This is a genomic window from Hymenobacter coccineus (assembly GCF_001816125.1).
GTDB lineage: Bacteria > Bacteroidota > Bacteroidia > Cytophagales > Hymenobacteraceae > Hymenobacter > Hymenobacter coccineus.
The window spans coordinates 1-50,763 of sequence record NZ_MDZA01000133.1; the positions used below are offsets into that span (position 1 = coordinate 1).

Annotated in this window: 45 protein-coding genes; 18 read left to right on the top strand and 27 right to left on the bottom strand. The window is 63.0% G+C overall.

Translation table 11 applies throughout. The features are described from left to right. The 3 genes from BEN49_RS27790 to miaA form a co-directional block, all read left to right on the top strand. Window positions 1-370 (top strand): glycosyltransferase family protein (locus BEN49_RS27790; protein ID WP_162276472.1); only part of this gene is annotated, 370 nt, incomplete at its 5' end. 242 nt (window positions 371-612) lie between these two features. Then, window positions 613-2,301 carry an amidase gene (locus BEN49_RS09635; protein WP_070742812.1) on the top strand — a complete coding sequence of 563 codons (1,689 nt, stop codon included), beginning with the start codon at window positions 613-615 and terminating at the stop codon, window positions 2,299-2,301. Between the two features lie 234 nt (window positions 2,302-2,535). Continuing rightward, window positions 2,536-3,468, top strand: coding sequence for a tRNA (adenosine(37)-N6)-dimethylallyltransferase MiaA (gene miaA / locus BEN49_RS09640; RefSeq protein ID WP_239691888.1), 933 nt, complete (start codon window positions 2,536-2,538; stop codon window positions 3,466-3,468). Window positions 3,469-3,627: 159 nt separating this feature from the next. Here miaA and pfkA read toward each other — a convergent pair whose 3' ends face one another. After that, window positions 3,628-4,599: a 6-phosphofructokinase gene (gene pfkA / locus BEN49_RS09645; RefSeq protein ID WP_070742813.1), complete on the bottom strand. Its 972-nt coding sequence runs from the start codon at window positions 4,597-4,599 to the stop codon at window positions 3,628-3,630. 232 nt (window positions 4,600-4,831) lie between these two features. On the opposite strand from pfkA, the gene BEN49_RS09650 reads away from it, so the two are divergent. Continuing rightward, window positions 4,832-5,278, top strand: a complete 447-nt coding sequence (locus tag BEN49_RS09650) for a tellurite resistance TerB family protein (RefSeq protein WP_070742814.1) — start codon at window positions 4,832-4,834, stop codon at window positions 5,276-5,278. Window positions 5,279-5,487: 209 nt separating this feature from the next. Then, window positions 5,488-6,147, top strand: coding sequence for a carboxypeptidase-like regulatory domain-containing protein (locus tag BEN49_RS09655; protein WP_070742815.1), 660 nt, complete (start codon window positions 5,488-5,490; stop codon window positions 6,145-6,147). 58 nt (window positions 6,148-6,205) lie between these two features. Here BEN49_RS09655 and BEN49_RS09660 read toward each other — a convergent pair whose 3' ends face one another. From BEN49_RS09660 to BEN49_RS09675, 4 genes are all read right to left on the bottom strand, one after another. Next, window positions 6,206-7,411, bottom strand: coding sequence for an aspartate aminotransferase family protein (locus BEN49_RS09660; protein WP_070742816.1), 1,206 nt, complete (start codon window positions 7,409-7,411; stop codon window positions 6,206-6,208). Between the two features lie 206 nt (window positions 7,412-7,617). Beyond that, a complete protein-coding gene (locus BEN49_RS09665) occupies window positions 7,618-8,136 on the bottom strand; it encodes a hypothetical protein (protein ID WP_083325960.1) in 519 nt (172 codons plus the stop codon). Window positions 8,137-8,151: 15 nt separating this feature from the next. Next, window positions 8,152-8,628 (bottom strand): hypothetical protein, encoded by a 477-nt coding sequence (locus tag BEN49_RS09670; protein WP_070742817.1) that lies wholly within the window; start codon window positions 8,626-8,628, stop codon window positions 8,152-8,154. A 52-nt stretch (window positions 8,629-8,680) separates the two neighbouring features. After that, window positions 8,681-9,226 (bottom strand): RNA polymerase sigma factor, encoded by a 546-nt coding sequence (locus tag BEN49_RS09675; protein ID WP_070742818.1) that lies wholly within the window; start codon window positions 9,224-9,226, stop codon window positions 8,681-8,683. Between the two features lie 173 nt (window positions 9,227-9,399). On the opposite strand from BEN49_RS09675, the gene BEN49_RS09680 reads away from it, so the two are divergent. Next, window positions 9,400-10,044 (top strand): hypothetical protein, encoded by a 645-nt coding sequence (locus tag BEN49_RS09680; RefSeq protein ID WP_070742819.1) that lies wholly within the window; start codon window positions 9,400-9,402, stop codon window positions 10,042-10,044. Between the two features lie 179 nt (window positions 10,045-10,223). Here BEN49_RS09680 and BEN49_RS09685 read toward each other — a convergent pair whose 3' ends face one another. The 5 genes from BEN49_RS09685 to BEN49_RS09705 form a co-directional block, all read right to left on the bottom strand. Next, window positions 10,224-10,763, bottom strand: a complete 540-nt coding sequence (locus BEN49_RS09685) for a GldL-related protein (RefSeq protein ID WP_070742820.1) — start codon at window positions 10,761-10,763, stop codon at window positions 10,224-10,226. Window positions 10,764-10,782: 19 nt separating this feature from the next. After that, window positions 10,783-12,213: a vWA domain-containing protein gene (locus tag BEN49_RS09690; RefSeq protein WP_070742821.1), complete on the bottom strand. Its 1,431-nt coding sequence runs from the start codon at window positions 12,211-12,213 to the stop codon at window positions 10,783-10,785. 164 nt (window positions 12,214-12,377) lie between these two features. Beyond that, window positions 12,378-12,827, bottom strand: coding sequence for a thioredoxin-dependent thiol peroxidase (gene bcp, locus BEN49_RS09695; protein ID WP_070742822.1), 450 nt, complete (start codon window positions 12,825-12,827; stop codon window positions 12,378-12,380). Window positions 12,828-13,063: 236 nt separating this feature from the next. Continuing rightward, complete coding sequence (locus BEN49_RS09700; protein WP_125916682.1) at window positions 13,064-15,100, bottom strand: M23 family metallopeptidase; 2,037 nt, start codon at window positions 15,098-15,100, stop codon at window positions 13,064-13,066. 176 nt (window positions 15,101-15,276) lie between these two features. Next, a complete protein-coding gene (locus BEN49_RS09705) occupies window positions 15,277-15,891 on the bottom strand; it encodes a fumarylacetoacetate hydrolase family protein (protein WP_070742823.1) in 615 nt (204 codons plus the stop codon). Window positions 15,892-16,060: 169 nt separating this feature from the next. Between BEN49_RS09705 and BEN49_RS09710 the strand changes: the two genes are divergently transcribed. From BEN49_RS09710 to BEN49_RS30125, 3 genes are read left to right on the top strand one after another with little or no spacing between them, the layout of a single operon-like run. Next, complete coding sequence (locus BEN49_RS09710; protein WP_070742824.1) at window positions 16,061-16,852, top strand: M48 family metallopeptidase; 792 nt, start codon at window positions 16,061-16,063, stop codon at window positions 16,850-16,852. Between the two features lie 34 nt (window positions 16,853-16,886). Further along, a complete protein-coding gene (locus tag BEN49_RS09715; RefSeq protein ID WP_125916684.1) occupies window positions 16,887-17,432 on the top strand; it encodes a hypothetical protein in 546 nt (181 codons plus the stop codon). Between the two features lie 8 nt (window positions 17,433-17,440). Next, window positions 17,441-17,563 carry a hypothetical protein gene (locus BEN49_RS30125; RefSeq protein ID WP_262490192.1) on the top strand — a complete coding sequence of 41 codons (123 nt, stop codon included), beginning with the start codon at window positions 17,441-17,443 and terminating at the stop codon, window positions 17,561-17,563. A 48-nt stretch (window positions 17,564-17,611) separates the two neighbouring features. Here the strand turns inward: BEN49_RS30125 and BEN49_RS09720 are convergent, their stop codons facing one another. Continuing rightward, window positions 17,612-18,361, bottom strand: a complete 750-nt coding sequence (locus tag BEN49_RS09720; RefSeq protein WP_070742826.1) for a hypothetical protein — start codon at window positions 18,359-18,361, stop codon at window positions 17,612-17,614. Window positions 18,362-18,488: 127 nt separating this feature from the next. Continuing rightward, window positions 18,489-19,895 (bottom strand): UDP-N-acetylmuramate--L-alanine ligase, encoded by a 1,407-nt coding sequence (locus BEN49_RS09725; protein ID WP_070742827.1) that lies wholly within the window; start codon window positions 19,893-19,895, stop codon window positions 18,489-18,491. A gap of 202 nt (window positions 19,896-20,097) precedes the next feature. On the opposite strand from BEN49_RS09725, the gene dnaB reads away from it, so the two are divergent. Together dnaB and BEN49_RS09735 are read left to right on the top strand one after the other, a co-directional pair. Continuing rightward, window positions 20,098-22,761 (top strand): replicative DNA helicase, encoded by a 2,664-nt coding sequence (gene dnaB, locus BEN49_RS09730; protein ID WP_070742828.1) that lies wholly within the window; start codon window positions 20,098-20,100, stop codon window positions 22,759-22,761. A gap of 195 nt (window positions 22,762-22,956) precedes the next feature. Continuing rightward, the gene (locus tag BEN49_RS09735) at window positions 22,957-23,823 is read left to right on the top strand and encodes a sulfite exporter TauE/SafE family protein (protein ID WP_070742829.1); all 867 of its coding nucleotides are present in this window, start codon (window positions 22,957-22,959) and stop codon (window positions 23,821-23,823) included. On the opposite strand, the gene BEN49_RS09740 is transcribed toward BEN49_RS09735, so the two are convergent. The 11 genes from BEN49_RS09740 to BEN49_RS31275 form a co-directional block, all read right to left on the bottom strand. Further along, window positions 23,711-24,766 carry an LLM class flavin-dependent oxidoreductase gene (locus tag BEN49_RS09740; RefSeq protein WP_070742830.1) on the bottom strand — a complete coding sequence of 352 codons (1,056 nt, stop codon included), beginning with the start codon at window positions 24,764-24,766 and terminating at the stop codon, window positions 23,711-23,713. The genes BEN49_RS09735 and BEN49_RS09740 overlap by 113 nt on opposite strands. A gap of 162 nt (window positions 24,767-24,928) precedes the next feature. After that, window positions 24,929-26,191 carry a glycoside hydrolase family 2 TIM barrel-domain containing protein gene (locus tag BEN49_RS09745; RefSeq protein ID WP_239691889.1) on the bottom strand — a complete coding sequence of 421 codons (1,263 nt, stop codon included), beginning with the start codon at window positions 26,189-26,191 and terminating at the stop codon, window positions 24,929-24,931. Window positions 26,192-26,331: 140 nt separating this feature from the next. Beyond that, entirely contained in the window at window positions 26,332-27,306 is a 975-nt protein-coding gene (locus BEN49_RS09750; protein ID WP_070742831.1) for a T9SS type A sorting domain-containing protein, read from the bottom strand. After that, complete coding sequence (locus tag BEN49_RS09755; protein WP_158022814.1) at window positions 27,222-28,394, bottom strand: glycoside hydrolase family 5 protein; 1,173 nt, start codon at window positions 28,392-28,394, stop codon at window positions 27,222-27,224. Before BEN49_RS09755 ends, BEN49_RS09750 begins: the two co-directional genes overlap by 85 nt. Window positions 28,395-28,689: 295 nt before the next feature. Continuing rightward, window positions 28,690-29,589: a glycoside hydrolase family 16 protein gene (locus BEN49_RS09760; protein WP_070742833.1), complete on the bottom strand. Its 900-nt coding sequence runs from the start codon at window positions 29,587-29,589 to the stop codon at window positions 28,690-28,692. A gap of 42 nt (window positions 29,590-29,631) precedes the next feature. Continuing rightward, window positions 29,632-30,438: a PKD domain-containing protein gene (locus BEN49_RS09765; protein WP_070742834.1), complete on the bottom strand. Its 807-nt coding sequence runs from the start codon at window positions 30,436-30,438 to the stop codon at window positions 29,632-29,634. Between the two features lie 33 nt (window positions 30,439-30,471). Then, complete coding sequence (locus tag BEN49_RS29455) at window positions 30,472-31,029, bottom strand: RagB/SusD family nutrient uptake outer membrane protein (protein ID WP_239691891.1); 558 nt, start codon at window positions 31,027-31,029, stop codon at window positions 30,472-30,474. Next, complete coding sequence (locus BEN49_RS09775; protein WP_070742836.1) at window positions 30,924-32,021, bottom strand: RagB/SusD family nutrient uptake outer membrane protein; 1,098 nt, start codon at window positions 32,019-32,021, stop codon at window positions 30,924-30,926. The genes BEN49_RS29455 and BEN49_RS09775 overlap by 106 nt, the downstream gene beginning before the upstream one ends. 27 nt (window positions 32,022-32,048) lie before the next feature. Beyond that, a complete protein-coding gene (locus tag BEN49_RS09780) occupies window positions 32,049-35,204 on the bottom strand; it encodes a SusC/RagA family TonB-linked outer membrane protein (RefSeq protein WP_070742837.1) in 3,156 nt (1,051 codons plus the stop codon). Window positions 35,205-35,807: 603 nt separating this feature from the next. Continuing rightward, a complete protein-coding gene (locus BEN49_RS09785) occupies window positions 35,808-37,769 on the bottom strand; it encodes a 7TM diverse intracellular signaling domain-containing protein (RefSeq protein WP_070742838.1) in 1,962 nt (653 codons plus the stop codon). A 178-nt stretch (window positions 37,770-37,947) separates the two neighbouring features. After that, complete coding sequence (locus tag BEN49_RS31275; protein WP_070742839.1) at window positions 37,948-38,478, bottom strand: DUF4890 domain-containing protein; 531 nt, start codon at window positions 38,476-38,478, stop codon at window positions 37,948-37,950. A 178-nt stretch (window positions 38,479-38,656) separates the two neighbouring features. On the opposite strand from BEN49_RS31275, the gene BEN49_RS09795 reads away from it, so the two are divergent. The 7 genes from BEN49_RS09795 (at window position 38,657) to BEN49_RS09825 (ending at window position 46,443) form a co-directional block, all read left to right on the top strand. Beyond that, complete coding sequence (locus BEN49_RS09795; RefSeq protein WP_083325964.1) at window positions 38,657-39,730, top strand: SDR family NAD(P)-dependent oxidoreductase; 1,074 nt, start codon at window positions 38,657-38,659, stop codon at window positions 39,728-39,730. A gap of 183 nt (window positions 39,731-39,913) precedes the next feature. Further along, a complete protein-coding gene (locus BEN49_RS09800) occupies window positions 39,914-40,684 on the top strand; it encodes a prolipoprotein diacylglyceryl transferase (protein WP_070742840.1) in 771 nt (256 codons plus the stop codon). A gap of 65 nt (window positions 40,685-40,749) precedes the next feature. Continuing rightward, entirely contained in the window at window positions 40,750-41,877 is a 1,128-nt protein-coding gene (locus BEN49_RS09805) for an acyltransferase family protein (protein WP_070742853.1), read from the top strand. Window positions 41,878-41,951: 74 nt separating this feature from the next. Further along, a complete protein-coding gene (locus BEN49_RS09810; RefSeq protein WP_070742841.1) occupies window positions 41,952-43,358 on the top strand; it encodes a radical SAM protein in 1,407 nt (468 codons plus the stop codon). 83 nt (window positions 43,359-43,441) lie between these two features. After that, complete coding sequence (locus tag BEN49_RS09815) at window positions 43,442-43,711, top strand: hypothetical protein (protein WP_125916687.1); 270 nt, start codon at window positions 43,442-43,444, stop codon at window positions 43,709-43,711. Between the two features lie 66 nt (window positions 43,712-43,777). Further along, a complete protein-coding gene (locus BEN49_RS09820) occupies window positions 43,778-44,107 on the top strand; it encodes a hypothetical protein (RefSeq protein WP_070742843.1) in 330 nt (109 codons plus the stop codon). Between the two features lie 128 nt (window positions 44,108-44,235). Continuing rightward, on the top strand, window positions 44,236-46,443 hold the full coding sequence (locus BEN49_RS09825; protein WP_070742844.1) for an alpha-N-acetylglucosaminidase: 2,208 nt from the start codon (window positions 44,236-44,238) through the stop codon (window positions 46,441-46,443). Window positions 46,444-46,647: 204 nt separating this feature from the next. Here the strand turns inward: BEN49_RS09825 and mutM are convergent, their stop codons facing one another. The 4 genes from mutM to BEN49_RS27795 all read right to left on the bottom strand — a co-directional run. Beyond that, window positions 46,648-47,499: a DNA-formamidopyrimidine glycosylase gene (gene mutM / locus BEN49_RS09830; protein ID WP_070742845.1), complete on the bottom strand. Its 852-nt coding sequence runs from the start codon at window positions 47,497-47,499 to the stop codon at window positions 46,648-46,650. Window positions 47,500-47,590: 91 nt separating this feature from the next. Next, window positions 47,591-48,022 (bottom strand): hypothetical protein, encoded by a 432-nt coding sequence (locus tag BEN49_RS09835; protein WP_070742846.1) that lies wholly within the window; start codon window positions 48,020-48,022, stop codon window positions 47,591-47,593. 72 nt (window positions 48,023-48,094) lie between these two features. After that, complete coding sequence (locus BEN49_RS09840) at window positions 48,095-50,263, bottom strand: S9 family peptidase (RefSeq protein ID WP_070742847.1); 2,169 nt, start codon at window positions 50,261-50,263, stop codon at window positions 48,095-48,097. A 76-nt stretch (window positions 50,264-50,339) separates the two neighbouring features. Continuing rightward, a partial coding sequence (locus BEN49_RS27795) for a hypothetical protein (RefSeq protein ID WP_204376080.1) occupies window positions 50,340-50,763 on the bottom strand: 424 nt, incomplete at its 5' end.

A 50,763-nucleotide genomic window follows, 5' to 3' on the forward strand; every position in this document is an offset into this window, starting at 1 on the left:
TACGTGGCGGCCCGAGGCACTGCGGGCCGTCACGGCCCGGGCGGCGGTGGGGGTGATGCTGCTCGAAAACCGGGGCCTGAGCTACTACTACTCGCTGGCCAACAAGTTTTTCGACTACGTGCACGCCGGCATCCCGCAGGTGCTCATCGACTTTCCCGAATACCGGGCCATTAATGAGAAATACGACGTGGCCGAGCTGGTGCCCGACCTCGACCCCGGGGCCCTGGCCGCCGCCCTCAACCGCCTGCTGCCCGGCGGCGATGCCGCCCGCGCCCAGCAGTTGGCCGCCAACTGCCGCCGCGCCGCCCCGCACCTCAGTTGGGAGCAGGAGGAAAAAGTGCTGGTGGGGCTGTACGCTGCCCTATTTTAGGGCCCCAGCACGTAGCGTGGATGCTGCGAGTCCGCGCGTTTGAACGGTCGCTGCCCGATCTGTAGCGCGGGCTTTGCAGTCCGCGGCTATCGCTTTGTTCCAGCAATTACCACCGAACAATTACCGGACAGCAATTAATCGGCAGGACGAAGCGAACGCCGCGGACGACAAAGCCCGCGCTACATTCCACGCTACGGGCAAACTGCCCTAGCTTTGCTCGTAGCACTTACTGCCGATTTTATATGCTGAAAAAACTACTGCCCGCCTTATTACTGGGCGCCGCCGGCTTCGGCGCCGGGGCCCTGGTGGCCCGCCCCACCGCCGCCGAGCCCGTAACCGTGCCGCTGCTGCGCGCCGCCCAGGAGCTGCTGGGCCTGCACTTCACCGATGCCCAGCTGGACTCGGCCAAGGGCGCCATCGGGCGCAACCGCGGCAGCTACGACGAGCTGCGCAAAATTGCGCTGCCCAACACGGTGGCCCCCGCGCTGGTGTTCGACCCCGTGCCGCTGCGCCTGCGTTTGGCCGCCCCCGCCGGCAAATTGGGCCCTGACCGGATGGCGCCCGTTGGTAAAGTCAAACTGCCGGCCAACCGCGACGATTTGGCCTTTTACACCGTGCGGCAGCTGGGCGAGCTGCTGCGCACCAAGCAAATATCATCGGTCGAGCTGACGGAGTTTTTCCTGGCGCGGCTGCGCAAATATTCGCCGCAATTGCTGTGCGTCGTTACCCTCACCGAGGAGCTGGCCATGCAGCAGGCCCGCGCCGCCGACGCCGAAATCAAGGCGGGGCGCTACCGGGGCCCCTTGCACGGCGTGCCCTTTGGGGTGAAAGATTTGTTCAGCACCAAAACCTACAAAACCACCTGGGGCTCGGTGCCTTACAAGGACCAGCTGCTGGACGAGGACGCCGCCGTGGTGACGCGCCTGCGCGACGCCGGGGCGGTGCTGGTGGCCAAGTTCACGCTGGGCGCTCTGGCGATGGGCGACGTGTGGTTTGGCGGCCGTACCCGCTCGCCGTGGGACCTGAAACAAGGCTCCAGCGGGTCGTCGGCGGGCTCGGCCTCGGCCGTGGGGGCGGGGTTGGTGCCGTTCGCGCTGGGCACCGAAACGCTGGGCTCCATCGTGAGCCCCAGCACGGCCTGCGGCACCACCGGCCTGCGCCCCACCTTCGGGCAGGTAAGCCGCGCCGGCGCCATGGCCCTGAGCTGGAGCATGGACAAAGTAGGGCCCCTGACCCGCTCGGCCGAAGACTGCGCGCTGGTGTTCCGGGCCATCCAGGGCGAAGACCCGCGCGACGTGGCCACGCTGCTGCGGCCCCGCGCCGCCGCCGACTTCCGCTGCGCCTTCGACACCGACGTAAAAAAGCTGCGCGTGGGCTACCTCAAGGCCGATTTTGAAGGGGAATATTCGTCGAAAGGCACCGACCAGGCCACCCTCGACGCGCTGCGCAAGCTGGGCGTGGAGCTGGTGCCTCTCGACTTGCACGGCCTGCCCGCCGGCGAGCTGACCTTCCTGCTCAGCGCCGAGGGCGCGGCGGCTTTTGACGACCTCACCCGCTCGGGCCGCGACGCGCTGATGGTGAACCAGGGCAAGAATGCCTGGCCTACCACCTTCCGGGCCGCCCGCTTCGTGCCGGCCGTGGAGTACATCCAGGCCCAGCGCGCCCGCCGCGTGCTGATTGAGGAAGTAGACAAGCGCCTGCTGGGCCTCGACGCCTACGTGGGGCCCTCGTTCAACAGCCCCAGCCTGGTCATCACCAACCTCACCGGGCACCCGGCCGTGGTCGTGCCCAACGGTATGCGGCCCAACGGCTTACCCGCCACCATCACCTTCACCGGCCAGCTCTACGGCGAGGCCAAGCTGCTGGCCCTGGCCAAGGCCTACCAGGACGCCACCGACTTCGACGAGAAACACCCACCGCTTTTCCAGTGAGCGATTATCAGCGAGCAATTGGTAGTTCCTTTGAGCTTTCGATTGCTAAAATGTTCAGGCGGTGGTTTAAAACGGGGTGGTCCGGCGACTTTTTCAGTCGTCGGGCCACTCTTGCTAAAAAACAGGAGCTCAGGGGCATCGCCAGAGTGGCCCAACGACTGAAAAAGTCGCCGGACCACCCCGTTTGAGGTCATTGCCACTGCCCACTACTCATTGATAACTGCCCACCCCTCATTGCTAACCGACTTACTGCCCCCAGAAATTCTGGCCCAGCTGGGGCCCCGGCCCGACGATGCGCGCCCGGTGCTGCTCGTCATCGCCGGGCCCACGGCGGTGGGCAAAACGGCTTTGTGCGTGCGGCTGGCCCAGCACTTCGGCACCGAAATCGTGTCGGCCGATTCGCGCCAGTTCTTCCGCGAGATGCGCATCGGCACGGCCAAGCCCACCCCGGCCGAGATGGACGGCGTGCCGCACCATTTTGTTGACAGCCATAGCATTGAAGAGGAGTACAGCGCCGGCCGGTTCGCCGCCGATGCGCTGGCCACGCTCGACGCGCTGTTCCAAGCGCACCCCGTGGTCATCCTCACCGGCGGCTCGGGGCTGTACGTGCAGGCCGTGACCGATGGCCTCGACGAGCTGCCCGGGGTGCTGCCCGAAGTGCGCGCCCAGCTGCAAGCCGAGCTGGCGGCCCACGGCCTGGGGCCCCTGGTGGCCGAGCTGGCCGCTACCGACCCGGTGGCCCACGCCCGCATCGATCCACAAAATCCCCAGCGCGTGCTCCGGGCCCTGGAAATTACCCGCGGCACGGGTCGCCCGTTCTCCAGCTACCACACCCAGGACACCGCCGCCCGCGACGCGGCCCGGCCCTTTCGCGTCGTCAAAGTGGCCCTCACCCGCCCGCGGGACGTGCTGTACGAGCGCATCAATCAGCGCGTGGATAACATGCTGGCCGAAGGTTTATTAGCCGAAGTAACCGCCCTGCTGCCCCAGCGCCACCGGCCCGCCCTGCAAACCGTGGGCTACCAGGAAATCTTCGGCTTCCTCGCCGGCGAATACGACTGGGCCGAGGCCGTGCGCCTGCTCCAGCGCAACACCCGGCGCTACGCCAAGCGCCAGCTCACGTGGCTGCGCCGCGACGCGGCCTACCAGTGGGTGGACTTGGGGTAGAGCACGTCATACTATAAAATCGCCTGTCATCCTGAACGCAGTGAAGGATCTGGGGACAGCCGAACGGTTAGCAGTAATTGAATACTGCGCGTCGTTCAGCTGTCCCCAGATCCTTCACTGCGTTCAGGATGACAGAGAGATTGTTAGCCTAATTCCTGCTTAAACGCTCAAAATTTCCACCATGCGCATGAAGCTCTGGTTGATGGGCTTTTTCTTGCTGATGGTGTCGATGAACGGCGTGTAGACCAGCTTGCGGTCGATGATGCCGGCCATCACGTTCTTCATGCCGTTCATGAGGCCCTCAACGGCGGCAATGCCGATTTGGGAGCCCAGCAGGCGGTCGGCGGCGGTGGGGGAGCCCCCGCGCTGGATGTGGCCGATGACGGTGACGCGGGTGTCGAGCTGCGGAATGGCCGCCTTGACGTGGGCCGCTACGTGGTGGGCGTTGCCTTCCACGTCGCCCTCGGCCACGATGACGATGAACGAGGTTTTGTGGCGCTGCCAGCCGCTGCGCAGCGTTTCGATGGCCGCCTCCACGCTCATCTGCGTTTCGGGCACCATCACGATTTCGGCCCCGCCGCCGATGGCGCACGGAATGGCGATGTAGCCCGAGTCGCGGCCCATCACCTCGATGAAAAAGCAGCGGTCGTGCGAGTCGGCCGTGTCGCGGATTTTGTCCACGCAGTCCAGGGCCGTGTTCACGGCCGTGTCGTAGCCGATGGTGTAGTCCGTGCCGTAGAGGTCGTTGTCGATGGTGCCCGGGGCCCCCACGGTGGGGATGCCGAACTCCTGCTCAAAAATCATGGCCCCGGTGAACGTGCCGTTGCCGCCGATGGCCACCAGGCCCTCAATGCCGTTATTAACTAGCTGATCAAAGGCCTGTTGGCGGCCTTCTTTGGTGCGGAACGAGTGGCTGCGGGCCGACTTGAGGATGGTGCCGCCCTTCTGCACCGTGTTCGACACGGAGGCCGAGTCCAGCTTCACAAATTCGCCCCGCATCAGGCCCGAGTAGCCGCGCATGATGCCGTACACCTCAATGCCGTGGTAAGTGGCCGTGCGCACTACCGCGCGGATGCACGCGTTCATGCCCGGCGAGTCGCCACCGCTGGTAAAAACTCCGATTCGCTTCATAGTAATTCGAAAAATCCTGTTTCGCCCCGTTTTCAGTGCAAACCGCGCAAAGGTGCGGGTTTCGGGGGAACAAACCTAGTTTTTTGCCGTTAGCAACCCCGTGCGGGCCGGGGGCGGGCCGGCCCGCATTCTGCTAAAAGAGATATAAAAATCCGGTAAATTCCTGTAACTTACCGTCGGCAACCGCCAGAAGCCGCTTCCCACCCATATCCTACCCTTAATTCCTCGTCCTATGTTCGGTTTTTTTGAAAATGAGCAGGCCAAAAAAATCAAAGGCCACCTCTGCAACCTCGCTGCCCTGGCCAAAGCCGACGGCCACATCGACGACCGTGAGATGAACTTTATCATCACAGTGGGCAAAAAGAACGGGATGGGAGCCTCCGAAGTGCGCAAGCTGGTGGCCGGTAACACCAACGGCGTGTCCGACTTGCCCGCGACCGATTCGGATCGGTTCGACCAGATTTACGACCTCGTGGACATGATGCTCTCCGACGGCATCGTGGACGAGAGCGAGATGGACTTTTGCATCATGATGGCGGAGAAGCTGGGCTTCCGTAAAGCCATTGTGGGGGTGTTGGTGCGCAAAATTTCGCAGGGCGTGAAAGACGGTTTGCCCGAAGACCGCATCAAGGAAGAGAGCCTGAGCTTTTTGAACTACAACGACTTGCCCGCCCGCTAAGCGCGCCGCAACCAAAACGAGCCGCCCGGGGCTTGCTCGCCAACCGGCGGGTGAGCCCCGGGCTTTTTTGTGCCCCTGGGGCCCCGCGGCTGGGCGCTGGGCAGGGCCTGAACTGTTGAGTACGTCTACGGCCCGCGCGAACTGGTCGAAAAAATTTCGGCCCGGCCCCCGGCCCCTGGTACTTCGCTGCGAACCAACCCAGCGACGCGATGCGGCTCCGAATTTCTACCCTTCTCCTTGTAATAATAGCAGCGCTGCTGGGGGCCGCTGGGGCCCGGGCCCAGGGCGTAGACGTACGCGGCACCGTGCTGAACGCCGCCCGGCAGCCCGTGGAATTTGCCACCGTGGTGCTGCTCAGCGCCCAGGATTCGAGCGGCGTGCAGGCTACGGTGGCCGACGCTGCCGGCGCCTTTGTGCTGCGCGGCGTAGCGCCGGGGCCCTACCGGCTGTGGGCCACGTTTGTGGGCTGGCTGCCCGGCACGCTGCGGCTGGTGGTGGCCGCTGGGGCCCCGCCGGTGCCCGTGCAGCTGGTGTTGCGCCCGGCGCCCCAGCAGCTGGGCGAGGTGCAGGTAACGACCATGCGCTCGCGCATCACCCAACTACCCGACCGCTTGGTGATGGACGTGGCCAGCACGCCGCTCGCCACCGGCTACACCGCCCTGGAGGTGCTGGCCCGGGCCCCCGGCGTGTACGTGGACCCGCGCACGGAAACCGTGTCGCTCAACGGCAAGGGCACGCTGGTAATTGTGGACGGCAAGCGCACGTACATCGTGCAGAAAACTGCCATCAAAGCCATCCACGGCAACATCACCGAAATCGTGAACGGCATAGAAGTACCCGTTGGCACCAACTACCGCGACACCATATAGGCAAATGACTGGTAAGGACGTGCTGTAATTAATTGCTTTATGGCCTAGTTATTACCGGTTAATTACCAGTTCCCACCACAAACTCAATGGCCCGCAACAGGCCCGCGCAGGCGGCGTCAATCTCGTCGTCGGTGATGACCAGGGGCGGGGCCAAGCGCAGCGAGTTGTCGCAGAAGAGGAACCAGTCGGTGAGGATGCTTTCGTGCGCCAGGGCCCTGTCGATGATGGGCTTGAGCACCTCGAACGAATCAAATTCCACCGCCATGAGCAGGCCGCTGCCTCGCACCGCCCGGATGGCCGGGTGATGCAGCTGCGCCCGGAACCGCGCCGCTTTTTCGGCCACGCCGGCGGCCAGGTTTTCGTCCTGCATGACTTGCAGCGTGGCCAAGGCCGCCGCGCAGCTCACCGGGTGGCCCCCGAAGGTGGTGCAGTGCCCCAGGATGGGGTTGGTCTTGAAGCCGCTCATGATTTCCGTGGTGGAAATGAAGGCCCCGATGGGCATGCCGCCGCCCATGCCCTTGGCGCAGACCAGGATGTCGGGCTCGATGCCGTACTGCTCGAAGGCCCACATGGTGCCCGTGCGCCCGTAGCCGCACTGGATTTCGTCGAGGATGAGCAGGGCCCCCACCTCGCGGCAGCGGCGGCGCAGGGCCGGCAGGTAGTAGGGCGTGGGCAGGCGCACACCGGCCTCGCCCTGCACGGTTTCGATGACGACGGCCGCCGTGCGCTCGGTAATCAGGGCCAAGTCGGCGAAATCGTTGTGGCGGATGTGGCGCACGTCGGGCAGCAGCGGCCGGTAGCTGTTCTTGAAGCTTTCGGAACCGGTGATTGACAGGGCCCCGTGGGTGGAGCCGTGGTAGGCGTTCAGGCACGACACCAGCTCGGTGCGGCCGGTGTGGCGCTTGGCCAGTTTCAGGGCCCCCTCGATGGCCTCGGCGCCCGAGTTGGTGAAGTACACCGAATCGAGGTGCGCGGGCAGGGTGTGGTGCAGGGCCTCGGCCAGTTGGGCGGGCACGGCCTGCACCAGCTCGCCGTACACCATCAGGTGCAGGTACTTATCGAGCTGAGCCTGGATGGCCGCCAGCACCCGCGGGTGGCGGTGGCCCACGTTGCTCACGCCGATGCCCGAAATCAGGTCGAGAATCGGGCGGCCTTCGGGCGTGTACATGTACACGCCCTCGGCCCGCTCAATTTCCAGCAGCAGCGGGAAATCGGAGGTTTGGGCCTGGTGTTTCAGGAAAAGCTGGCGGGGAGTGAGGACCACAGAGAAAACGGATTTTAACGGACGGCCACGGGTTTTTAGGGCCCCGCACCGGGCAAAATAAATAACGGACGCCGCGTCGTCGCAACGGCGAAACATGGTAACCGCCGCCGGCTCGTTTAGATTATTTGGCAAAAATAAAGGGGCCGCTGCGGAGGAGCAGCGGCCCCAATAAACAGGGGTATCTCGGGGCAAAGCAGGGCGCGGATTTATTCCGCCTCCCCCAGCGCCGGGGCCCCGGGCGTGCCCGCCACGCGCCGGATAACCTCGCGGGTGAAGTCGCGCTCGGCGGCCAGCAGCTGGGCCACTTGCCGCAGCGAAAGCACCTTCTGAAACCGGTCGAAATACTCTTTCTCCAGGTTCAGCTCCTGCTGGCGCGTGGCGTAGGTCTGGGTCAGGTTGTCGCGGATTTGCTGGTCGGTGAGGGCCTCGATTTGCTCGCGTTTGAGGGGCCGGCTGGCGCGGTTCAGGGCCCGGCGGCGCGCAATAAATTCGTTGTACACCGGCCAGAAGCGCTGGGCTTGGTCCTGCGTCAGCGACAAGCGGCTGGTGAAGAAGGCGATGCGGGCGTTGTCGAGCTGGCTCAGGCGGTCGGCCCGGGCGGCGCGCGCTGCTGGCGGGGCCCCTGGGCCTGGGCGTGGCCACCGGGCGGCCAGCAGCAGGGCCCCGGCCAACGCCCAGCGGCGCGGCGCGTTGTTAACCAAGAAAAAGGAAGCAAACGGGTTCATCAGCAAAGCAAAAGGCTACAAGTATTGGACGTCCTCGGCGGCTTGCGCATCGAGGGCTTCGTTGAGTTCGGCGGGCGAGGGCTGCCAGAAGGTTTCGGCCAGGCCGGGGCGGGCCGCCACCAAGGGGGCCAGGTCGGTGGCGTCGAGGTTGGCGCCGGGGCGCAGCAGGTAGGCCACCAGCTCGGTCTGGGGCACGGCGTCTAGGGCGGCCGTGGCGGCACGGGCACTCGCCGCGGGGGCCCCGGCGCTGCCCAGACCACTCAGCCAAAACGAGCCCGCAAACCCACCCAGCACGGCCACCGAGGCCAGACCGGTGCGCAGGGCCCCGGGCAGCAGGGCCCACCAGGCCGCACCGCCCGCCAGGGCGCGGGGCAGGGCCGGGCGGCGGTCCATCACGCGGGTGGGCAACTGGTCGAAGTAGTGCGCCGGCGGTTCGCTCAGCGGCGGTTGGGGCCGCCGGGGGTGCGCGTCCAGCTTAAAGGCAGTTTTCATGGCGGTTGGATGAATGGGGCTTGGCAACGTTTAACCCAGTTCGGAAAAAATCTTACCCGCTGGCGCGGGTCACGTAGTCTTCCACCTTTTTCACGGCGTGGTGGTAGCTCGCCTTCAGGGCCCCTACGCTGGTGCCGGTCACCTCGGCCATCTGCTCGTAGGGCATTTCGTCGTAGTAGCGCAGGTTGAACACCAGGCGCTGCTTGTCAGGTAATTGCAGGATGGCTTTTTGCAGCGTCAACTCAATTTCGTCACCGGCCAAGGCAGGGTCGGCTTCCAGTTTCTCGGTCAGTTCGGCACCCACGTCGTTCAGCGGCAGCAGAAACTTGCGGCGCTTGCTGCCCAAAAAACCCAGGCACTCGTTGGTGGCGATGCGGTAAATCCAGGTGAAAAGCTGGGCGTCCTGGCGGAAGTTTTCGAGGTGCTTCCACACCTTCACGAACACGTCCTGGGTGAGGTCGTCGGCGTCGGCGTGGTCCACTACCATCTTGCGCACGTGCCAATACACCTTCCGCTGGTACTTGCGCACCAGCTGGTTGAACGCCAGATTGCGGCTGGCGGGGTCTTGGAACAGGCGGAGGATTTCGTGGTCTTCCAAACGGGGAGGCCGGGGGCTGGGCGGGAAAGTGGCGGTTGGAGTTGATTCGGCTTTCCGGGTTTAAAGGCTAGGCGCAAAATTGTTGTTAAACGCGACATCTTAGGTTCAACCATTCTATAATTGCTATAGCATTGCTTCCCTGTTTCTTATCTCTAAATAATATCCAAAAAATTATGCCTAAAAAAACTTATTATCTCGACGAGGCCCGTACCGAGCCCATTACGGTGCAGTGGGGGTTGGCCTACCGCAACTTTATTCTTAGCCACCAAGGCGAGCCCGTGGTTCCTGCTGAGCACGGCCCATCGCTCACGGAAGGGTATCGCTACGACCTGCCCGACGGCCGCCGCTTGTCGGCACAACTGGTACGCAACGCAGGCTTGCAAGAGTTGGAGTTATTACTCAATGGCCAACCGTTGCTAGGCAGCGCCACGCATCCGCAGGAGCGATTAAAACAGGCTTGGTACGCGCTCTTGGGCGTGGGGTCGTTCAGCACAATACTCATCGTGGTGGCCCAGTTTATCAACGTTGATGCGTTGCGCCCCCTCAGATTTGGTTGGGCTGCATTGTTGGAAAACATTGTGCTAGTGGGCCTGGGGTGGTGGGGCTACCGTCAATGCTCGGCCGCGGCATTTTATGTGGCACTGGGGTTACTGGTTGTCGACTGGGCGGTTATGATGGTGAACTTGGCCCAGGCCGGCGGCGGCGGAGGCATCGGCAGTATCTTTTTACGCTTTGTCATCTGCGCGTTTGTTTTCCGCGGAGCCCAGGCGGCCCGGGAGCTTAAACGCGAACCGGCGGCTACTCTTCCAGTCGCTTGAGCAGCGTCTGACTGCCAAAAATGCCCACCGAAATCGTCTAACCCGAGCGGTTATTGAAGTTGTGCACATCGGTGAATTTGCTGCCCAGTGCGGTTTTGGTACAGAACATTTGGCGGATGGACGCAGGGGCAGCCCCGGGGTTTAACGGGTTTCCACAATCCTAGCTAGGGCCCCTGTTTCTACCGCTGGTGCCGCTGCACGGCGTCCGCCGCGGCGCGGTCGCGCGGGTGGTGGAGCTGGTACACCAACTTTTCTACCAGCGCCGGGTCGTTGCGGTGGAACTGGCGGATCAGGGTTTCGGAGGGCACGTACAGCGCCAGGCCCCCGACTGCCGCAATGGCCACGGCAAACCAGCTCAGGTATTGCCTGAAGGCGGATAGCACCACCACCAACGCCATGGTGGCCACGCCCACTACGAGCATGGTGTTGCCGCTGCTCCAGTTCAGTAGCTTAAACAGGGTGCCCACCAGCGTCACCGCCGCGCTGATGCCCGTCACCTTGCGCAAGTAGTCGTCCAGAAACGTGGCGGCCGTGGCCGGGGCCTCGCCCGCCGCGGAGGTGGCTGGCCAGTACGACCGCAGGAAGTACACCGTGGCCAGGGCCCCCAGCCCCAGCAGCAGCAAGTAGCTGCCAGCGGGCACCAGGGCCCACTTGGCCGCCAGGCCCAGGAGGGCGGCGGGCCAGGCAATCTTTTCAACGAGGTCCAGTTGCTTTTCCAAGGGTTTGTCGTGCAGCGAGTTACTTGCCAAACATGCCCACCGAAGTGGTTTGGCCCGAGCGGATGGTGAAGTTGCGCACGTCGGTGAATTTGCTGCCCAGGGCCGTTTTGGTGCGGAACACGAGGCGGTAGCCCCCCGGCTGCATGGGTAGGTTGAGCTTGGTGCTGCTGCCGTCGGGCAAGTTGTAAATCCAGGTTTGCGACTCGTCGTTGTTGAGCTGGTAGATGGAGCCGTAGCCTTTCAAATCGGCGGTGATGTTGAGCGTGCCGGGCGCCGGGTACGTCACGGCCACCTCCTGGCCCTGGCGGATGCTGACGCGGCGCACCAGGCGCGGCAGCGTCAGCAACTCCACGTCGTAGGGGCCGGCCAGCAGCTTCTGACGGGTGCCGAAGGGCAAGGCCACGGCGGTGCTGGGGGCCCCGGCGGCCCGCACCACGGCCTGCACCGCGCCGTAGGGGTTGGGCGTGAGCTGCGGGCTTTGCAGAAACAGCGTGCCCTGGGGCGTTTTGAAGGTCAGCACGTTGGCCTTGCCGGCTTTAATGGGCACGTTGGCCTGGCGCACGGCCGGCACCGTGTTGATTACCAGGTCGTAGCTCTGCAGAGCGTCGATGGCTAGCACGTCGGCCTTGCCCTGGGCGTCGCGGTAGTGCACGTAGTTGTACTCGGGCTGGTCGGTCACGTTGTTGACGAACGTGAGGTTGACGTTGCTTTCCACGGGGCGGCCGTCGGCGTCGGTCAGGTTCACGGCCACGGTGGTTTTGGCCAGCGTTTGGGCAATCACGTCGTTCATCACCGTGCGGAAGGTTTTCACCTCGGCCGCGTTGTAGTACTGGCCCAGGCATTCGAGCTGCTTGCCGAACTCCTTCTCGGCCCCGATGCCAATGACGAACGGCCTGAGAAATACGCGCTTGCGCTGCAAGTCGAGCGAGGCGGCGCACGGGTCGGCGTTGCACGATTCCAGGCCGTCGGTGATGAGCAGCAGCACGTTGCGCGCCGTTTTATCGGCCGGAAAATCACCCGCCGACTGCCGCAGCGAATACGTGATGGGCGTGTTGCCCTGGGCCTTGAGCGTGGTGAGCTTGGCCTTGATGGCCGCGGCGTTGCGCGGCGCAAAGGGCACTTCGAGGCGCGAATCCTCGCAGTTCTTGGCGCTGTTTGGGAACTGGTGGCCGTACACGCGCAGGCCCAGCTCCAGGTTGGGGTAGGCGTTGAGCGAGTCGGCCATCTTGCCCAGCATGCGCTTGGCCACCTCCCAGCGCGGTTGGCCTTCCCAGGGCGCCATCATCGAGCCTGAGGCGTCGAGCAGGAAGAGAATGCGGGTGGTTTTGGGTCGCTCGGGCGGCGCGTTTTGGGCCCGGGCCCCCAGGCTCTGGGCCAGCAGCACGCTCAGCCCCAGGGGCCCTAAACCGCTGGTTCTGCGAAGGAAAAGAAACAGGTTCTTGAACAACATCGAGACAAGCCGGGGGGAAACTGCAAACCTACGAGCCCAGTGAATGTAGCGTGGACGCTGCGAGTCCGCGGCTCTCGCTTCGTCCTGCCGATTACCCCTGAACGAGTCGATTATTGTTGGGAGACTGTTCAACTCGCGGACCCCTGAGTCCACGCTACAGTGCCTTAGGCCAGCAGTTGCGCCGCGTGCTCCTGGGTGTCCACCTTCTTGATGACTTTCTCGATAATACCCTCGGCGTCAATCAAAAATGTGGTACGAACAGTGCCCATGTAGGTCTTGCCGTAGTTCTTCTTTTCCTGCCACACGCCGTAGGCTTCCACGATTTTTTTGTCGGTATCCACCAGCAACGGGAAGGGCAGGTCGTACTTCAGGGCAAACTTCTTGTGGGCCGCTTCGCCGTCGATGCTCACGCCGATAACCTTGATGTTGTGCGTATTCAATTCCTCCTGGTGGTCGCGCAGGTTGCAGGCCTGGGCGGTGCAGCCGGGCGTATCGTCCTTGGGGTAGAAGTACAGCGCCACCCGCTGGCCGCGCAGGGCAGCGAGCGAAACGGTGTTGCCGTCCTGGTCGAGGGCGGAGAAATTGGGAGCGGGTTGGCCAGCAGCGAGGGACATGGGAGGGAGGGTTGAGTGGGGGTGAGGGGGAATGCTTGGAAGAACGGGTTTTTTGAGCCGCGTTTTTGAATGGTCATTCAAGAACTGTCATCCTGAGCCTGCGAAGGATCTTTTCGGGGCAGCAAGAGCAGCAATCAATTGATTTACTGCAAACCGGGCAGTGGTAGAAAGATCCTTCGTAAGCTCAGGATGACAGTATCCACTACTAAGGGCATTAATATAGGCGCTAATAGCTGCTACAGTTTCAGCGGAATGACCCGTTCGTTTCCGGCCTGGTCGGTGAGGTGCAGCTCGGCGGGGCCGCGCAGCCGGGGCCCCAGCGTATCGGTGGCGACGCTGAACAGGGTGGCGTTTTTGTATTCGTAGCGCAGCAGCCGGAACTGCCCGCCCACCAGCAGCTTGTAGCTGGCCAGGCCCGAGAGGTCGTCGCCGACGCGAAACAGCACCTGGCCGCCCGGCCGGCCCAGCAGGCTGCCGGTGGGGGCCTTCTCATCGGTGAGGATGCGGTAAGAGGCGAATTGCTTCACGACGGCCGAAATCTGGCCCTGCGCATCCCACTGCCCGCCCAGGTAGGCGCGGCCGCCCTTCAGCGTGGCTGAGTAGATGGCCGAGCGGCGCAGGTCGGCGGGCGGGGCGGAGGGCTTCAGGGTGAGGCGCAGCGGGTAGTAGAGCGGCGTGATGGGGTTGCCCACCGTCCAGAAGCCGCTGCCGGTGGCCTCGGGCCGAAAGCTGGTGCCGAGGTACAGGTTCGTAAACAGCGTATGGGGCCCAAACAGCAGGTTGACGTGGGCCGTGGAGTAGCTCATTTCCTGGCCCGCGGGAATCATCGCCTGGCGGTCGAACACCTTCGTCACGCCGCCGAATTGCAGCGAATCGGGCAGGCCGGCGCGCAGGTCGTAGAGGTACACGTTTTCGCTGGCCACGGTGTAGCTGGGCTTCACTTCGAGCTGGCGGTTGCCTTTGTAAATCAACAGGTTGCCGCCCACGGCCGCCGTGTCGGGGTCGGCGGCCACGGCCTTCAGCAGGTTGCGGTCGATTTCGTAACGCAGGGCGGGGCGCTTCACGGCCGCGGCGCGGGTTTTGAAGTAAATAGGGGCTTGGCCGCGTAGCACGAAGTGCAAGGGCGTCTGGTTGTTATAAGAGTCGGCCAGCACCACGTCCACGTTGTACACTTGGCCGGCTTCCACGTTCAGGCGGCCGCGCTGGGGCCCCGGGGCGTGGTAGATAGCCAGGTCGTTGCCCTCGTCCACCCACAGCTTTTGCAGCAGGCGGCCCAGGGTGTGCTGGTACTGGAAATCGATGAAATTGGCCACTTGCCGGGTGCCCGTGGGGAAGGGCACGGCGGTGATGTCGTGCTCGTAGTAGGGCTGGCCGTTCACCTTCACGGCCACCCGCTGGATGCCGTTCTTGTTCCACGCGCCGTCGAAGCGGTCGAAGCCCTGCACCAGCAACCCAATGGTACCGAAGCAGTTGATGGTATCGGTCCAGGTGGTGGCCACGCCCGGGCCCGGCTGCACGCGGGGCACAAACACCTTCTTGTCGTAGCGGCCTACCACGCGCGCCTCGATGCCCAGCGGCTCCACGGCAAACGCCTGGAGGGTGGGGGCCACGTGGTCTTGCAGCTCCGGGAAGCCGCCCCACTGCAAGGGGTTGTACTGGCGGTCCTGGGCGTCGCGCACTTCCCAGTGCAGGTGGGGCCCCGCCGAGCCGCCAGTATTGCCCGAGAGGGCCACTACCTCGCCGCGCCGCACGGGGTACTGATCCTTGGCAAAAAACAGCTCTGTTTCGTAGGACTGCTGCTCGTACTGGCGGCGCAGCAGCTCGGCGGCCACGGGGCCCCGGAACTCGTTGAGGTGGCCGTACACCGTCGTTAGCCCGTTGGGATGGGTGAGGTACAGCACGTTGCCGTAGCCGAACGACGACTGCTTGAGCCGCGACACATAGCCGTCGGCCGCCGCGTACACCGGCCGGTTCACGCCGCCGGCGGTCTTGATGTCGACGCCGCCGTGGAAGTGGTTGGGCCGCAGCTCGCCCATGCTGCCGGCCAGAAAGCTCGGCGTGCCCGGCGCAATGGGAAACAAAAAGTAGCCCGGGGCCACGTCGGGCCGGGGGCCCCCGGGTAGCGGCCGGGCGGCCTTGCGCTCCTCGGCCGTGTCGGCTTCCTGCCCGCCGGCCGGGCCGGGCCGCAGGCCCAAGGCCAGGGCCCCCAACATCACCAAGCTCCAGGCACGCCATTGCCGGAAAGCTGTCTTCTTAATCTGCAATACCCTCAAAACCAACTTATTTATAACGCTTCTAATACTTGGTCCGGGCTGCCGGCTTTTGCCGGCGGCCCGGTAATCGCTGAATCGTTGCCTGGGTGTAGCGGGGTCCTTGAAAAGCTGTTCCACCCGGCGCAACGATTAGCGGGCAGCCGGCGAAGAGCCGGCAGCCCGCCCCGATTCCATCCTTATTTTATTGCTATTTCCAGCAGCTTTTCGTCTTCCAGGTAGCCCACCAGCTGGTCGCCCACCTGCACGGGGCCCACGCCGGCGGGCGTGCCGGTGAACAGTAAGTCGCCCTGCTTAAGAGTAATGTAGCGCGACACGAAGCTGATGATCTGGGCGAACGGGTGCAACATCAGGCTGGAATTGCCGGTCTGGCGGGTTTCGCCGTTCACTTCCAGGCGGAAGTTGATGTTGGCCAAATCCGCGAATTCGGCTACCGGCCGGAAGGTGGGGGAGATGGGCGCCGAGCCGTCGAAGGCCTTGGCCAATTCCCAGGGCAAGCCCTTCTTTTTCAGCTCGCTCTGCAAGTCGCGGGCCGTGAAGTCGAGGCCCAGGCCGATGGCGTCGAAGTAGGTGTGGGCGAAGGCCGCGTCGATGTGCCGGCCGTTCTTGCTGATGCGCAGCACCAGTTCCAGCTCGTAGTGGATGTCGGTGGAAAAGTCGGGGTAGAAAAACGGTTGGCCGCGCTGCACCAGCGCAGTCTCGGGCTTGAGGAAGATGACGGGCGCGGCCGGCGTTTCGTTGTGCAGCTCGGCGATGTGGTCGGCGTAGTTGCGGCCGATGCAGATAATTTTCATAGCAGGCGAATGGAAGCCGATGGGAAAGTCCAAAACTACGGCCCCCGGCGGCCCCCGGCGAACATTTGACTGGGTGGTTTGCGTATGTTGAAGGCCCCCGGCCTGTCTTTGGCCTAAAAAATGCCCGGGCCCGGGGGCCCCGCCCTACCTTTCCTAAACCATTCTTGCTATGTTTCGCAAAACCACCCTCCTCGCCGGCCTCGTGCTGCTGGCCTCGTGCGCCACGGTACCCATCACCGGCCGCCGCCAGCTCAGCCTGGTGAGCGGCAGTGAGATGAACTCGCTGGCCACCACGCAGTACCGCACCTTCATCACCGAAAATAAGCTCTCGACCGACGCCGCCAACGCGGCCATGGTAAAGCGTGTGGGCGAGCGAATTCAGCATGCCGTGGAGCAGTACGTGGCCCAGAACAACATGCAGGGCCAGCTCGATGGCTACCAGTGGGAGTTTAACCTGGTGGACAACAAGGAAGTGAATGCCTGGTGCATGCCCGGCGGCAAAGTGGTGGTGTACACCGGCATCTTGCCCCTCACGCGCGACGAAAACGGGCTGGCCGTGGTGCTGGGCCACGAAATTTCGCACGCCGTGGCCCGCCACGGGGCCGAGCGCATGAGCGACCAGCTCGTGGCCCAGGGCCTGAGCACGGCCCTAAGCACCGCGCTTTCGCAAAACCCCACCCAAACCAAAAGCCTGTTTATGCAGGCCGTGGGCGTGGGCAGCCAGGTGGGCATGCTCAAGTTCAGCCGCACCCAGGAAAGTGAGGCCGACCACCTGGGCCTGATCTTTATGGCCATGGCCGGCTACGACCCCAAGGGGGCCCTACCTTTCTGGCAGCGCATGGCTGCCCAAAGCCAGAACAATACGCCCGAATTCCTCTCCGATCACCCCGCCGACGCTACCCGGATTGCCGACATCGAGCGCCTGCTACCTGAAGCTCAGAAATACTACAAACCCCGCTAGCCCGTTGCGCTGGCTACTCTCCGCTCTGCACCTTATGTCGTTTCTTCCCCGTTTGCTAGGCCTGGGCTTGCTGACTCTTTTGGTAAGCCTGTTGCTGGGCGCCTGCGAAACCTCGCGCCGCAGCACCAACGAGCTAACCATGCCCGAGTACAATACCAAACCTACCATTCCCAACAAGCAAATTGCCCAAACGTCGGGCGAGAAAATAGACTTTAAGGTGTCGCAGTCGGAGCTGGCCACGGCCTTCATCCGCGAGTTTGGCGACGGCACCGTCATTGACCGCATACTGGTGCACAAAGCGCCCCCGGAGCCCAACGAGCCCACCGTGTACTACTTGGTGGCTTTGGGCCTGCGCAACGGCATGTTCCGGGCTATGGCTCTGCCGCTGCTCGGTGGTGGCGACAACACGTTGTTTCTCAGTCCTGTCGCCAGCCGTTACATTATCACTGGCGTAGGCTGCTCATCGTGCTTCTTCAACTTTGAGGGCGACCGTATCGCGGGTACGCTTTGCGAAGGCAACCCCGGTGGCGGCCGCTGCGACCTGCGCCGCCAACCCGGCAACACGCTATTTCCTAAATAGCTACGGCCATGAAACCAACCCACAAATGGCTGCTTCGCGCCGCCCTCACGGCCTTGGCCCTGCTCGTTACCACCGACCGCCGCGGGGGCCCCAAACCGGGGCCACCGCCCGCAAAAAAGCCCGCTGACTAGGCGGGCTTTTTTTATTAGCGAATGTGCTGAGGCGAATGTACCGCCGCGCTACTGAATTTTGGTAACGGGTACCTTGCTGGTCATCACGCCCTCGGGCACGGTTTGGGCGGCGGCAACGTAGTCGAACCGGGTGGGCTTGTCGGCCTCGCTGCGGCCGGACGCCAGCAATAGCTCGCCGTGGCGGGCGTACTCGTTCCAACGCCGGCGAAAGGCCGGCTGCGCATCGGTGGCCTTGGGAAAATACGCCCACTCGTCTACGAGGCCGGTGGCGCGGTTCACCAGCACTTCGTAGCGGTTGTCGGGCGTGACGCCCACTTTATTGAAGGTCATGCCCAGCACGTCGGCCGGGGCCCCGTCCATCGTTTTGCCCTCGCCCTTGTACGTAAGGTTCACGCCCGGGTCTTCCAGCTTAAATGGCATCACCAGCCAGTACGAATTGTTGACCCACGCGGGGTAGAGGCCGTCGAGTACTTTTTGGCCGGTTGGCGACGCCGAAATGTCCTTCCCGCGGCTATACACGTGACCCTGCTTAGTGTTCAGGTTATAATTGGCCACCAGCGTGTCCTGCTCCCAATGAAAATCGCCGGTCTTCTTGTCCCAAATCTGGTACTGGCCGCCAAAGAAATCCCAGGCCAGGTAGCGGGTGTTGTTATAGGCATCGGTGCCGCCCATGGCGGTCATCACGCGGTCGGCCACGGCCGTGGCCTTGGGGTCGGCGCTGTTGGCAGAGCAGCCCAGCAGCAGCGCGCTGCCCGCAACTGCCGCAGCTAAGTGCAAAAACGAAGGAACGAAGCGCATGGGATAGACGGAAAAATGGTTAATCCACGGCCCACAGCTTTGGCAGGCAGTCTGGGCCCCAGGGCGTTGGGGCCCGCTAAAGGTAGCCGTTTTTTGCCTTGTAACGGTTGAGCCTCCGGGCCCCCGGCTACCGCGCCTCCAAGCCTACTACCTTGGCCGCCAGCACGGCCAAATCCAGGCCATCAAACGTGCCCGACGACATTAGCAGCAGGTTGGTATCGTCCCACGGCTGGGCGTGGAGGAATTCGGCCAGCTCGTGGCTGTCGGTGATGACGCGCAGGTCGGGGCGCTGGAAGGCGGCCGCCACGGCCGCGGGCGGCAGCGGGGGCAGGCGCTTGTGCTCCAGCACGTGGGGGTTGAAGTACACCACCGCCACGTCGGGCGCGTCGAAGCAGTGCGCGTACTGCGGCAGGAAGTCGGGGTTGAGCGAGCTGAAGGTGTGCAGCTCCAGGCAGGCCACCAGCCGCCGCTGCGGAAACTGCTGCTTCAGGGCCCCCGCGGTGGCGCGCAGCTTGCTGGGCGCGTGGGCGAAGTCCTTGTACACCACCGACGTGGCCCCGCGGGCCAGCAACTCCAGCCGCCGCGCCGCGCCGGGGAACGAGGCCACCGCCCGGTAAAAGTCCTTGCCCTTGATGCCCAGCTGCTTGCACACCTCGCGCGCCGCCGAAATGTTGCGCAAGTTGTGCTCGCCAAACACCTGAATCGGCACCTCCTCGTCCTTCTTGGTCAGCAGAAACGTCTGGCCGTCGCGCACCACGTTCTCGTGGGGCCCGTAGCCGATGTAGGTCACGCTGGAGTTGGTGGGCACGGCGATGAGCTGGGTCTGCTCGTCGTCCTGGTCGTAAATCAGCACGCCCGATTTGGGCGTCATGTCGGCGAAAATGCGGAACTGCTCGCGGTAGATTTCCTCGGTCGGAAACACGTTGATGTGGTCCCAGCTGATGCCCGAAATTACCCCGATGTGGTGCTGGTAGAGGTGGAACTTGGGCCGCCGGTCCACCGGTGACGACAGGTACTCGTCGCCCTCGATGATGATGACCGGCGCGTCGTCCGTCAGCTGTACCATCAGGTCGAAGCCCGCCAGCTGGGCCCCCACCGCGTAGTCGAACTTGCGGCCATAAAACCGCAGCACGTGCAGGATGCAGGCCGTGATGCTGGTTTTGCCGTGCGAGCCGCCGATGACCACCCGTTGCTTGTCGCGGCTGGCCTCGTAGATGTACTCGGGAAAGGAATAGATTTTCAGGCCCAGCTCCTGGGCCCGGCGCAGCTCGGGGTTGTCGGGGCGGGCGTGCATGCCCACAATCACGGCGTCGAGGTCGGACGTGATGCGGGCCGGGTCCCAGCCCTCCTGCGAAGGCAGCAGGCCGGCGGCGGCCAGGCGGCCCCGGGCGGGCTCAAAAATCTCGTCGTCGGTGCCCGTCACGTGGGCCCCCTGGCGGTGCAGGGCCAGCGCCAGGTTGTGCATGATGCTGCCGCCCACGGCGATGAGGTGCAAGCGCTGCGGCGCGGAATCGGAAGAAGCTAAATTGGTCATGCGAAGAAAAGGAGCGAGCGGGCCAACGGCCGGGTTCGGGGCCGCGAAAGTACAAAAACTGCCCGCCAAACCGGGCCCGGGGCCCCGGCCGAACATGATTTTATGAGCCGGTTTACCCCCTTCCGGGGTTAGCTTTGTTATTCAGGCTCGCCGTAGTTTTTGCCAATTTCCTGGCGTTTATTTACAATTGCTTCATTATCACATGCCAGACGAAATGGACGACCGCGTCAAGCAATCCGCTGCCCGCGCCAAAGCCGCTTGGGCGGGGCGCGGCACCAGTGGACAGCCGTTCCAGGCCAGCGCCGCCGGCAAGCTGCCACCCCAGGCCCTGGAGCTGGAGGTGGCCGTGCTCGGGGCCCTGATGCTGGAAAAAGACGCCCTCACGTCGGTCATCGACATCCTGCGCCCCGAAAGCTTTTACAAGGATTCGCACCAGCGCATTTTCAAGGCCATCATCAGCCTGTTCGACAAGTCGGAGCCCATCGACCAGCTCACCGTGGTGCACGAGCTGCGCGAGTTGGGCGAGCTAGAAGCCTGCGGCGGTGCGTTTTACGTGGCCGGCCTCACGATGAAGGTGAACTCGGCGGCCAACGTTGAGTTCCACGCCCGCATCATCACGGAAGCCGCCATCAAACGCGAGCTGATCCGCATTTCCAGCGAAATCCAGCGCGACGCCTTCGAGGACACGACCGACGTGTTTGCCCTGCTCGACCAAACCGAGCAGTCGTTGTTCGAGGTGTCGGAGTCGAACATTCGCAAGAACTTCGACGACATGCGCAGCCTGATGGGCAAGGCCATCAAGGAGCTGGAAGAAAAGAAAAACCAGAAGGATGGCCTCACCGGCGTACCCTCCGGCTTTACGGCCCTCGACCGCGTGACCAGTGGCTGGCAACCCTCTGACCTGGTGATTATTGCGGCCCGGCCAGGCATGGGAAAATGTCTCGGAAAAGGCACAAAGGTGCTGATGTTCGACGGCAGCCTGCGCAAGGTGGAAGACGTGCGCGAAGGAGAGCTGCTGATGGGCGACGACTCGACCCCGCGCCGGGTGAAGAGCATTGCCCGGGGCCGCGAAAACATGTACTGGGTGCGCCAGAACAAGGGTGACGACTACCGCGTGAACGAGAGCCACATCCTCTCGCTCAAACGCTCGCGCAACGAGGGCCCCCAACGCCACGGCGACGTGCTGAACATTGAAGTGCGCGACTACCTGGCCCGGGGCCCCAAGTTCCGCTCCAACTATAAGGGCTACAAAGTGGCCGTGGAGTTTGCCGAAAAAACCTTGCCCATCGACCCGTATTTCCTGGGCGTGTGGCTGGGCGATGGGTCGTCGAACGACTGCCGCATCACGGGGCAGGACGCAGAGATTATTGATTACCTGCACGAATACGCCGCCGACCTGAACATGCAGGTGACGGTAGGTGTGGCGGCCAACCGCTGCAATAGCTACGGCATCACGCGCGGGCAGCAGGGCGGCAGCCTGGCCCAGTTCTCGGTGCAGGACGAGCTGCGCCAGCTGGACGTGCTGGGCCGCAAGCACATCCCGCAGCGCTATCTGGTCAACTCAACTGAAAACCGCCTGCGCCTGCTGGCCGGCCTCATCGACAGCGACGGCCACCTGAACGTGGTGAGCAACGGCTACGAAATCACGCAGAAAAACGAGGCCCTGGCCCGCCAAATCAAGTTTTTGTGCGACTCGCTGGGCTTCCGCACGTCGCTGACGAAAAAGCGGGCCGTTATTACCAGCATCGGCTACGTGTGCGACGTGTGGCGCGTGCGTTTCTACGGCGACCTCGACCGCGTGCCGGTGCGCGTGGCCCGCAAAAAGGCCAACCCCTGGGCCTCGCCCGTGGACTGGCGGATGACGGGCATCACGGTCGAGTTCGATAAAGTCGATGATTACTACGGCTTTGAGATTGACGGCAACCGCCTGTTCCTGCTCCAGGATTTGACGGTGACGCACAACACGGCATTCGTGGTGTCGGCCATGCGCAACGCGGCGGTGGAGTTTAAGCGGCCGGTGGCCATTTTCTCGCTGGAAATGTCGTCGTTGCAGCTCGTCAACCGCCTCATTTCGGCCGAGGCAGAGTTGGATTCGGACAAGATTAAGAAGGGCACGCTAGCCGACCACGAGTGGCAGCAGCTCAACCACAAGATTACCGACCTCTCGGCGGCTCCGATTTACATCGACGACACGCCGGCGCTGAGCATCCGCGAGCTGCGCACCAAGTGCCGCCGCCTGCGCTCGCAGAAGGACGTGCAGCTCATCATCGTGGACTACCTGCAGCTGATGAGCGGCAACACCGACGGGCGCGGCGGCAACCGCGAGCAGGAAATTGCCAGCATCTCGCGGGCCCTGAAGGGCATCGCCAAGGAGCTGAACGTGCCCGTGCTGGCGCTGTCGCAGCTCTCGCGCTCGGTGGAAACGCGGGGCGGCGACAAGAAGCCGCAGCTGAGCGACTTGCGCGAATCGGGCTCGATTGAGCAGGACGCCGACATGGTAATTTTCCTGTACCGCCCCGAGTACTACGGCCTCGACCAGGACGCCGAGGGCAACCCCACGCAGGGCATGGGCGAGGTTATCATCGCCAAGCACCGCAACGGCTCGCTCGAAACCGTGCAGCTCAAGTTCATCGGCCGCTTCACCAAGTTTGCCGACCTCGACAGCGAAAGCGGCGGCGGTTTCGGTGGGGGCTTCGGCGACGCGGGTGGCTACCAGCCCCAGGGCCTGCCCGCCAGCAACTTCGACGAAGAGCCCAGCGCCAATAACTTCGCGCCCAACACCATCCGACTGGGCTCAAAAATCAACGAGTCGCCAACGCCGTTCCCCAAGGGCAACCTGAACAAGTACGAGGAGCCGCCTTTTTAGAATAATCAGCTGATCCTTAAGTTTTTTATGGTACTAAAAACGGTCAGACTGAACGAAGTGAAGCATCTCTCCCGCGCCGGCAAATAATTACTGCTGCGGGAAAGATGCTTCACTTCGTTCAGTCTGACCGTTTTTGTAGCGCGCTATGGTCGTGCCTTTACGCGCTTAGTTGGTTAGGCGCTAAGTTTAGAATTCGTGGAGACAATCTCGGTGGCGACCATCGCCCTGCTGTGCTTTTTTACCTTTCTGGCCGGCTTCATCGATGCCATTGTGGGCGGTGGGGGCCTCATTCAGTTACCGGCGCTGCTGCTGCTGCTGCCCGGCGTGCCGGTGGCCACGCTGCTGGGCACCGGCAAGGTAGCCAGCCTGGCGGGCACCACCGCAGCCCTGCGCCGCTACCTGACCGGCCCTACGGCGGTGCCGCTGCGCTGGCGCACGGTGGCCGTTACGGCGCTGGTGGCGGGCGGCTTCGCGCTGCTGGGGGCTCGGGCGGTGAGCGGGCTGCACAAGGAAGCCGTGCGACCCTTGGTGCTGGCTTTGCTGGTGCTGATGGCCGGGTATACGCTGTGGCGCAAGGACTTCGGGAGCACGCACGCGCCGCGGCTGCACGGCCGCCGCGAGGTGCTGGTGGGCGTGGTGCTGGGCGCCGCCATTGGGTTCTACGACGGGTTTTTTGGACCCGGTACGGGTAGCTTGCTGCTGTTTGCCTTCGTGGGGCTGTTTGGCTACGATTTCCTGACGGCCTCGGCCTCGGCCAAGTTCGTGAACATGGCCACCAACGTAGCCGGGCTGGCCTACTTCGTGTACACGAAGCAAGTGATTTACCAGGTGGCGCTGCCGATGGCCGTGTGCAACGTGCTGGGGGCCACGTTGGGCATTCAGGTGGCGCTGCGGCGCGGTACGGGCTTCGTGCGGGTGCTGTTTCTGGTCATTGTCAGCACATTCATCCTTAAGCTAGGCTGGGAGACATTTCAGCTGCCATCAACGGCTGCACAGCCGGCAGCGCAAACGCCTCCGCCAGCAGTTCGTACGAGCGCAGCCGGTCCTGGAAGTCAGCCGTGATGGTGACGGCGATGATTTCGTCGATGCCATAGGCATCAGCCAGACGCTCGAACTCAGCCTTTACCTTCGCGGGCGTGCCGCTCACCACGCGGCCGCGGCTCTGCGCCATCTGGAATTCGTCCTCGGCTGTGAAGCGATAGGCGCGCACGTCTTCGGTGGTGGGGAAGGTGAGGCGCTCACCCTTGTTGAAGCGCAGAAGCTGCAAGTCCATGGCGGCGCGCAACTCCTGAGCTTTTTCCTCGGTGTCGGCGCAGATGGTGAACACGGCCAGGTTGGCCGCCGGGGCCCGCAGCTCGGCCGAAGGGCGGAACCGCTCGCGGTAAGTGCGCACCGCCTGGGGGCCCCCGTTGGGGTTGATGAACTGGGCAAACGTGAAAGCCGCGCCCACGTGCGCCGCAAACAGCCCGCTCTGCCCGCTGGAGCTCAGCAGCCACAGCGCTGGCTGGGTGGCTGACTGCGGAATGGCCATCACCCGCTCGTGGATGGTGTCGAGCACCTTGTCGTCGCGCAAATACGCCTGCAAGTCCATCAGCTGCTCGGCAAAGTCCTGGTCGCTGAACGTGTTGTGCGGGTTGAGGGCGTGGGCCGTGAGGCGGTCGGCCCCCGGGGCCCTCCCGATGCCTAAGTCGATGCGGCCTGGAAACAGGGCTTCGAGCAAGCGGAAATTCTCGGCCACTTTCAGGGCCGAATAGTGGGGCAGCATCACGCCGCCCGAGCCCAGGCGGATGCGCGCGGTGTGGTTGCCCAGGTGGGCTAGCAGCACCTCGGGGGCCGATCCGGCCAGCGTGCCGGTGTTGTGGTGCTCACTCACCCAGAAGCGGGTGTAGCCCAGGCGGTCGGCCAGCTGGGCCAGCTCGGTGGTTTCGAGCAGGGCCTGGCGGGCGGTGGCGCCGGGGCGAATGGGCGATTGGTCAAGGACGCTGAGGCGAAGGGAAGCAGCCATAAGATGGGGCTTGGGGGAGGGGGATAAGCGCAACAAACACCCCCACCAGCACGGTAGTTCGCCGTGGCCAGCGCGGGGCCCCTACAGTTGCTAAACGCCAATGGCTTGGCCCCGGGCCCGCGCGGCCGGGCCTTCAGCGTTGGCATCGCCTGGCCGCGGGCCCTACTGGCCCTTGATGTAAAAGGGAATATTGCCCGTGGCCACGTTGCCGTGGCCATCGGTGGTGTAGAGGAACAGGCGGTAGGCCCCCGCCTGCGCGGGGGCCAGTACCTGCGCCTGGCCGGGGCTGGGGGTGGTCAGCAGGCCCGGCAGGGGCGCGGGGCGGCTTTCGCGGTCGCCGCCGTTTTTGAGGTCGGTGGCTTCGGGCAGCAGCTCCCAGCGGTACGTCAGGGCGTCGTGCTCAGGGTCGGCCACGTCGGCCGCGGCCAGGTAGCGCTGGCCCGCGCGCAGGTACACAGTGTCGGCGGCGGCGTGGCCGTCCAAGCGCAGGCCGGCTATGTGCGGGGCCCGGTTGCTGGGCCAGCGCCCGCTCCACAGGTACTGCATCACGTCCACCACCTCCGATTCTTGTCCGTCTTCGGTGAAAAGGCCGTACCAGGTGGGCGTGCGCTCCTGCTTTTGGCCCCACAAGAACACGTACGCGCCCAGGCAATGCGCTTGGTCTTGCAGCACCGAGGCTTCGTAGCGGCGCTGGTACACGGCTGCTTTTTGGCTGCTGGTTTCCTCAATGGCCGCTTTCCAGGGCAGCTGCTGGGATTCCCAGTGGCCGGTGGGGCCCCATTCGGTTACCAGGTAGGGGCCCGTCCACCCGGCGGTGCGCACCTGCTGGGGCAGGGTGGCCAGGCCGGCGTATGTGTTGATGGACAGCACATCCACGGCCGGGCACCGGGCCTTAATGAACGCCACTTCGCGCGGGCCCGCCCCGGCCAGCACGGTCGACGTTGGGTGGTTGGGGTCCACTTCGTGGATCATCTTGGCGATGTCGTTCACCGCGTCCCACACCTGGGGGTTTTTGTACTCCAGGTTAAGCTCGTTGCCGATGCCCCAGAGCAGCACCGCGGGGTCGTCTTTGTACTTGAGCACTTCGGTCTTTATACGTTGGAGCTGCGCCGCCACGGCCTGCGGGTCGGCGTAGTCGAAGCCGTGCCGCTCGCGGGCCACGTCCAGGCCCAGCATCACGGTCAGGCCGTTTTTGTTGGCTTCGGCCAGCACCCGAGGGGCATCGTTCGTGCCCCAGGTGCGGATGGAGTTGCCCCCGTACGCCGCAATGCGCGCCGGGAACTGCCCACCCCCGGCCCCCCGCACGAAGTAGGGCTTGCCCGCGCGCAGCAGCTCGTAGCGCCCACCGGCTTGGCGGATTTCAACCTTTACGGCCCCGCCCTTGGCTGGGGGCCGCCGCCAGGGGCCCCCCGGCCAAGCTTGCAAAAGCCAGGCCCAGGCCAGCCCCAATGATACGTTTCTTCATGGCTTCAAAAATGGTTGTCAATGGGGAATGGTACTGGCCACAGCGGCCGTCGCAACGCCTGGGGCCCCAGCAGCGGGGCCCCGGCCGGCGGATGGGAAGGCTATTGCTTGGTGATTTTGAAGCTGGTATCGAAGGCAGCGCCGGAGAGGCGAATCACGTAGAGCCCGTTCTTTAGCTCCGAGAGGTCCACGATATTTCGGGGCCCCGTGTTGCCGTAGGTGCGGCTGAGTACCTGGCGGCCTGCGGCGTCCAGCACAGTGAGGCGGTGGGCCTGGGCCCCGGCGGGCAGCTGGTAGGTGAGGCGGCCGGCCACCGGGTTGGGGTAGAAGCCGGTGGTGGCTGTGCCGGCGGGCCGACCGGCCAGCACCGTGGCCGGTACCGGGCCAAAGCCGAAGGTTTCCGTGCTCGTGATGGTGGCGTTGGTGCAGGCCAGGGGCCCCGTGCCGTTCCCGATGGATACGTACTGGCCATTGGTGCCGCGCAGCGAAACGGTACCGTCGGCATTGCCCAGCCAGTCAAATACTTCGCCGCCCGAAATGGATGGCCGGCCGCAGGTCATGGGCCCCGTGCCGTTCTCCGACGACACGTACTTGCCCTGGCTTTGCAGGGTTACCTTGGTGCCGCTGGCGGCGGCCACCAGAAAAGCTTCCGAAGCGCCGTAATCCGACCGGTTGCAGGTCATGGGCTGGGCCCCGTTTTCGCCGGATACATACTTGCCGTTGGCGCCACGCAGCCACACGGTGCTGCCCACGGGGGCCGCCGCCCCGGTGGTGCCGTTGTAGTTGCCGCCGCCGGGGTAGTTCACGAAGCTGTTCTGGTTGGGCGCCAGGGCGCTCACCACGCCGGGGTTGGGCACACAGTTGGCAAACTTGATGTTTTCCAGCACCTGCGCCAGGCCGCTGGGGCCGTCCACAATAAAGGGCGGGGTGATGCGCAGCAGGGCCGCGTTGGGGCCCGTATCGAAGCGCTTGTACGTCCAGTTGCACCAGCCTATGCCCACCGAGTTGAGGCTGGCCGCTGCGTCGTGCATCCACCCATTGGTGTTTTCGCCGGTTTCGCCCACCCAGATGGGCACGCTGTACCGGGTGCGGAAGTTCTGGAGATTACCAATGAAGCGCAGGCTGTTGGGGCCCCACCGGTCGAGGCTACGTTGTTGTCCATCAAATAGCCCGTGCCGCTGTAGCGGTGCGAGTTGTACACCAGGTTGGGCGCGTTGGCAAAGGTGAAGGGCTCCAGGTAGTTGAAGTCGTTGCCGTAGCCGTTGCCCTCAATCAGCAGCAGGTGGTTGTCGCCCTGGGCCCGCACGGCGGCGATGAGGCGCTGGAACAGGTCGTGGATGGGCGGGTTGCTGGGCACGTTGTTGGGCTCGTTGAGCAGGTCGTACATAGCCACGCGGGCGTCGTTTTTGTAGCGCGCCGCCACGGCCTCCCACAGCCGCACGGTAATGTCGCGGTACACGGGCTGGTTCCACAAATCCAGGGGCTGGAGGGCATCGGCAATGTTCACGTCGGTGCCCTGCGAGCCGGGCGCGGCGTGCAAGTCGAGGATGACGTACATGCCGTTGGCCGCGCACCAGGATAAGGTGTTGTCAATCATCCGAAAAGCCTCCAGGCTGGCCGGGTCCGTAAACAGCTGGTTGCCGTTGTACCAGTCGGTGAGGGCCCCGACGTAGGCCGCGTAGGTGGTGGTGCCGCGCAGCACGCCGTTGCGCACCGCCCGCTGGGCCGGCGTCAGAAATAGGTCGTAGTGCAGCGGCAGGCGCACGCAGTTGAAGCCTTGGCCGGCCAGGTAGTCGATGTCGGGCTTGGTAATGAAATTGTCGCGGTAGCCTTGGTAGAAGGTTTCCACGGCGGCGTCCGTCATGCCGGCGTTGTAAAGGGTCTGCTTCACCGTGCCCTGGGTTTGCTTGCCGTTGATGCCCCCCCAGGTGGGCTTCACGATGTAGCCCTCCTGCAAGGCCCAGCCGCCCAGGTTCACGCCGTTCAGCAGCACTTCCTGGTTGTTGGCGTTCAGGATTTTGGGCCCCGTGGCGTGCAAAAAGCTCTGGGCCCTGCCCACCACCGGGCCCCCAATAAAGGCCAGGAGCAGCGCCAGCAGCCGCAGCGCATCACGGAAACCAGCCAGCGGCGCGGGCAAATGAAAACGGGTAGTAGCGTGGCGCATAGCGGCAGAAGGTTGAGGTTGGCAGAAGGATGGAGCGGGGTGGTTGCGTGGATGGAAGCAGCTTAGGAAGTCTGAAAATTTAAAATTGAACGTCATGCTGAGCTTGCCGAAGCAGCGCTACTGCTCAACCAATTAGGATTACTGCCGCGGTAGAGATGCTTCGGCAAGCTCAGCATGACGTTCTGACCATATAGTTGACCGGCAGCCGGCCCAGGGGCCCCGGCCAGCAAGCCAAGGCCCACCGCCGGCTGCCCCAACCGGAGCAGCCGGCGGTGGGCCAGCGCAGGGAAAAAGCTTACTTATACTGGTAGTAGCGCACGTAGTCCACCGTCATCTGCTGGGGGAACACCGTGGAGGCGTCGGGGTTGCCCAGAAAATCGCCGCCCACGGCCACGTTCATCACCAAGAAGAAGGGGTTGTTAAACGGGTAGATGGGCGCGTCGCTGGCCGTGAACGTGTAGTACAGCGTGCCATCAAGAAAAAACCGCATCTTGTCCTGGCTGCGCACCACGCTGAAGGTGTGGAAATCGTCGGCGAAGCTGGCGTTGTTGGGCAGCGTAACCGGCTCGATGCCCTTGTACTTGTGGGCCCCAGCGGCGTCGGGGTAGTGCATGGTTGAGAGGATCTTATCCGGGGCCTGGCCGCGCAGCTCCATGATGTCAATCTCGCCGCACTTGGGCCAGTTGTTCTGGTCAATGTCGGAGCCCAGCATCCAGATGGCAGGCCAGATGCCCTGGCCCTTGGGCAGCTTGGCCCGCACGTCAATGCGCCCAAACTTGAAGTCCTGCTTGCCCTTGGTCAGCATCCGGGCCGAGGTGTAGTCGCGGCCCCCTTGGGACTGCTTCTTGGCCTGAATAACGAGGTTGCCCCCGCTCAAGGCGGCGTTTTCGGTCGAGTTGGTGTAGTACTCCAGCTCGTTGTTGCCCCAGCCGTTGTTGCTGCCCAGGTCGTAGCCCCACTTGGTGGGGTCTATCGCGGCCCCGTCAAACTCATCGCTCCACATCAGCTCCGTGTACTGGGCGTAGTCCCGGGCCTCGGCGTTGACGGCCGCCGGCGTGGGCGTTACGGGCGTCGCGGGCGTGGGCGGTACCGGGGTAGGGGCCGGGGCCGACTTGTTTTCGGTGCAGGCCCCCAGGCCCAGGGCCAGCACAAAGCTGGCCCGGAGCAAATGGCGGCGCGAAGGGAAGTTTTTCATAAAATCAAAGCAGCGCAGTGAGTGAGTGGGCAGCAGCGCCAGCTATTTAGCCACCAGTTTGAACTGGAAAATGGTGCCCGCGGTGGGCTTGCCCGCCCGCAGCACCATGTGCGTGGCGTCGATGCTGATGATGCGGTAGGTCAGGTCGGGGGCGTCCGTCACCCCGATGAACGTGCCGGGTTTCTGGAACTCAAACATGGCGATGCCCGGCCCCACCGAGGAGCCAAACGTGAAGGTGGACGTGCCCGAGCGCGGCGCGGAGCAGCCCCCCGTATTACCAGCCACAAAGGTCTGGTCCTTGGCGTTGTACGTATAAAGGTTCGCGTTGGAAAAGGTAAATTCGTCGTCGGCCTGGCAGGCCGGCAGGCTGCCGGCCGGGCCCCCTGCGTAGTAGCCGTCGGGGCTGGCGTCGCTGGGGCCCACTACAATGGGCGCCGCCACGGTGTTGTCCAGCACCCAGGTTTTGGAGGAGCCGCCCGTGAGCAGCAGCTTCACCGCGTCGGTCACCGGGGGCAGCACCAGGTCGGTCTGGGCCGAGACGCCGGTGCCGCCCCGGCCCGAGGTGGTCAGCTGCACCTTAACGGTGCCCCCGGTGGCGTACACGTGCGTCACGGTCTGGCCCGTGCCCCGCGTGCCGTCCCCAAAGTCCCACTCGTAGAAAGCGGCATCGGTGGCGGTGCTGGTGAACGTAACCGACGTGGTGAGGCCCACCGCCATGGGTGCGGACGCGGTGAAGGTGGCCGTCGGCACGGGGCCGTCCAGCTGCCCTTTGTCGTTTTTATCGCAGGAGGCCAAGAGTAGCGGGCCGGCCAATAGGGCCCAGGCCGCCTTGTTCCAGGTATATTTCATATTAGTTCAGGCTGAATAGTCGTGGAGGAAGGGCTAGTAGCCAGGGTTTTGCACCAAGCCGGGGTTGGTGTCGATTTCCGACTGCGGTATGGGCAGCACCAGGTTGTTCTGGGTCGGAATGCCGTGCACGTTGGAGGTAACGCCCCGGAGCGTGGCTGCCTGCTGCGTCATGCGCGGAATAAAGGCGTGGTCCGTCAGGGTGGGGTACAGGGTGCCGGCGCGCTTCATGTCGAACCAGCGGTCGAACTCAAACGCCAGCTCGTACTTGCGCTCCCGCAGCACGAGGTTGGTGAAGTTGGCGCTGGCCGCCGTCAGGTCGTGGGCCGCCGAGGGCGCGTTGTAGTCGAGGCCGAACGAGCGGCGGCGCACCTTGTTGATGGCCTCCAGGCCCTCCGGGGTGGGCCCCACGGCCTCGGCTACAATCAGGTACATTTCGGCCAGGCGCAGCACGGGCACGTTCAGGCCCGAGTCCCAGATGTTGGTGCCTACTTTGCCCACGAACCACTTCTTGCAGTTGTAGCCAAACGGCGAGCCGGTGGCCTTGGCGGCGGCTTTGCTGCCGTCGGGGTAGGTGTCGCCGGGCGACCAGATGGTGGCCGTCTTGCGGGTATCGCCCGTCTCGTAACCGGCCACGAAGTCGGGGTCCGGAATGTTGAAGCCGTAGCCGCTGCCGGGCGTCTGGTTGGCGCCCCGGGGCCCAAAAACTCGTTCATGGCCGAGCCCACTTGGTTGCGGTCGTACTGGTTGCGGCCGCTCACGTACTGGATTTCAAAGAGTGACTCCTTGGCGTTGTTGTTGTTATTCTCAATCTTGAAGTTGTCGGCGTAGCTGGCCCACATGGTCTTGCCCGAGTTGTTGATGACCTCGCGGGCCCGCTGGGCGGCCTCCGTTTTCTTGCCTTCGGTGATGTACACCTTGGCCAGCAGGCCCGTGGCGGCCCACTTGGTGGCCCGGCCCAGGTCTTCGCCGCTGTACGAAGGCGGCAGGTTGCCGATGGCATCGGTCAGGTCCTGCTCAATCTGCTTGTACACGTCGGCCGCCGGCGAGCGGGGGATGTTCACGGCCGCTGGGCTGGTGGGCGGGGCCGTAAACAGGGGCACGTCGCCGTAGGCCCGCACCAAATCGAAGTACATCTTGGCCCGCAGGAACTGCGCCTCGCCGATGCAGCGATTCTTGATGGCCGGGTCGATGTTGGCGATGTCCGGCACTTTCTGGATGACGATGTTCGCCCGCTGGAGCGCGATGAACGAACCGCCCCAGAGCCGGGTGGCGATGAAGTTAGTGGTCGGGATGCTGAAGGCTTCGAGCTGCTTGAACTCGATGCCGTCGTTACCGTCGTCGCCGCCCGTGCTGGAGATGTCCGCCCAGATGTCGAAGGCCCACTGGGCCGCGTTGTACTGCCCTTCTTTGGTCAGCTCGCTATAGGCGGCCGTCACGGCCTGGATGGCATCCTGCTGGCTTTGGTAGAAGTTGACGTCGGTGATCTGGTCGGCCGGGGCCTCGTCCAGAAACTTGGCCGTGCAGCCGCCCAGCAGCCCGAGCGTGAGCAGAAAGGCCCCGCACGTAAATTTTGAAATAGTCATGACGCGATAAGTGGAAAGTAGAGAGAATTAAAACCCGATGTTCAGGCCGGCTAGGAACACGCGCGTTTGCGGGTAGATGCCCAGGTCGACGCCGCTGGCGCTCACCTCCGGGTCGAAGCCGGCGTATTTGGTGAGCGTCACCAGGTTCTGGGCCGTGACGTACACGCGCAGCTGCGAGGCCGAGATGCGGCTCAGGATGGTGCTGGGCAGCGTGTAGCCGAGCGTCAGGTTTTTGAGGCGCACGTAGGAGCCGTCCTCGATGTAGTGGGTCGATACCCGCAGGTTGTTGTTGGGGTCGCCCACAATGGCGCGGGGCACGTCGTTGCTGGTGCCGGTGCCGGTCCAGCGGTTCAGTACGTTGGTGGTGCCGTTGGTGGTGCCGTACAGGGCCCCCTCCGTGATGTAGCGGTTGAGGTTGTAGACGTCGTTGCCTTGCACGCCCTGGATGAAGAAGCTCAGGTCGAAGCCCTTGTAGCCCAGGGTGTTGGTCAGGCCAAAGGTGTAGTTTGGGTTGGGGTTGCCAATGAAGGTGCGGTCAGCATCGGTAATCACGCCGTCGCCGTTCAGGTCCTTAAACTTGATGTCGCCGGGGGCGGTGCCCGCGTTCTGGTAGTTATTCGCCTTGGCCGTGCCCGCTAGGGCCCCGGCGTTCAGGGCGGTCAGCTCTTCCTGGCTCTGGATCAGGCCATCGGCTACGTAGCCGTAGAAGGCGCCGAAGGCCTGGCCCGCGTCGTAGCGCACAATGGTACCGCTCAACGAGCCCAGGCCGTTGTAGGGAATGCCGGCGCCCAACGAGACGAGGCGGGTTTTGTAGGCCGATACGTTGAAGGTGGTCGTCCAGGTGAGGCCCCCGCCGGAGCCCACGAAGTTGTGCGACGTGAGCGAGAAGTCGATGCCCCGGTTGTAGGCGCTGGCGGCGTTGGCGTTAACCGACTCGTAAGTGCCCGACACAAGGGAGGGCGGCACGGGCGCAATCAGGTTGGGCGAATTGCGGTTGTAGAGGTCGATGGTGGCCTCCAGGCGGTTGCCGAGGAAGCCCATTTCCAGGCCGATGTTGGCCTGGTCGTTGTATTCCCAGCGCAGGTTCGGGTTGGCCAGGCGCGTGGGGGCCCCACCCGTGTTGATGGTACCGTCCGGCCCGAAGGGGTACACAGCGCCGAAGTTGATGGAGTACAGGTAAGCGAAGCGACCGGCGTTCAGCTCGTTGCCCACGCGGCCGTAGCCGGCGCGCAGCTTCAAGTTGCTGATGGTGTTGCTGCCCTTCAGGAATTCTTCTTCCGAAATGCGCCAGCCCGCCGATACGCTGGGGAAGAAGCCAAACTTGTGGCCGGGCTCGAAGCGCGAGGAGCCGTCGTAGCGGGCCGTGGCCTGGAATATGTACTTGCCGGCGTAGTCGTAGTTGAGGCGGCCGAAGTAGCTGGCCAGGTGGCGAGCGGGGTCAATGGTGCCGGCGTTGGCCAGCAGCGTGTTGATGGGCCCCACGTTGATGGTTTGCAGGTCGTTGCGCAGGTAGCCCGTGCGGTAGGCTTCCACGTTGCTGTAGTTGAACTCCTGCGCCGACTGGCCCACCAGCAGCGTTACGTGGTGCTTGTCGGCAATGGTGCGGTCGTAGGTGGCCGTGTTCTCAATCAGGTAGCTGGGCGAGTAGCCGGCCGTAGCGCCCGCGCCGGCTGTGATGTAGCGCTGGGTGTAGCCGGCCAGCTCGGGGCCCTTGGGCGAAAACTGGTTGAAGTTCTCAAACACCAGGTCGGCCCCCACGTTGGTGCGGAAGCGCAGGCCCTTGAGGGGCTCCAGCTCGGCGTAGAACGTGGTAGTGGCCCGGTTCCGGGTGAACTTCTGGTTAGCTCGCTGGGAAGTCGCCAGCGGGTTTTCCTCCGTAAAGTTGTCCATGGCGCTGTTGGGCTGGTACCAGTAGCCATCGGGCCGGTAGGGCTGCACAGTGGGCGGAATGCGCAGCAACTGCTGCACCCCGCCGTACTCGCCGTCGTTGCTCGTAATCTGGCGGTCTTCCAAGTGGCTGAGCGCGATACTGTTGCCGATCTTAAAAATCCGGCTCAGCTGCACGTCGCCGTTGGCACGGAGCGTAAAGCGCTCAAATTTAGAGCCTACGATCACACCATCCTGTTGAAAGTACGTGCCCGACAGCGCGTAGCGGGCTTTCTCGCTGCCGCCGGTGGCTGAAAGCGAGTAGTTCTGGATTTTGGCACGGCGGAACATCAAGTCCTGCCAGTCGGTGCCCTCGCCCAGCGCCGCCGGGTCGCGCAGCTTGTCCAATGCAATGGGCTGGCCGGCCGCAATGCGGGCCTCGTTGTTGATGACGGCATACTGCTCGGCGTTGAGCAGGTCCAGCCGCCGGGCCACGGACTGAATGCCGCGGTAGCCGTCGAAGTTGACGTTGGTTTTGCCCGCCTTGCCCCGCTTGGTGGTGATGAGCACGACGCCGTTGGCCGCCCGCACCCCGTAGATGGCCGTAGCGGAGGCATCTTTCAGCACGTCAATCGTTTCGATGTCGTTCGGGCTAATGGCGCTGAGCTGGCTGTTGCCGTTATCGGGCAGCGGGAAGCCGTCGACCACGTACAGCGGGTTGTTGTTGCCGGCCGACGTTATGCCGCGGATCCGCACCGACGTACCGGCCGCGCCGCCGGGGGCCCCCCCGTTGGAGGTGATGGTGACGCCCGAAACCTTGCCCTGAATGGCCTGGGTAGCATCGGCCACCGGTTGGCGCACCAGCTCGGCCCCATTGACGGACGAGATGGCGCCCGTTATGCTGCCGCGCTCTTGGGTGCCGTAGCCCACCACCACCACTTCGTTCAGCGCGGCCACGTCGGCCACCAGCGTAACGTTGAGCGGGTTGCGGGCGCTGGAGACGGCCACTTCCTGCCGAACAAAACCCACGTAGCTGAACACCAGGGTACCGCCTTCAGGGGCGTCGAGCGTGAATTCGCCGTTGGCATTGGTGCTGACGCCCTGGGCAGTGCCCTTGACGAGCACCGTTACCCCGGGCAAGCCGTCGCCGTTGGCTTGGGTTACTCGGCCCGTAACGGTAAAGGGCGGCCGCTTGAGTGCCGCGTGTTGCGCGTGGCCCGGGGCCCCCAGCGCAACCGGGGTGGCCAGGGCCGGGAGCCCACAAACGGCCAGCAGGGCCGCTTTGCGGAGGGTAGGAAAGTAAGGGTGTGGATGCATAGAAGTGGTAAAGAGGGAATGGATGGGAGCGGAGAAGGCAGATGCTACACAATCGTTTGGTTATGTGGAGCTAAGCGCGAGTAGAGTGTAGGTTATTTGCTATGAAAATAAACAATCGATTGCGTTTAGTATTTTTCAGTGAGGGCTTATCGGCGACAACATCCGGCGCGCTAGCAATTGAAGGCTGGCAGCGGCCTGCTTCACCGTGGCAAGCGGCGCTACCCGGCCCATTGTCGGCTACACTAATCGAAACCGATAGCACCCTCTTGCTAGCAAACCCAGTAACAGCTCCTGAGCAATAATTGCGCAGCTAACAGCACTTAGCGCTTCCCAAAGGTATTCGAGGTTGTTTTAAATGCGCAACCCAAAAAGTGCCTTGCGGGGCAGTACGGGGCTATTTATTGCTTGGTGCACACGCGCCTTGTACGCTTACTGCACACGTAAGCCACCGCGTTATGCCGTTTAAAAGCCGTGCGCCGCGCATAAGCGATTGGTGAAAAAAAGCTAAAAAACAATTACCAAAGGCCGGTTTTTTTTAATAAACCTGCGGCGCGTCTGGTGGCCATTTGCTGAACCGCCCCGCTAGTGTTGGCCTGGGGCCCGTCACGCTTCGTCTTCCACCAGGTCTTCGCTAGCGCTTAGCAGTACCTGGGTCCAATCCTCGTGCTCGTCGTAGTCGGGCGCGGCGCGCCGGCGGCGCATGGCGTCCACCACTTTCTGGTTGAAACTCCAGCAGGTAGCCTGCCGCAAATCCAGGAGCTGGCTCATCTCGGCCACGGAATAGTGGCCCTGGTGGGTGTGCAATAGGAACACCGCGTACAGGGCCTTCACGGCTGAAAACTTGCACTTTTGCAACAGCGTGTAGGCGGTGGCTGACTCCACGTAGCGGCAGCGCGTGCACCGCCGCGCGTGCTGCTCGCGGCCGTCGCAATACCGGCCGTGGCCGCACTTGCGGCACTGGTAGCCATCGGCCCACTTCAGGCCCGCCAGGTACACCAGGCAGGCGTCCTTGTCGGGGTAAATTTGGCTGAACTCGCCGAAGTTCATTTCCTGAGCGATGACGCGCGCGGCTTGCGCATGGTGCAGGTCGGCCTGCAGGTCGGTGTTGAGCTTGGCAATGGCCGCCGATTGAAGCGAGAGCAGGCCGTTGGCTTCGAGCAGCTCCCGGTTCTGCGCCGCAATGGTTTCGCCCTTGTGCTTGATTTCCTGGGTGCGCTGGGCCACCAGAACCTCCAGCTCGGAGTTGAGCCGGTCCTTCAGCACTTCGTTTTGGTGGAGCTGCTCAACGAGCAAGCTTTGGGCCACCTGCTCGCGGCGCAGCTGCTCCACCAGCCGCTCCTGGGCCCCAATGGTATCGTCCTTGATGGCCTTAATTTTTTCCCCCAAGGCGTATGACAGCACCACCACCTCGGCCACGAAGGCCATGTTGAGGCTGTACACCGTGAACGTATTGGTGAGGGCGTCGATGCCCAGCTTGCGCAAAATCAGGAACAGCAGGCTGGCGGACACCAGGGCCTGGGCCAGCAGAAACAAGCGCGCCGGCCGAAACCCGAGCTGGTAGGCGCGCACGGCCTCGTAATAAATAAGCCCGTAGGGCAGCAAATACAGCCAGAAGCCCAGGCCCGACCGCACCCATACCGCATCGGCCAGCAGCAGGATGGCGCTGCCCAGCACCACGGCCCGCACCGCGGGGTCGAAGCGCGGCAAGCGCAGGGGCGCGTCGAGGAAGTAGCGGGCGTAGTAGCTGAAGGTGAGCAGCAACAGGATGGGGGCCCCGGCAATGATGGCCTGGTTGAGCCAGGGCAGCTCGGGCCAGAGGTACTGGAAGCCCAGGCCATCCTCGGAGAGAAACAGCAGGCCGCAGCTGAGCACGTACAGCACGTAGCGCAGGTGGTTCTGGTCCTGGGTCAGCAGGTAGATGAACAGGTTGTACACCACCATGATGAGCAACACCCCGTAGAAAAGCCCCAGCAGGCCGTACTCGGTTTGGAAATGGCCGGCCAGCAGCTCCTCGGTGCGCAGCTGGCTGAGGAAGCTGGTTTTGGAGTTGGATTGCAGCCGCAGGTAAAACACCTCCGTGCGGCCCGGCACCAGCGGCAGCCGGAACAGGTAGTTCTTGTAGTGAAAGTGGCGGCTATAAAAGGGCGCGTCGGCCCCCGTGTGCCGCTGGCTGCCGGGGCCGTAAAAAGTAACGTCGTTGATGTGGGAGTCGAACAACTCCAAGTACCAGTGGCGGCTGGTCGAATCCTGGTTGCTCACCGGTAGCCGCACCCAGTACGCGGCCCCCACGTGCTGCATGCTGCTGGCCGTGCGGGCCCCCAGCACGAAGCGGCGGGCATTGGCGGGGCGCTGCACGTCGGCCAGGGTGAGGGTGCCGGTGGGGTCTTCCAGTATGCTAAAGAAGCTGGGCGTCACCATGATATCGTTAACGGCTGCGCGGGTGCACAGCGTGTCGCTGGCCGGGGCCCCGTAGCCGGCGCGGGCCAGCCCGAGCAGCAGCCAGCAAGCCCAGGCCACGCAGAGCCGGGGCCCCAAGGGCCGGCGCGGGAGGAGGGAGGTAGTCAAAACCCTGAATGTTAGGATAAGCAAACGATTGCAAGATACCCCTGGGGCCCCAAACGCAGGGTTTGGGTGAGGGATTGCCCGGGCCGGTTGACGGCGCAAAATGGCTAGGCCAAAAAAAGCGCCGGGCCCTGAGGGCCCGGCGCTTTCCACGCAATGAATAGCGCCAGAGGTTGAGGCGCTACTCGTTGCCGCCCAGGCCGGGGGCGGCGTTGCCCTGCACGCCCTGCACGTTGGGCACACCCATTTTCTCCTCGCGCTTGCGCTGGTACTTGTCGAACTGCGCGGGCGTGAGCACGTCTTTCAATGCGGCGAGGCGCGACTCGCCCACGTTTTCGACCAGCCCCTTGAGCTTGCCCGGGTCGTTGCGGTTGCGGGCGCGGGCATTTTCCACCGCCGCCACGCTGCGCTGGTTGATGACGCGCACCTTTTCAGTTTGCTGGGGCGAGAGGCCCAGGTTCTGCTGCATGTTGGTGGTGAGGGCGTTGGCCCGGGCCTCGGCGTTGGCCGGGGCCGTGCCGGGCGCTGGGGCCCCGGCAGGTGCGCCGCGGCGGGGGCGTCCGGAACCGGGGTTTTGGTTTTGGTGGTAGGCTGGCCGTCGGCCTTGGCTTTGGTTTTGACCACGGCCTGGGCCTGGGCGGCCGGCAGGGCCAGGGCCCCCAGCGAGGCCAGCAATAAGAAGCGCTTCATAACAATAGGATAAGAAGGACAAATGGGGCCCCGGCGAAAACCCGGGACCTGGCCCGAAAGTGTAAATATCGGGCCAAAAACCGGCCGCTGGTCCGGGCCGGGGCTCTCGGGGACCCCCACCGCCTGCTGCCCGCGCCCCCGGGGCGCACTAAAATGGGGCCCGACGTAACCTTTGGGCCCCGCTTTCCATACTAACCTGCATGAAACACACGCCCGCCCTGCCCGCCCCCGATTCGTTCCCGTCTTCTTCGAGCAACTGGCTGCTGGCCGCCGGCCTGGGGGCCGCCGCCGTGGCCGCCACGCTGTGGGCCAACCGCCGCGGCAGCTACGAGCTCACGGGCCGCGTGGTGCTCATCACCGGCGGCTCGCGCGGGCTGGGCCTGGTGCTGGCCCGCCAGGCGGTGGTGGAAGGGGCCCGGGTGGCCATCTGCGCCCGCGACGAGGCCGAGCTGGAGCGTGCCCGCCAAGACCTGGTTTCCTACGGCGCGGCCGCGGCCGACGTACTCACGCTGGCCCGCGACCTCACCGATGCCAACGAGGTGCGCACCATGGTGGCCGAGGTGGAGAACCGCCTGGGGCCCGTGGACGTGCTGGTGAACAACGCCGGCATCATCACCGCCGGCCCGCTCGACAACATGGAGCTGCGCGACTTTGAGGACTCGATGGACACGCACTTTTGGGCCCCCCTGCACGCCATGCAGGCCGTGCTGCCCAGCATGCGCCGGCGCGGCGCGGGCCGCATCGTCAACGTGTCGAGCCTGGGCGGCAAGGTGGCCATTCCGCACATGGTGCCGTACAGCGCCAGCAAGTTTGCCCTCGTGGGCCTGTCGGAAGGCTTCCGGGCCGAGCTGCGGCAGGAAGGCATCCGCGTGACCACGGTGTGCCCCGGGCTGTTGCGCACCGGTAGCCAGGGCCAGGCCGTGGTGAAGGGCCAGCACAAAAAGGAGTTCGCCTGGTTCAGCATCGCCGATGCGCTGCCCGGCTTCTCGATGGACGCCGAGCAGGCCGCGCGCCAAATCTGGAACGCTACCCGGCGCGGCGACGGCGAAATTATCCTCTCGCTGCCGGCCAAGTTCCTGGCGGGCTTCCACGGCATCCTGCCCGGCATCACCACCGACGTGCTGAGCTGGATGAACCGCGCCCTGCCCGCCACCGGCGAGAGCGAGGCCGCCAACGAACGCCGCCGCGGCTACGAAAGCGAGTCGGCCCTCACCCGCTCGCCCCTCACCGCCCTCACCCGCAAAGCCGCCCGCGCCAACAACGAGTTGGGCTAGAGCCCCAGCGCCGGGGTGGCTGGCTCTTCACAGGCTGCCCGCTAATCGTTGCGCCGGTAGAGGGTGTTCTGGGCCCCCAACTAACGCTGCTTGGGTAGCCGGGCGGCTGGCAAAAAGCTGCTCCTCGCATAGGTTCCTTAGGCTAACTACCGGCCCGCCACGATTTCGTGCCATCTTCGCCCCATGCAATTCCCCGTTGAATTGGCCTGGGGCCCCGTGCGGTTGCCCGTGCACTTGCTCTGCGAAACGCTGGCCTACGCCCTGGGCTACCGCCTCTACACCCATCTGCGCGCCCGCACCGCCGACCGCATCAGCGACGACAGCCGGCAGTGGATTTTTGTGGGGGCCGCCGCCGGGGCCCTGCTCGGCTCGCGCCTGCTGGGCCTGCTCGAACACCCCGATTTGCTGCTGCACCCGCCCGGCGGCTGGCTCTATTACTTCACCAATAAAACCATCGTGGGCGGCTTCCTGGGCGGCCTGGTGGGGGTAGAGCTGGTGAAAAAGCGCCTGGGCATCACCGCCTCCTCGGGCGACCTGATGGTCTTTCCGCTGCTGCTGGGCCTGGGCATCGGGCGCGTCGGCTGCTTCTTCAGCGGCCTGGAAGACGGCACGTTTGGCACCGCTACTGCCCTGCCCTGGGGCATCAATTTCGGCGACGGCGTGGCCCGCCACCCCACCAACCTCTATGAAATTCTGCTGCTGGGGTCCCTGGCGCTGGGGCTGGGGGCCCTGGAGCGCCGCCGCCCGCTGCCCAACGGCCGGCGCTTCGAGCTGTTCCTGGCCGGGTATTTATTGTTTCGCCTGCTGGTAGAGTGCATCAAACCCACAACGGCTTTGCCGGGGCTGGGCCTGACGGCCATCCAGTGGGCTTGCGTGGCGGGGCTGGGGTATTATGTTTGGGGCTGGTGGCGCAGTGGCACCCGGCAGCCCAGTGCGCCATTGGAAGCACAGTAGGCCGTTCGATTACTTATCGAAGCTGCTTGCTGAGAATAAAAAGATTGTCCAATAACACTGTTAAAATGGCAAATACTGCTGAAAGATTTACCTCGCTGGATGTATTTCGGGGCATGACGGTGTGTTTCATGATTATCGTGAATACCCCGGGCTCGGGAGCCGAGGCCTGGGGGCCCCTCAACCATGCCGACTGGATTGGTTTTACCCCGACAGATTTGGTTTTTCCTTCCTTCCTTTTCGCGGTAGGTAATGCGTTGAGTTTTTCCAAAGCGAAATACGAGTCGAATACCGCGTTCTTAGCCAAGGTATTTAAAAGAACGGTAATTATATTCTTGCTGGGCTACCTCATGTACTGGTTTCCCTTCTTTCACCGCGTTGATAATGAATGGGTGTTCAATTCCGTAGCAAATACCCGCATTATGGGCGTGCTACAGCGCATTGCGCTGTGCTATTTTTTTGGGTCGCTCATCGTGCATTATTGCACCCAAAAAACAGCTATTATTATTTCCGCCCTGCTCTTAATCAGCTATTGGGTATTCTTGGTGTACTTCGGCGAAGCTAGCAAGGAATACACCATGCTTGGCAACGCGGGCACTCGGCTAGATAAGTTAATTATTGGCGACGCTCACCTATACCACAAGGGCGGCGGACCAATTGCCTTCGATCCGGAAGGCTTACTAAGTACGATGACCAGTATCGTGAATGTGATTGGCGGCTTTCTGGCCGGATCCTATCTTCAAAAAAAAGGCAAGAATTACGAATCCGTGGCAATGCTCCTCGTGTGTGGCGCATTGCTAATCTGTACGGCACTTTTCTGGGGTCAGTTTCTTCCTGTATCAAAGAAAATGTGGACAAGCTCATTTTCCTTGCTCACCATTGGAATCGACTTAGCCACGTTAGGTTGTCTGATTCTAGCCATTGAAATCAAGAATATACGCTGGGGTACATCGTTCTTTCTTATTTTCGGCAGGAATCCGCTAGCCATTTATCTGCTATCGGAGCTGTTGCTGGCACCGCTCCAATTGCTGTGGGTCTGCCCAGAATTGAGCGTTTTTGATTGGATAAATCAGGTCTTTTATCAGCGAATTTTTCCCGGCTCCCTAGGCGCCTTTGTGTTTGCCATGAGCTACATGCTGCTGTGCTGGGTGGTGGCGTACATACTTGATAAGAGAAGGATTTACATTAAAATATAACCCGTTGAAATAAGCATTCGTCCGAGGAAATATTTGCGAAAAATAATTTTTGATCAAATAGTAAAGATTGTTCCATGCCTGAACGTCCCTACACCTACTACGATTTCACCATCAGCCTCTGCCCGCAGTGCTTGCGGCGCATCGAGGCCAAAATCGTTTTTGAAGACGGGAACGTGTACATGCTCAAGCGGTGCCCGGAGCACGGGCGGCAGAAGGTGCGCATTGCCACCGATGTGGAGTATTACAAGAGCATTCGCAACTACGTGAAGCCCAGCGAAACGCCGCTGCGCTTCGGTACGCCCACGCACTACGGCTGCCCCTACGACTGCGGCCTTTGCACCGACCACGAGCAGCACAGCTGCCTGACAGTGATTGAGATAACCGACCGCTGTAACCTCACCTGCCCCACGTGCTACGCCGAATCGTCGCCCACCCACGGCCGGCACCGCACCCTGGCGGAAGTGGAGGCCATGGTGGACCTGGTGGTGGCCAACGAGGGCGAGCCCGACGTGGTGCAAATCTCAGGCGGCGAGCCCACGCTGCACCCGCAGTTCTGGGAGATCCTGGACATGTGCAAGCGCAAGCCCATCAAGCACTTGATGGTGAACACCAACGGCGTGCGCCTGGCCAAGGACGAAGCCTTTGTGGCGCGGCTGGCTACTTATTCGGGAGCCTTCGAGGTGTATTTGCAGTTCGACTCGTTCCGCGAGCACGTGCTGTTGGCCATGCGCGGGCGCGACCTGCGCGAGGTGCGCCAGCAGGCCCTGGCCAATTTAAATAAATACAACCTGAGCACCACGTTGGTCGTGACGCTGCAAAAGGGCCTGAACGACGACGAGATGGGCGACATCATCGACTTCGCCCTGAAGCAGCGCTGCGTGCGCGGTGTCACGTTTCAGCCCACCCAGGGCGCCGGCCGGCTTGATAACTTCAACCCCGAAACCGACTCGTTTTCGCTCACCGAAGTGCGCCAGGGCATCATCGCCCAAAGCCCGGTTTTCACGGCCGCCGACCTGCTGCCCGTGCCCTGCAACCCCGACGCGCTGGCGATGGCCTACGCCCTGAAAATCGACGGCGAAGTCATCCCCCTCACCCGCTACGTCGACCCCGCCGACCTGCTCAGCAACGGGGGCAATACCATCGTGTACGAGCGCGACCCGCGCCTGCGCCAGCACATGCTCAAGCTGTTCAGCACCGCCAACACCGTGGACGCGGTAGTGCCCGAAATCAACCAGCTGCTGTGCTGCCTGCCCCAGGTCCAGGCCCCTAATTTGGGCTACGATAATTTGTTTCGGGTAATTATTCTGCAATTCATGGACGCTTGGAATTTTGACGTGCGGGCCGTGAAGAAATCCTGCGTACACATTGTGAGCAAGGACCTAAAAATTATTCCTTTCGAGACGATGAACATCTTCTACCGCGACCCGGAGAAGCTGGCGCGATTGGAAGAATTGCGGGCCGAGCGCACCGGCTTGGTATGACGTCGGGTATGGGGATTATTGCCGGAATTTAATTATTAATCAATCCAGGGTAATCTAAGCTAATGACCGAGCCCCAACCTCCCGTGCCCAACGGCAAATCGCCCAAAACATGGCTGATCGGCGTCAATTTAGGCTTGATGCTGCTTGTGGCAGTACTGTCGCAGGGCGAGCCGGTGGTGCTTGCTGGGACCGTGGTGGCACTCGCCGTAATCAACGGCATTGCGGCGTTTTTGATGGCGGTATCTGGTAAATTAAATTGGGTAACGGCGTTTTTGCTGTCTGCACTGCTGGTATTCATAATCGGCCTGGGCATTTGCGGCTTGATGCTGTCCAATCTGGGCGGTATGCACTAATAACTGCGCCTATTGCCGGTTCTGAAATAAATACTTCAATGGTCAAAACCAAGCCTAATTACCCTTATGCCAAGCCCCGGCACCGATCTCAAATTACCGGAATCGAAGCGCGGGCTATGGGTGCCGCTGCTGGTAAACGCCGTGCTGGTGCCGCTGCTGGGGGCCCTGGTGTACCCCGTGGCCAGCCCGGATACTGTAGCCGGGGCTCCGCACCCGCGCGACGTGGGTTACGGGATGTTTCTTTTGATGCTTGGGCTGGCTGGCGTCGATGTGGTGGCGCTGTTTATTGCTGCACTTTTGCGCCGGCCACGTTGGGTGAACGGTTTTGCTCTGGCAAGCCTGCTCGTGTTTTTGATTAGGCTGGGGTCGTGCGGCTACATGTTCACTAGCTTCTGATTAGGGCCCGGTGCGGGCTGGCACTTGGGGTAAGTGTTATCGCCGCGCTGGTTCACATGGGTTAATATGAGCTGATTTACTTACCTGAAAATAAACTAGTTTTTTTCAATAATTACGTTTTGTAACGCATGAGAATAAATACTCTTTTTCGCCTTTTTTGCGTCGCACTAAGCTTCCTGGGGCCCCGGGCTTATGGGCAGCTGAATAAGGGCGCGGCGGACTCGCTGATTGCGCGCACGGTGCCGACCAAAGCGGGTAATTTCCTGGTTGAAGATCTGCCCGCGGACCAAGGGAAAGATGTTTTTGAGATTGAGAACAGCGGCGATAAAATCATTCTGCGCGGTAACAACGCCGGCGTAATTGGCTCGGCGCTTTATTATTACCTGCGGGAATATGCGCACTGCCAAATTACCTGGAACGGCGTGAATCTGCGCTTGCCGGCCGTGCTGCCCCGCGTTCCGGCGAAGGTGCACAAGGCCACGCCGTACACGTACCGCTATTATTTAAATTATTGCACCTACAGCTACAGCATGAGCTGGTGGGACTGGGCGCGCTGGGAAAAGGAAATTGACTGGATGGCGCTGCACGGCATCAACATGCCGCTGGCCATTACCGGGCAAGAGTACGTGTGGCAGCAGGTGTACCAGGACATGGGTTTTACCGCCGATGATTTACAGGGCTTTTTCAGCGGCCCCGCCTATTTCGGCTGGTTCTACATGGGCAACCTCGACGGTTGGGGTGGGCCCCTGCCCATGAGCTGGATGACCAGCCACCGGGCGTTGCAGCAGAAAATACTGGCCCGGGAGCGTGCCCTGGGCATGAAGCCGGTGCTGCCGGCCTTCACAGGGCACGTGCCCGCCGCGTTCAAAAAGCGCTACCCCGCGGCCAAGCTTAAGCAAACCAACTGGACGAACGGCTTCGCGGATACGTACATTCTCGACTCGGAGGACCCCCTATTTGCCGAAGTGGGGAAGCGGTTTTTGGAGGCACAAACCAAGCTCTACGGCACCGACCACCTGTACTCGGCCGACACGTTTAATGAGAACGAGCCACCGTCGGACAACCCAGAATTTCTGGGCAAGCTGAGCGCCCGCATTTACGAAGGCATGCGGCGGGCCGACCCGCAGGCGGTGTGGGTGATGCAGGGCTGGCTGTTCTACAGCGACCGGAAGTTCTGGAAAGCGCCGCAAATTGAAGCATTGCTGAAAGCGGTGCCGGATGATAAGATGATTCTGCTCGATTTAGCGGCGGAAATTGAGCCCATCTGGAAGCGGACGAATGCGTTTTACGGCAAGCCCTGGATTTGGAACATGCTGCACAATTTCGGCGGCAACATCAGCCTATTTGGCCGGATGGACGGCGTGGCCCAGGGCCCCCCGGCTGCCCTGCACGACGCCGGCGCGGGGAAACTGGTGGGCATTGGCCTGACCATGGAAGGCATCGAGCAGAACCCGGTGCTGTATGAATTGATGACGGAGCATACCTGGCAAACCACTGCCCCCGAATTAGATAATTGGCTTAGCAGCTACGTGCGCAACCGCTACGGCCACGTGGATGCCAACGGCCTGGCCGCGTGGCAAATACTACGGACTACGGCCTACAACGGGCAGAAAATCCGGGATGGGGCGGAGTCCATCATGGTGGGCCGGCCCACGCTGGATTCCGTAGCCCGGTGGACGAGGACGACGCTCAACTACGCACCCCAAAGCCTGCTGCCGGCCTGGGATTATTTAATTAAAGCCGCGCCGGCCTGCGCCAAAAGCGACGGGTTTCAGTACGATTTGGTGGACGTGTCGCGGCAGGTGCTGGCCAATTATGCGTTGCCGCTGCAACGGCAGCTGGTGCAGGCGTACCAGCAAAAAAACGCGGCGAATTTCAAGAAATACAGCGCGCAATTCCTGGCGCTGATGGACGACGAGGACCGGTTGCTGGCCACCCGCAAAGATTTCCTGCTGGGGCCCTGGGTGGCCGATGCCCGCAAGTGGGGTGCTACATCCAGCGAAAAGGCGCTGTACGAGCGAAACGCCAAGGATTTAATTACACTGTGGGGCGACGCGGAAAGCCCCCTGAACGAATATTCAAACCGGCAATGGAGTGGGGTATTAACCGATTTCTACAAAGCCCGGTGGCAGCAATTTTTCGTGGTGCTCAATAATTCGCTGGCTACGGGTAAACCGGCGGATATCAAATTATTCGAGCAGCAAATCAAGGCTTGGGAATGGCAATGGGTAAATGCCCGCAAAGACTTCCCCACCGCCACTTCGGGCCAAAGCATTACGGAGGCAAAGCGGGTTTACAAGAAATACCGCACCCAGATAGCCGCCGCTTACCGCTAGGGCGCTGGTTGAATCGGCTTGAGAAAGCGGCAATGGTTTAAAATGGGGTGGTCCGGCGACTTTTTCAGTCGTCGGGCCACTGTCACTAAAGAACAGCGGTTTCGGGTAATCGTAAGAGTGGTCCGACGACTGAAAAAGTCGCCGGACCACTCCGTTTTAAACCATTGTTAAGAAATATTCTGGGTAATTATTCCTGAATCAGATTCAAGAAGCCTTGCTTTCCTCTACTGCTGCAACTGGCGCGGGCTGGCACTTGGGGCAGGTGTAGGTGGCGCGGCCGCCCACGTAGGTTTTCTCGATTTTTACCTTGGGGTGGCGCGGGCAAAAGGTGTGCGCGTCGGAGCCTGGGGTGGCTGATTCGTCCCACTCGCGGGCGTGGATGAGGAACGACTTGGGGAAATTCCGGTAGTTGGCCTCGTGCTGAATGGCGGTGGTGAGCACCAGCTGGATGGCGGCGTGCAGGGCCCCCACTTCCTTTTCGCTCAGCGAGTTGCCGATGCGCTCGGGGTGGATTTTAGCCTGGAACAGCACCTCGTCCACAATCCAGTTGCCGAGGCCGGCGGTGAGGCCTTGGTCGAGCAGCAGCGGCTTGACGAACACCCGGCGGCGGCTGAGCTTCTGGTGCAGCTCGGCGGCGGTGATTTGCAGCGCGTCGGGGCCCAGTTTCTTGGCTTTTTGGTAGGCTTCGGCGCTGTCGGTTAGGCGGATGCGGCCGAATTTACGCGGGTCGATGAAAGCCAGGTTCAGGCCCGAGTCGCTCAGGTGCCAGGCCACGCGGGTGAAGCGCGGGGCATCGGGCGCGTCGCGGTAAGCGCCAATGTCGCCGGTCATGCCGAAGTGCAGCACCAGCACGCGGCCGTTATCCAGCTCCACAAAGCAGTTTTTGCCCAGGCGGCTGGTGCCGGTGATGGTGCGGCCCAGCAGGCCGGCGCGCAGCTCGGCTTCGGGCACGGCCAGCACGTGGGCGTCGTTCACATCGAGGCCGGTAATGGTCTGGCCCACGGCCACTTCGTCAATAAAACGGCGGTAGGTCTCGACTTCGGGTAATTCGGGCATTGGGAAGGAATAAAAGAGCAGCGGCGGGTGGTTAAGAGAAAGGCGAACGGCTTTGTTCACGCTTCTGGCTCAACTACCCGCCGCTGCTGCTTTAATCCACCGTTTTGCTGCCTACTTGCCCGGTTTTCCGGTCAACTTCAGCAAATCCATTTTTACTAACGGACACGAAGATTACGTTTGACGCGAACACCAGTTTCTCAATTTTTGGCTGCGCAAAATCGGCTTTAAATGCCTTGCCCACGTTGGTGCGCCAGAGCAGCTGTTCGCCCTCATACGCGGATAAAGTGGCCTTGTCCTTGCTCACCCAATAAATTACGCCGTTCGCTCCGCGCACTCCCCGCACGCTGGCGGAGATGACGTGAATTCCTTTGAATTCATCGGTTGCTACCCCCAACGGACTACTTTCCTGGTCGGGCTCAACCTGGGTTTTCTCGTAAACCAGCGCCTTCGATTGCTGGGCAAAGGTTGCGGTAGGCAAGAGGACCAAGCCAGTGGCTACGACGACTTTCCAAATGAAATCCATCAGCAATAAATTAATGGGTTGAGAATTAATTAAGCCTGCCAAACGGGCCCTGGGGTTACCGCCTTGGGGGCCCTAGCGGCCGCCGGGGGGGCAATTGTCCTTGAGAAACTTGGTGTAGGTGCTGGCCAGGTGGCGGCTGGTGCCCTCGCCCTCCGAGATGCCATGGGTACGGTTGGGGTAGCTCATCAGCTGGAAGGTTTTGTTGTTTTTTACCAGCTCGTTGATCATCTGCTCGGCGTTGTTGTAGTGCACGTTATCGTCGCCGGTGCCGTGGATGAGCAGCAGGTTGCCGCGCAAATTTTTGGCGTGGGCCAGGGGCGAATTGTCCACGAAGAAGTGCCGGTCCTCGGGCAGCAGGCCCATGTAGCGCTCCTGGTAGATGTTGTCGTAATTCAGTTGGTTGTCAACGGCGGCGATGGAGATGCCGGTTTTGTAGATTTTGGGGTACTGCATCAGCAGGCTGAGCGTGGACGAGCCGCCGCCGCTCCAGCCCCACACCGCCACGCGGCTCGTGTCGACGAAGCTGTTCTTCAGCACTTCCTGGGCCCCCAGGGCCTGGTCGCGGATGTTGAGGCTGCCGATGTTGTGGTAGATGGCCTTGCGGAACTCGCGGCCGCGCGGCGCCGGGGCCCCCCGGTTTTCGAGCGAGGCGTAGATGTAGCCGTCGTCGGCCATGTTGCCCTGGTAGAGGCGGTTGGCGCCCGTGCCGAAGCGGTCCGTCACGGTCTGGCTGGCGGGCTCGCCGTACACGTAGAACACGATGGGGTACTTCTTGGCGGGGTCGAAGTTGGTGGGCTTCACCATCCAGCCGTCCAGCGTCACGCCGTCGGCGGTTTTCACCTGGAAAAACTCGGTTTTGGGGGCCCTACTGTTCTTAGCCTGCTCGGGCACGTCGCCGCCGCTCAGGCGCTGGTGGGCGGGCAGGCTCACCACATCGGCGGTGGGGAAGGCGCTGGTGCTGGAGTAGTTGTGCAGGGCCAGCTTGCCGTTGGGCGAGATGTCGTAGTTGTGCGAGCCGGCTTCGTTGGCGGGCGTCACGCGGGTGGCGGCGCCGCCCTTCAGCGGCACGCGGTAGAGGTAGGTTTGGGTGGCGTTGGTGGGCGAGGCCATGAAGTACACGGTGCCGGCGCGCTCGTCGATGGCTTCGAGGCTAATCACGTCGTAGTTGCCCTTGGTGAGCAGCTGCTCGTGGCCGGCGCGGTCCACGGCGTAGAGGTGGCGCCAGCCGTCCTTCTCACTGGCCCACACGAACTTCTTGCCGCCCTCAATCCAGTTCCAGCCCACGGCGCCGTCTTTGGCGTCCACCCAGGCCTTATCGGTTTCGCTGTAAATGACCTTGGCGGCCCCGGTGGCGGCGTTGCAGAGCATGATTTTGCTCTCGTTCTGGCGGCGGTTCAGCTGCTGCACAATCAGCTCGGCGGGGCCGGCCCACTCCATGCGCGGCAGGTAGTGCTGCACGGCATCGCCGGGCACCTCCATCCACTTGGTGGGGCCCCCGGCTACGGGCACCACGCCCACGCGGCAGCGGCTGGGGTCTTCGCCCACCACAGGGTACTCCACGGGCACGGTGTAGGGGTAGAGCGCCGACGTGGTATTCAGCATCAGGTAGTTGCGCGTCTTGGTGGCGTCGAGCTGCCAGTAGGCCAGGCTTTCGCCGTTGGGGGCCCAGCGGAAGCCGTCGCGGCAGTCCAGCTCCTCCTCGTACACCCAATCGAAGGTGCCGTTGATGAGACGGTCGGTGCCGTCGGTGGTGAGGGCCTTGATGGCGTGGTCGGCTAGGTTCTCCACGTACAGGTTGTGCTCGCTCACGTAGGCCACCTTGGTGCCGTCGGGCGAGAACTTGGCGAACATCAGCGATGACTCGGGCCGGCCCTTGCCGAGCTGCACGAGCTGCTTGGCTTTCAGGTCGTACACCCAGTAGTCGCCGCGGGTGTCGTAGCGCCACACCTTCTGGGTGTTGGTGTTCAGCAGCACCCGTTGGCCATCGTCGGAAAGCGAAAAGCGGCGCACTTTCAGCGGAGCATCCTTGCCGGCGGGCGTGAGCTGCTGCTTGCTGAGGATGGTGGTGCCCGCGCCCGGCTTGCGGGCGTCGAGCTGCACAATTTCATCGTCTTGGGCCCGCAGGTAGCCGTAGCCGTCCTTGGTCCACTGGGTGCCGGGGCCCACCTGGGCCTGCGTGGCGGCAGCGGCCAGCAGCAGGGCCCCGGCCATGCCCGCGCGGCGGGCAATGTGTTGTATCATGCGTTGGGGGGGAGGAAGAAAAAGAATTGGAGGCCTGAAATTAGGGCCCCCGCGCGACACCGCCCGCCCCGGGGCCCTACCGGTGCAGCGTGGCCACGCGCTGGCCCTGCGGGTCGTACACGTCGCCGCCGGCCGAAATAAACAGGCGGCGCTGCCGGCCGTCCACCAGTACGTAGGGGAAATCGGTGCTGTTGGTGCGCGTGAGGTGGCCCACCACCACGGGGGTATCGTCGTCGGCCACGCGCACCACGTTCAGGCCGCTGGTGAGGTAGTAGGGCTGGTCGGGGTGGTTGCGGAAGGTGAGCTGGCCCACCAGGCGCACCGGCGTAGCCGATGAGGAAGCTGCGGTATCGTCTTCGTCATCAGCGTCGTTGTCCTGGCTGACCTGGGCCGGAGCAGCCACTGCGCGGCGGGCGGCCGGCGCCAGGGCCACGGGTGCGCCCGACGGCCCGGGGCCCTGGCGGCTGGCGGCAATCTGGGGTTTCGGCGCGCCGCCAGCC

What these genes read in the sequence shown, in the direction of transcription:
- BEN49_RS09635 (WP_070742812.1), top strand. Translation starts at nt 613, where the DNA reads ATGCTGAAAAAACTACTGCCCGCCTTATTACTGGGCGCCGCCGGCTTC.
- pfkA (WP_070742813.1), bottom strand. Translation starts at nt 4,599, where the DNA reads ATGAAGCGAATCGGAGTTTTTACCAGCGGTGGCGACTCGCCGGGCATG.
- BEN49_RS09650 (WP_070742814.1), top strand. Translation starts at nt 4,832, where the DNA reads ATGTTCGGTTTTTTTGAAAATGAGCAGGCCAAAAAAATCAAAGGCCAC.
- BEN49_RS09655 (WP_070742815.1), top strand. Translation starts at nt 5,488, where the DNA reads ATGCGGCTCCGAATTTCTACCCTTCTCCTTGTAATAATAGCAGCGCTG.
- BEN49_RS09665 (WP_083325960.1), bottom strand. Translation starts at nt 8,136, where the DNA reads ATGAACCCGTTTGCTTCCTTTTTCTTGGTTAACAACGCGCCGCGCCGC.
- BEN49_RS09670 (WP_070742817.1), bottom strand. Translation starts at nt 8,628, where the DNA reads ATGAAAACTGCCTTTAAGCTGGACGCGCACCCCCGGCGGCCCCAACCG.
- BEN49_RS09680 (WP_070742819.1), top strand. Translation starts at nt 9,400, where the DNA reads ATGCCTAAAAAAACTTATTATCTCGACGAGGCCCGTACCGAGCCCATT.
- BEN49_RS09690 (WP_070742821.1), bottom strand. Translation starts at nt 12,213, where the DNA reads ATGTTGTTCAAGAACCTGTTTCTTTTCCTTCGCAGAACCAGCGGTTTA.
- bcp (WP_070742822.1), bottom strand. Translation starts at nt 12,827, where the DNA reads ATGTCCCTCGCTGCTGGCCAACCCGCTCCCAATTTCTCCGCCCTCGAC.
- BEN49_RS09705 (WP_070742823.1), bottom strand. Translation starts at nt 15,891, where the DNA reads ATGAAAATTATCTGCATCGGCCGCAACTACGCCGACCACATCGCCGAG.
- BEN49_RS09710 (WP_070742824.1), top strand. Translation starts at nt 16,061, where the DNA reads ATGTTTCGCAAAACCACCCTCCTCGCCGGCCTCGTGCTGCTGGCCTCG.
- BEN49_RS09715 (WP_125916684.1), top strand. Translation starts at nt 16,887, where the DNA reads ATGTCGTTTCTTCCCCGTTTGCTAGGCCTGGGCTTGCTGACTCTTTTG.
- BEN49_RS30125 (WP_262490192.1), top strand. Translation starts at nt 17,441, where the DNA reads ATGAAACCAACCCACAAATGGCTGCTTCGCGCCGCCCTCACGGCCTTG.
- BEN49_RS09720 (WP_070742826.1), bottom strand. Translation starts at nt 18,361, where the DNA reads ATGCGCTTCGTTCCTTCGTTTTTGCACTTAGCTGCGGCAGTTGCGGGC.
- BEN49_RS09725 (WP_070742827.1), bottom strand. Translation starts at nt 19,895, where the DNA reads ATGACCAATTTAGCTTCTTCCGATTCCGCGCCGCAGCGCTTGCACCTC.
- dnaB (WP_070742828.1), top strand. Translation starts at nt 20,098, where the DNA reads ATGCCAGACGAAATGGACGACCGCGTCAAGCAATCCGCTGCCCGCGCC.
- BEN49_RS09740 (WP_070742830.1), bottom strand. Translation starts at nt 24,766, where the DNA reads ATGGCTGCTTCCCTTCGCCTCAGCGTCCTTGACCAATCGCCCATTCGC.
- BEN49_RS09755 (WP_158022814.1), bottom strand. Translation starts at nt 28,394, where the DNA reads ATGCGCCACGCTACTACCCGTTTTCATTTGCCCGCGCCGCTGGCTGGT.
- BEN49_RS09760 (WP_070742833.1), bottom strand. Translation starts at nt 29,589, where the DNA reads ATGAAAAACTTCCCTTCGCGCCGCCATTTGCTCCGGGCCAGCTTTGTG.
- BEN49_RS09765 (WP_070742834.1), bottom strand. Translation starts at nt 30,438, where the DNA reads ATGAAATATACCTGGAACAAGGCGGCCTGGGCCCTATTGGCCGGCCCG.
- BEN49_RS09775 (WP_070742836.1), bottom strand. Translation starts at nt 32,021, where the DNA reads ATGACTATTTCAAAATTTACGTGCGGGGCCTTTCTGCTCACGCTCGGG.
- BEN49_RS09780 (WP_070742837.1), bottom strand. Translation starts at nt 35,204, where the DNA reads ATGCATCCACACCCTTACTTTCCTACCCTCCGCAAAGCGGCCCTGCTG.
- BEN49_RS09795 (WP_083325964.1), top strand. Translation starts at nt 38,657, where the DNA reads ATGAAACACACGCCCGCCCTGCCCGCCCCCGATTCGTTCCCGTCTTCT.
- BEN49_RS09800 (WP_070742840.1), top strand. Translation starts at nt 39,914, where the DNA reads ATGCAATTCCCCGTTGAATTGGCCTGGGGCCCCGTGCGGTTGCCCGTG.
- BEN49_RS09805 (WP_070742853.1), top strand. Translation starts at nt 40,750, where the DNA reads ATGGCAAATACTGCTGAAAGATTTACCTCGCTGGATGTATTTCGGGGC.
- BEN49_RS09810 (WP_070742841.1), top strand. Translation starts at nt 41,952, where the DNA reads ATGCCTGAACGTCCCTACACCTACTACGATTTCACCATCAGCCTCTGC.
- BEN49_RS09820 (WP_070742843.1), top strand. Translation starts at nt 43,778, where the DNA reads ATGCCAAGCCCCGGCACCGATCTCAAATTACCGGAATCGAAGCGCGGG.
- BEN49_RS09825 (WP_070742844.1), top strand. Translation starts at nt 44,236, where the DNA reads ATGAGAATAAATACTCTTTTTCGCCTTTTTTGCGTCGCACTAAGCTTC.
- mutM (WP_070742845.1), bottom strand. Translation starts at nt 47,499, where the DNA reads ATGCCCGAATTACCCGAAGTCGAGACCTACCGCCGTTTTATTGACGAA.
- BEN49_RS09835 (WP_070742846.1), bottom strand. Translation starts at nt 48,022, where the DNA reads ATGGATTTCATTTGGAAAGTCGTCGTAGCCACTGGCTTGGTCCTCTTG.
- BEN49_RS09840 (WP_070742847.1), bottom strand. Translation starts at nt 50,263, where the DNA reads ATGATACAACACATTGCCCGCCGCGCGGGCATGGCCGGGGCCCTGCTG.